At 48.6% G+C, this 57,671-nt stretch carries 49 protein-coding genes, 1 tRNA gene and 2 rRNA genes (2 of these 52 only partly in view); 32 read left to right on the top strand and 20 right to left on the bottom strand.

The annotated features are described in order from the left end of the window. A protein-coding gene (locus PJI16_05045; protein MDT3776923.1) for a hypothetical protein crosses the window boundary here: on the top strand, positions 1–342 show its 3' portion. The gene continues 30 nt to the left of window position 1, outside the view; only the last 342 of its 372 coding nucleotides appear in the window; the start codon falls outside the window, past its left edge; it ends in the stop codon at positions 340–342. Between the two features lie 195 nt (positions 343–537). On the opposite strand, the gene PJI16_05040 is transcribed toward PJI16_05045, so the two are convergent. Then, complete coding sequence (locus PJI16_05040; protein ID MDT3776922.1) at positions 538–915, bottom strand: HPF/RaiA family ribosome-associated protein; 378 nt, start codon at positions 913–915, stop codon at positions 538–540. A 292-nt stretch (positions 916–1,207) separates the two neighbouring features. Here PJI16_05040 and msrB point away from each other — a divergent pair, with 292 nt between their 5' ends. Continuing rightward, complete coding sequence (gene msrB / locus PJI16_05035; protein ID MDT3776921.1) at positions 1,208–1,693, top strand: peptide-methionine (R)-S-oxide reductase MsrB; 486 nt, start codon at positions 1,208–1,210, stop codon at positions 1,691–1,693. Here msrB and PJI16_05030 read toward each other — a convergent pair. The 4 genes from PJI16_05030 to PJI16_05015 form a co-directional block, all read right to left on the bottom strand. Further along, positions 1,659–4,268: a sigma 54-interacting transcriptional regulator gene (locus PJI16_05030; protein MDT3776920.1), complete on the bottom strand. Its 2,610-nt coding sequence runs from the start codon at positions 4,266–4,268 to the stop codon at positions 1,659–1,661. The genes msrB and PJI16_05030 overlap by 35 nt on opposite strands. A 63-nt stretch (positions 4,269–4,331) precedes the next feature. After that, on the bottom strand, positions 4,332–6,320 hold the full coding sequence (locus tag PJI16_05025) for a tetratricopeptide repeat protein (GenBank protein MDT3776919.1): 1,989 nt from the start codon (positions 6,318–6,320) through the stop codon (positions 4,332–4,334). 117 nt (positions 6,321–6,437) lie between these two features. Beyond that, positions 6,438–7,097, bottom strand: a complete 660-nt coding sequence (locus PJI16_05020; GenBank protein ID MDT3776918.1) for a class I SAM-dependent methyltransferase — start codon at positions 7,095–7,097, stop codon at positions 6,438–6,440. 408 nt (positions 7,098–7,505) lie between these two features. After that, positions 7,506–7,589, bottom strand: a tRNA-Leu gene (locus PJI16_05015). A 109-nt stretch (positions 7,590–7,698) separates the two neighbouring features. Between PJI16_05015 and PJI16_05010 the strand changes: the two genes are divergently transcribed. The 7 genes from PJI16_05010 to PJI16_04980 all read left to right on the top strand — a co-directional run bounded on the left by PJI16_05010 (position 7,699) and on the right by PJI16_04980 (position 13,690). After that, positions 7,699–8,394 (top strand): HAD-IB family hydrolase, encoded by a 696-nt coding sequence (locus PJI16_05010; GenBank protein MDT3776917.1) that lies wholly within the window; start codon positions 7,699–7,701, stop codon positions 8,392–8,394. Positions 8,395–8,641: 247 nt separating this feature from the next. Beyond that, positions 8,642–9,295, top strand: a complete 654-nt coding sequence (gene queE, locus PJI16_05005; protein ID MDT3776916.1) for a 7-carboxy-7-deazaguanine synthase QueE — start codon at positions 8,642–8,644, stop codon at positions 9,293–9,295. A gap of 56 nt (positions 9,296–9,351) precedes the next feature. Then, positions 9,352–10,857: a leucyl aminopeptidase gene (locus tag PJI16_05000; GenBank protein ID MDT3776915.1), complete on the top strand. Its 1,506-nt coding sequence runs from the start codon at positions 9,352–9,354 to the stop codon at positions 10,855–10,857. A gap of 15 nt (positions 10,858–10,872) precedes the next feature. Beyond that, complete coding sequence (gene nagZ / locus PJI16_04995; protein MDT3776914.1) at positions 10,873–11,961, top strand: beta-N-acetylhexosaminidase; 1,089 nt, start codon at positions 10,873–10,875, stop codon at positions 11,959–11,961. A gap of 264 nt (positions 11,962–12,225) precedes the next feature. Continuing rightward, positions 12,226–12,627, top strand: coding sequence for a hypothetical protein (locus tag PJI16_04990; protein ID MDT3776913.1), 402 nt, complete (start codon positions 12,226–12,228; stop codon positions 12,625–12,627). A 15-nt stretch (positions 12,628–12,642) separates the two neighbouring features. Then, the gene (locus tag PJI16_04985) at positions 12,643–13,122 is read left to right on the top strand and encodes a phosphate-starvation-inducible PsiE family protein (GenBank protein MDT3776912.1); all 480 of its coding nucleotides are present in this window, start codon (positions 12,643–12,645) and stop codon (positions 13,120–13,122) included. A 148-nt stretch (positions 13,123–13,270) separates the two neighbouring features. Further along, positions 13,271–13,690, top strand: a complete 420-nt coding sequence (locus tag PJI16_04980) for a hypothetical protein (protein MDT3776911.1) — start codon at positions 13,271–13,273, stop codon at positions 13,688–13,690. Positions 13,691–13,770: 80 nt separating this feature from the next. Here PJI16_04980 and PJI16_04975 read toward each other — a convergent pair whose 3' ends face one another. The 3 genes from PJI16_04975 to PJI16_04965 all read right to left on the bottom strand — a co-directional run bounded on the left by PJI16_04975 (position 13,771) and on the right by PJI16_04965 (position 15,401). Continuing rightward, on the bottom strand, positions 13,771–14,523 hold the full coding sequence (locus tag PJI16_04975) for a gamma-glutamyl-gamma-aminobutyrate hydrolase family protein (GenBank protein MDT3776910.1): 753 nt from the start codon (positions 14,521–14,523) through the stop codon (positions 13,771–13,773). Between the two features lie 42 nt (positions 14,524–14,565). Continuing rightward, positions 14,566–14,958 (bottom strand): hypothetical protein, encoded by a 393-nt coding sequence (locus PJI16_04970; GenBank protein MDT3776909.1) that lies wholly within the window; start codon positions 14,956–14,958, stop codon positions 14,566–14,568. Positions 14,959–15,080: 122 nt separating this feature from the next. After that, positions 15,081–15,401 carry a hypothetical protein gene (locus tag PJI16_04965; protein MDT3776908.1) on the bottom strand — a complete coding sequence of 107 codons (321 nt, stop codon included), beginning with the start codon at positions 15,399–15,401 and terminating at the stop codon, positions 15,081–15,083. A gap of 325 nt (positions 15,402–15,726) precedes the next feature. Between PJI16_04965 and tatA the strand changes: the two genes are divergently transcribed. From tatA to PJI16_04925, 8 genes are all read left to right on the top strand, one after another. Further along, positions 15,727–16,515 carry a twin-arginine translocase TatA/TatE family subunit gene (tatA, locus tag PJI16_04960; protein MDT3776907.1) on the top strand — a complete coding sequence of 263 codons (789 nt, stop codon included), beginning with the start codon at positions 15,727–15,729 and terminating at the stop codon, positions 16,513–16,515. A 7-nt stretch (positions 16,516–16,522) separates the two neighbouring features. Next, on the top strand, positions 16,523–17,296 hold the full coding sequence (locus PJI16_04955; GenBank protein ID MDT3776906.1) for a HEAT repeat domain-containing protein: 774 nt from the start codon (positions 16,523–16,525) through the stop codon (positions 17,294–17,296). 157 nt (positions 17,297–17,453) lie between these two features. Next, positions 17,454–17,699: a hypothetical protein gene (locus PJI16_04950; GenBank protein MDT3776905.1), complete on the top strand. Its 246-nt coding sequence runs from the start codon at positions 17,454–17,456 to the stop codon at positions 17,697–17,699. Positions 17,700–17,870: 171 nt separating this feature from the next. Further along, on the top strand, positions 17,871–18,239 hold the full coding sequence (locus PJI16_04945) for a response regulator (GenBank protein MDT3776904.1): 369 nt from the start codon (positions 17,871–17,873) through the stop codon (positions 18,237–18,239). 276 nt (positions 18,240–18,515) lie between these two features. Then, positions 18,516–18,770 carry a hypothetical protein gene (locus PJI16_04940; GenBank protein MDT3776903.1) on the top strand — a complete coding sequence of 85 codons (255 nt, stop codon included), beginning with the start codon at positions 18,516–18,518 and terminating at the stop codon, positions 18,768–18,770. 1,506 nt (positions 18,771–20,276) lie between these two features. Next, entirely contained in the window at positions 20,277–21,371 is a 1,095-nt protein-coding gene (locus PJI16_04935; protein ID MDT3776902.1) for a methyltransferase domain-containing protein, read from the top strand. 161 nt (positions 21,372–21,532) lie between these two features. Continuing rightward, positions 21,533–22,045 (top strand): DUF3015 family protein, encoded by a 513-nt coding sequence (locus PJI16_04930; GenBank protein MDT3776901.1) that lies wholly within the window; start codon positions 21,533–21,535, stop codon positions 22,043–22,045. Positions 22,046–22,202: 157 nt separating this feature from the next. Further along, positions 22,203–24,017 (top strand): DUF4105 domain-containing protein, encoded by a 1,815-nt coding sequence (locus PJI16_04925; GenBank protein ID MDT3776900.1) that lies wholly within the window; start codon positions 22,203–22,205, stop codon positions 24,015–24,017. Positions 24,018–24,080: 63 nt separating this feature from the next. Here PJI16_04925 and PJI16_04920 read toward each other — a convergent pair whose 3' ends face one another. Both PJI16_04920 and PJI16_04915 read right to left on the bottom strand, forming a co-directional pair. Beyond that, positions 24,081–24,722: an outer membrane beta-barrel protein gene (locus PJI16_04920; GenBank protein MDT3776899.1), complete on the bottom strand. Its 642-nt coding sequence runs from the start codon at positions 24,720–24,722 to the stop codon at positions 24,081–24,083. A gap of 755 nt (positions 24,723–25,477) precedes the next feature. After that, entirely contained in the window at positions 25,478–25,795 is a 318-nt protein-coding gene (locus PJI16_04915; GenBank protein MDT3776898.1) for a TRL-like family protein, read from the bottom strand. Between the two features lie 393 nt (positions 25,796–26,188). Between PJI16_04915 and PJI16_04910 the strand changes: the two genes are divergently transcribed. The 3 genes from PJI16_04910 (at position 26,189) to PJI16_04900 (ending at position 29,732) form a co-directional block, all read left to right on the top strand. After that, positions 26,189–27,040: an MBL fold metallo-hydrolase gene (locus PJI16_04910; protein MDT3776897.1), complete on the top strand. Its 852-nt coding sequence runs from the start codon at positions 26,189–26,191 to the stop codon at positions 27,038–27,040. Positions 27,041–27,090: 50 nt separating this feature from the next. Further along, positions 27,091–28,221, top strand: a complete 1,131-nt coding sequence (locus tag PJI16_04905; protein ID MDT3776896.1) for a site-2 protease family protein — start codon at positions 27,091–27,093, stop codon at positions 28,219–28,221. Positions 28,222–28,328: 107 nt separating this feature from the next. Then, positions 28,329–29,732: a M20/M25/M40 family metallo-hydrolase gene (locus tag PJI16_04900; protein MDT3776895.1), complete on the top strand. Its 1,404-nt coding sequence runs from the start codon at positions 28,329–28,331 to the stop codon at positions 29,730–29,732. Here PJI16_04900 and PJI16_04895 read toward each other — a convergent pair. From PJI16_04895 to PJI16_04875, 5 genes are all read right to left on the bottom strand, one after another. Continuing rightward, the gene (locus PJI16_04895) at positions 29,729–30,115 is read right to left on the bottom strand and encodes a cytochrome c (protein MDT3776894.1); all 387 of its coding nucleotides are present in this window, start codon (positions 30,113–30,115) and stop codon (positions 29,729–29,731) included. The two genes, PJI16_04900 and PJI16_04895, sit on opposite strands and share 4 nt — an antisense overlap. 107 nt (positions 30,116–30,222) lie before the next feature. Continuing rightward, the gene (gene der / locus PJI16_04890) at positions 30,223–31,638 is read right to left on the bottom strand and encodes a ribosome biogenesis GTPase Der (protein ID MDT3776893.1); all 1,416 of its coding nucleotides are present in this window, start codon (positions 31,636–31,638) and stop codon (positions 30,223–30,225) included. Positions 31,639–32,054: 416 nt separating this feature from the next. Further along, a complete protein-coding gene (locus PJI16_04885; protein ID MDT3776892.1) occupies positions 32,055–32,468 on the bottom strand; it encodes a hypothetical protein in 414 nt (137 codons plus the stop codon). Positions 32,469–32,581: 113 nt separating this feature from the next. Further along, entirely contained in the window at positions 32,582–33,964 is a 1,383-nt protein-coding gene (locus tag PJI16_04880) for a radical SAM protein (GenBank protein MDT3776891.1), read from the bottom strand. Further along, complete coding sequence (locus PJI16_04875) at positions 33,957–36,056, bottom strand: universal stress protein (GenBank protein MDT3776890.1); 2,100 nt, start codon at positions 36,054–36,056, stop codon at positions 33,957–33,959. Before PJI16_04875 ends, PJI16_04880 begins: the two co-directional genes overlap by 8 nt. A 768-nt stretch (positions 36,057–36,824) precedes the next feature. Here PJI16_04875 and metK point away from each other — a divergent pair. The 12 genes from metK to PJI16_04815 all read left to right on the top strand — a co-directional run bounded on the left by metK (position 36,825) and on the right by PJI16_04815 (position 50,467). Next, on the top strand, positions 36,825–37,976 hold the full coding sequence (gene metK / locus PJI16_04870; protein ID MDT3776889.1) for a methionine adenosyltransferase: 1,152 nt from the start codon (positions 36,825–36,827) through the stop codon (positions 37,974–37,976). Between the two features lie 100 nt (positions 37,977–38,076). Continuing rightward, positions 38,077–39,459 (top strand): adenosylhomocysteinase, encoded by a 1,383-nt coding sequence (gene ahcY, locus PJI16_04865; protein ID MDT3776888.1) that lies wholly within the window; start codon positions 38,077–38,079, stop codon positions 39,457–39,459. Positions 39,460–39,899: 440 nt separating this feature from the next. Continuing rightward, positions 39,900–40,760 carry an acyl-CoA desaturase gene (locus PJI16_04860; GenBank protein ID MDT3776887.1) on the top strand — a complete coding sequence of 287 codons (861 nt, stop codon included), beginning with the start codon at positions 39,900–39,902 and terminating at the stop codon, positions 40,758–40,760. Positions 40,761–40,922: 162 nt separating this feature from the next. After that, a complete protein-coding gene (locus PJI16_04855) occupies positions 40,923–42,116 on the top strand; it encodes an acetylornithine transaminase (GenBank protein MDT3776886.1) in 1,194 nt (397 codons plus the stop codon). 3 nt (positions 42,117–42,119) lie between these two features. After that, positions 42,120–43,124, top strand: coding sequence for an ornithine carbamoyltransferase (argF, locus tag PJI16_04850; protein ID MDT3776885.1), 1,005 nt, complete (start codon positions 42,120–42,122; stop codon positions 43,122–43,124). Between the two features lie 62 nt (positions 43,125–43,186). Beyond that, positions 43,187–44,620, top strand: coding sequence for an argininosuccinate lyase (gene argH, locus PJI16_04845; GenBank protein ID MDT3776884.1), 1,434 nt, complete (start codon positions 43,187–43,189; stop codon positions 44,618–44,620). Further along, positions 44,617–44,868 carry a hypothetical protein gene (locus PJI16_04840; protein MDT3776883.1) on the top strand — a complete coding sequence of 84 codons (252 nt, stop codon included), beginning with the start codon at positions 44,617–44,619 and terminating at the stop codon, positions 44,866–44,868. Before argH ends, PJI16_04840 begins: the two co-directional genes overlap by 4 nt. Before the next feature lie 87 nt (positions 44,869–44,955). After that, positions 44,956–46,833: a radical SAM protein gene (locus PJI16_04835; GenBank protein ID MDT3776882.1), complete on the top strand. Its 1,878-nt coding sequence runs from the start codon at positions 44,956–44,958 to the stop codon at positions 46,831–46,833. Next, a complete protein-coding gene (gene lysA, locus PJI16_04830) occupies positions 46,826–48,088 on the top strand; it encodes a diaminopimelate decarboxylase (protein ID MDT3776881.1) in 1,263 nt (420 codons plus the stop codon). Before PJI16_04835 ends, lysA begins: the two co-directional genes overlap by 8 nt. A gap of 97 nt (positions 48,089–48,185) precedes the next feature. Continuing rightward, positions 48,186–49,058, top strand: a complete 873-nt coding sequence (gene dapA, locus PJI16_04825) for a 4-hydroxy-tetrahydrodipicolinate synthase (GenBank protein MDT3776880.1) — start codon at positions 48,186–48,188, stop codon at positions 49,056–49,058. Between the two features lie 13 nt (positions 49,059–49,071). Continuing rightward, on the top strand, positions 49,072–49,875 hold the full coding sequence (dapB, locus tag PJI16_04820) for a 4-hydroxy-tetrahydrodipicolinate reductase (protein ID MDT3776879.1): 804 nt from the start codon (positions 49,072–49,074) through the stop codon (positions 49,873–49,875). Positions 49,876–50,230: 355 nt separating this feature from the next. After that, positions 50,231–50,467: a hypothetical protein gene (locus PJI16_04815; GenBank protein MDT3776878.1), complete on the top strand. Its 237-nt coding sequence runs from the start codon at positions 50,231–50,233 to the stop codon at positions 50,465–50,467. 407 nt (positions 50,468–50,874) lie between these two features. On the opposite strand, the gene PJI16_04810 is transcribed toward PJI16_04815, so the two are convergent. The 5 genes from PJI16_04810 to PJI16_04790 form a co-directional block, all read right to left on the bottom strand. Beyond that, the gene (locus tag PJI16_04810; GenBank protein ID MDT3776877.1) at positions 50,875–52,383 is read right to left on the bottom strand and encodes an aldehyde dehydrogenase family protein; all 1,509 of its coding nucleotides are present in this window, start codon (positions 52,381–52,383) and stop codon (positions 50,875–50,877) included. Positions 52,384–52,719: 336 nt separating this feature from the next. Next, the gene (gene hemL / locus PJI16_04805) at positions 52,720–54,006 is read right to left on the bottom strand and encodes a glutamate-1-semialdehyde 2,1-aminomutase (GenBank protein ID MDT3776876.1); all 1,287 of its coding nucleotides are present in this window, start codon (positions 54,004–54,006) and stop codon (positions 52,720–52,722) included. 796 nt (positions 54,007–54,802) lie between these two features. Continuing rightward, positions 54,803–54,949, bottom strand: a complete 147-nt coding sequence (locus PJI16_04800) for a hypothetical protein (protein MDT3776875.1) — start codon at positions 54,947–54,949, stop codon at positions 54,803–54,805. A 193-nt stretch (positions 54,950–55,142) separates the two neighbouring features. Continuing rightward, positions 55,143–55,259: ribosomal RNA gene (gene rrf, locus PJI16_04795) — 5S ribosomal RNA — on the bottom strand. Between the two features lie 98 nt (positions 55,260–55,357). Beyond that, positions 55,358–57,671 (bottom strand): 23S ribosomal RNA (locus PJI16_04790) (it continues 696 nt past the right edge of the window).

Below are 57,671 nucleotides of genomic sequence, written 5' to 3'. Positions count from 1 at the left end.
GATGCTGGGGTGGCACACACCAACGTGAGCTTGCGGGTAAATCGGCGGTCAGGGTCCCTGCCGCGAGATTCCTCATCGACGTTTGTGGTGTGGGTGGGAGAGTTCTCAGGAAGTCTGTCCGCCGTGCGGCAGATGCTAGCCGATGTCCCTCCACCCCGGCTCCTCGTAGCTTCTCAAGAATGCGCTGCAAAACACCATACAAGTCTGGTCGAAGGACTCAAACAAGGTTCGCCGAATCATCAGAGCGTCCACTCTAGAGGAACGGACGGAAGGCGTCGGACCTCGGAGACGAACATTGCAGGGAACCAATTGAAAGAGCGAGGAACCATCCATTACCTATGATCCAATTATTCCGAACGACCGATGGCCAAATTCTGGCAAGAAACGGTAGACCAGGATTAGAGGGTAAAAGAGAACCAGGTTTTAGGGAAAATGGTACGAAATTGAGGATGAAAGAAAGGCCTTGGACAAAATGAGAAGAAGGTCATTGGGGGTGGGCAAATCCCCTCCCCCAATGACTCTCATGAGAACTTGACTTCAGACAGCAGTCAATAGCATCGCTTTTTCAGCCTTTTTGGCTGTGGCCTTGGCATTGCGGGCCAACCGTTTTTCTTCAACTTTATCCAGTTCATGCTCTATGGCCTGAAAGGCTGAGCGAATGGCTTCTTCAAAGGTTTTCGATTCTTTTCTGGCAGTCACCGTTCGACGCCGGGGAAGCGTCACGACAACCAGCGCCTCCGCGTTATCAGCCCCTTTTTTATGATGAGCATTTTTGGTGAGAGTGACACGGGCATGAATGATGCGAATGGTATCCGTCTGCAACGCCTCAGTCCGTCTCTCAATTTCGGCTTTCCACCGAGGGGTCATGCCAACGTTTCGGCTCTCAATTTTTACATCCAGCGATTGTTCATCCATAGACACTCCTTCTTTGGCTGTTCGTTAAATCTGTGAAACATCCAACACCTTCCGGCCTGTTTTTCGGATGACGAAATCCTGAGTCAACCCTCCTTTTCTTTTGGTTTTCTATAGTGTAAAAATTTTCCTTCTTTCAGTCAAAGGCCTCATGACCAACCCTGTAATTTTTTTTACCTGGGCAAGACTGATACAGTATATCAGGTGGGATGGAACAGGGGAGAATCTCCACCGTCTCAACTCAGAGGAGGGATATCAGATGTCTATAAACGTGAATGTAAACAGGAGAAATCTTATGAAAATCGGCATGGCATTGGGCTTCGGAGTTCTCGCTAAAACCCTCGGCGTGGCCTTGGCCGCTCCCAATCCCTCAACCGGGGAATCAGACATTACCAAAATAACGAAAACGGATGAAGAGTGGAAGGCGCTGTTAACCCCCATGCAATATCGTGTCTTGCGGCATGAAGACACAGAACCGCCCTTTACCAATGAATATCACCAAAGTAAAGCCAAAGGCATTTACCAATGTGCGGGATGCGAACTGCCACTCTTTTCTTCCGATACGAAATTCGACAGCGGAACCGGGTGGCCCAGTTTTTGGCAACCGATTTCGGAAAAAGTGGTCGAAACTCGGACCGACTGGAAAATTATTTATCCCCGGACCGAAGTTCACTGTGCCCGCTGCGGCGGCCACCAGGGACACATTTTTGATGATGGCCCACAACCGACTGGATTACGTTATTGCATTAATTCCGCGGCATTGAAATTTGTTCCGGCATAATAAAACGCTGGCGCACCAACTGCTCGACTGCCGGAAAATGACGCTCCGGAAGATTGCGAAACCGTTTCCGACAGTCGGCAATTGCGACTTCAACGGACGAATAGTGTTTGGAAGAAGGGAGTAAGTTTTTGGAATACTCGCGCAACCGTCTTCCCACCATTCGCGTCAAATTTTCATCCCCTGCCAACGCCTGCGCCGCCGCTTCTATATTCCCCTGATAGTCGACTAATGCTTGAAATCCAAGACCCTTCAAGCGTTGGGTGACGGTGCTGCGATCCCACCCTAAAGCCTTGGCTGTCGCCTGCATATCGAATCTATGGCGGCGCAGGCATTCCAACACCATGTCATCCTCCAATCGGTCCAATTCCACCAGACCATGCCCCTCACCCTTCACGTAGGGCATAACCGGGCTACTGAGATGCAAATCCGCTTCGGTAATGAGGGACCCGTTGGCCAACGCCACTGCTTGGGCCACGGTTTGTCGAAGTTCTCGAATATTGCCAGGCCATCGATAGGCCGTCATCGCTTCCAGAGCACCTTGCGTGAACGCCAGATCCATTCGATCCTGTTGCCGGGAAAAATTCTGCAGGAAGGATTGAGCCAACAACAGACAGTCTTCCTCTCCTCGTTCCCGGAGAGGAGGCAGAGTTAAGACAATACTCCGTAATCGATAGTATAAATCTTCCCGGTATCGGCCTGCCTCCACATCCTGTTGAAGATTGCAATTCGTGGCCGCGATAATGCGCACATCCACCTGGGTCAGTCGACTTTCTCCGACCCGGTGAAATGACCCGTCCTCCAAAAATCGCAGTAATTTTGCCTGCAAATCGGATGGGAGTTCGCCCACTTCATCCAAAAAAAGCGTTCCGCCATTCGCCGTTTCGATATATCCCTCACGGCCTACCGCTCCGGTAAAGGCTCCCTTCACATGACCGAAAAGTTCCCCTTCAAATAACTCCGACCGGATAGCTGCCATATTCACCGACACAAATGGCCCCTGATGCCGTGGACTCAACGCATGGGCCGCTCGTGCAAACACCTCCTTCCCCGTACCCGTTTCTCCCAATAGAAGAATGGGGCTCCGGGTCCCCGACGCTTTTTTTAAATCCTGAAATACGCGAAGAACCGAAGGAGCACGGGTCAGAATATGCAGCGACTCACATTCCTGAAATAATTCTAGATTCTCACGGGATTCCGGGATCCGATGCCCGGCATGCTGCATCGCCGGCACCTGCTGCCGGAGATCCTCCAATTCCACCTCCAAACGGTCAATCTGTCGCCGGGTTTCTTCTATTTCGGATTGAGCATTTTCCAATTGGCGAGACGCTCCCCCTTGCAGCGTTTCTAAACCTTCAATAACCGTCGCCGAATGGTGTGCATGATCTTTTGCCACATGCAAGTGAGTTTCGAGTTCCCGGACATGCTGCTGTCTATCGGCCAACTCTGCTTCCAATTGTTGTAGCTGCTGTTTCCCCTGGATAATCCGCTCTTGAATAATTGATCTGGACCTGGACACCCGCCAGGCCAGCGTTCCCCCCATAGCCATTCCTAAAGCCAAGCCTGTACTCAAGATCGGCCTCATCCAGCCACTGTGAAGTCCCCACAGGAGAGCAAGCCCCGCAAGGAAAATACCGGCTAGGCTCATCATCCCAAAGCGGGCTAGCGGAATTCCCCAAAATAGAACACTGGTGAAGAACAGGCTTACACTCACGGTCACAAGAAACGCGACCCATACAGGAGTCGTGAATACCCATCCATTGGTGAGTACGGCGTTGCTCAATAAGGCATGAAGAAATTCTCCCGGCACAGCCGACTCCCACGGAGTCGAAAGCGTTGGTTCCTTTGACACAAGAGAAAAGAGGATTACCGCTTTTCCGCGAAACAACTTCACCAATTGATCGCGATCTTTACTCTGGATGATGTTCCACACGTCGGAAAAGTCATGGGTGGGAAATGGAGGATTCTTCCAACGCCCAACGAACCGAAGCTGATTGTCGATAGCCCCAGGATTGATCGTCATTGCCTCCTTCGACACAAACGAGGCGATGACGAGGCCGATCGGAGGATGCGGCGATGAATCAGCAGAGAGAGTAGCGGACTTCACACCCCTAAACACCCCATCCGCATCAGGCATCAAGGTCAGCGTCCCCAACGCGGTTGCCGCATCCGCCAAGGCGGGGGGAACCGAGTCTGGATAGACCACAGACCCAACTCGTTTGGTCACTTCAGCCAGCCGAACCAGTCCAGCCAAACCACCACATTCCGAGGCTATCGGGGAGGACGCATCAATTGAGGGAACGATGACAGCAGCGCCAGCTTCATGAAGGGCCAGCAGGGTAGATTGCAACACGGAAAGATCCCATCGTCCTTCCCCACATAACGCGGGACTGGTGCTCTTCGTGACTGTCACCATGACCAGTGAAGGGTCGACAGGTCCAGGTGCCATGTGAGCCAGTTGCCAATCAGTCAACCATCGTTCTCCCTGGGGAAAAACAAAGGAGACGCTAAAAGCCAACACCGTGCTCACCAGTGAAAAGGCGAGGGCCAATGCCATGGTCTTGGAACGATCTGTCATTGACGCCTTAATCATGGAAATTTCAGGAAGTTCCCACTCCCATACATGCAACTCAGCTCGGAATTACAATCCCGGCTTGACGGTCTGGTCCGGACATCCATTTGCCGCCAATTGCCAGTCTGCTGAAAAACGCTCGGCCGATTCAGGAGCAACGGCTCGAACGACCTGACAGGAAAAGGGATCTCCTTCTTTCGCCGTTTGCAGAAAATAATTTCGGATCTGAGGATCTGCTGGAACCAAGCGAGCACGCTCTCCATTCACATACCAGGCATGGAGTGTATGCTGGGCAGACTGATCACCGGCCAAAGCCTGGTCGATCACCCATGCAACAACGGGTTCACTCGGCATCAGGTGGCCCCAGGTGTCTTCATCATTGGCCACCTGAGTGGACATGCGATGGGCAGGAGCCAGCCGGTGCAGATCTTCTCGAATAAGACCAAAACCGGTTAACACCTCCTGCCGGTCACCGGGCGAAAAGAGGTGTCGATGCAGGCCGCGACGGAAGTGTGAGAGCTGTTCTCTGGCGGTCTGCGTGAGCGAATCGGCCATCGTGGCCCGACTACTCCGGAACCACCATAACATCGCCAAGGGGATGTTGCGATCCATGCCACTGCCATTGGCATACATCGAAGCCAACAGGCTTTGGGCTTCGCCCGATCCGCCTTCCGCCGCCAGACGAAGCGGCTCGACCGCTTCACCGGTCCGGTTCTGAGCACGAAGCACGACCCCCAAATGAAACCATGCATCCACAAATTGAGGCTCAATCTCGACCGCTCGCTGAAAGGCGGCAACAGCCTGAGACAATTTCCCTGCTTCAGCCTGGGCTTTGCCAATGGCAAAATGGAGGTGTGCCCAGGCCGGTTGCAATCGAGCAGCGGATTCCAGGGCAACCACGGCCTTTTCCCATTGTCGGGTTGCAAGAAGCGCCGAGCCCAACTGAGACCACCCCGGAGCCCATTCAGGACGTTGGTCAGTCACGACATCAAATTCAACCGCCGCCTCGTCAATTAGTCCCATGGCAGCCATGGCAACTCCCAAATTGTAATGGAGCCACACACCATCGTTGGCAAAGGGATCCCGGCGTAATGCCTCACGCCAGAGCGAGGCGGCCTGCGCCCAATTTCCCTGACGACTCCACACAACACCAAGCAGCAATCTCGCGGAAGTTAGTCGGGAATCAAGAGAAATGGCCCTTTCCAGTGATGGAACACTGGCTGACTCGTCGCCTTTCGCAAACAACGCCACACCAATATTGTAATGCGCGGCTACAAGGTCAGGTTGAAGTATCAACGCCTCCCGGAAATGATCGATCGCCTCGTGAAAATTTCCCTCCTGCAAACGAAGTAACCCCAAATTGGCATGGACCTTGGGGGAATCGGGCTCCAACGCCAGAGCCTGACCCCAGGCCTGCTCGGCCAGAACATTTTCATGTGAGGCATAATAGGCCAATCCCAAGGCTTCAAAGGCCTGCGCCCAATGGGTCGCGCCGTGAATCGTTGCTTGAAAATGGGCTACCGCTTGCACAGGATCGCCTAATGCTAAATACCCCAATCCCAGCGCATAATGGGCTTCTGGAAAATCAGATTGAATGCGAAGCGCGGCCCGCCATTGCGCCAGAGCCTCTGCAAGCCGACCATCTCGCACCAGGGAGATGCCATAGTTATACGAAACCAGGGCTGACAGGTGGTACCGCAATGAGGTGGCCTGAACATCCAAACGTTCCGCTTGCGACCAGGCCGCAATGGCCCCGGTTAAATCCCCCGTTTTGGCCAGGGCCACCCCAAGATTATGATAGGCATCGGCAAAACCGGGACGCTGACGAGCGGTCTCCCGAAACTCGTCAATGGCCACATCCAGATCATCCGTGAGAAAAAAATCAATGCCTAACTGAAAATGCGCTTCCGCAGAATCCTGAATGGGAGATGAATCCGCTTGGGAGGCACCGGTCACCTCCGCATAGGAGAGAGAAAGGCCAGGAAACCCCTTCAAAAGGAGAAGTCCCACAATGGCGGCACAGACTATTAAACCGCCAGGTACCCGCCGATTTACCATCAAGACACTCTCAGGAAGCAGAGATTGGGACGGTTCCGAAAAACAGACGAAACCCTCATGAACACCAACTTCAATGTATTAAGAAATCAAGGAAAATGGAAGGGCGCACCGGGAGGATCAGGCCTTCACCGCCATCCCCTGAGAAAAATAGGCAAAAGCCTTCGGAACGCCGGGAAGATAAAAGTTTTCGAGTGCTGTGACCGTCCAGCCCTGCGATTGAATCATCTGAACCATTGGACGGTTTAAATGACAGCCATCGCCAAGATGTTTCCACACCGGCGTAAGACCATCCTGCCACAGGCGAACTGAACGATCCGGACTTTGCCCGTGCTCTAAAAATAAGAACCGCCCTCCAGGTCTCAGAACCCGAAGCAATTCCTGCAGGGCATTGGAAGGCAGAGGCACGCTACATAAAGTCATCGTGCTCACCACCGTATCGAAGGAGAAAGAGGGAAAAGGGAGCGCTTCCGCCGAGCCCAAAACAAGGTGAACGGGAATCACGGCCTCCTCCTGAAGCGAACGGGCCAAAGGGATCATGCCGGGATTGGGATCAATCGCCGTCAAAGAATGGATCTGGGAAGGATAGTAAGAAAAATTGGCACCGGTCCCAAACCCGATCTCCAAAACCAACCCTGACGCCTTTGCGACCAAAGAATGCCGCAAGGGGGTAAAACCCGCTTGCCCCATGCTCCATTGCACCAGCCTGGGAAACACTCGCCCTGAATACCACCCGCGTTTCATGGATGTCCTTTCAGGCAATTGAATATGTCTTCTCATTCGCCTTATCCTAAGCATCAGAATAACGTTTATCTCCCTAAGTAGTCTGCAAGCAAGCGCATGAGCCAGAATCCCATCGACAATATTTTTCAATATCCTCCGGTTCCTTTAAGAATGAAATACCGGAATGCCAATTTTCGCTGAAAAAGTTTTTATCCCGAGAATGGATGAGGCGACAGTGGTATACCTGAGCAAAATCAATAAGATAATCGGGAGGAAGGGATTGGAGCTGAAAATCTGACTTGAAGTCGCAGGAGCGGAAGCCTGGCTCCTTCTCCCACAAGGGGACCTGTTCCCTCGTGCCTCCGCTACGCTCCGGCCACCCCAAGGGGGGAATACCTCTAACCCCATTTGAGAGTAAGAAGAGTTTTTGAAGTACGAGAAGTCTATGCAGTCGGTAGGAAAAGTTGGTGCCGAAGGCGGGACTTGAACCCGCATGGGTTTCCCCACACGCCCCTCAAACGTGCGTGTCTGCCATTCCACCACTTCGGCACGAAGTAGGCAGATTATGAAACCTCCTGATGTCCTTGTCAACGAGGGGAGCGCGGAGTAGAATCCCGACCATTCATTGATCATCTGACCGTTCGGATTATAGCTCACCATGACCCGCTCAACCACTTCGCCCGCTCCCCTGACTCATTCCCAGCATTGGATCGGTGCCTTTTTCGATGTGGATAACACGTTGATTCCCGGCGCGTCGATTGAAATCGGGTTTTTCAGGTATCTCTGGCAGGACGGTGTCATGGGTTGGCCGGAGGTATGGCACAGCCTGGAATATGCCATTCGGCAAATGCCGCCCATTTCGTTCAACCCTCTGCGACGGAGGAAGCTGTATCTGATGGGGCATGATGTCTCCCTCATTGAACAGATGGCCAGCGAGTACGTGGAGTTATATGTTGTTCCACGGGTCTCAGCGAGGGCTTTGAATCGTTTATCCCGTCATCGGGATGCGGGACATGTCGTGGCCTTCGTCAGCGGATCCCCTGAGTTCTTGGTGAAACCACTGGCTGAGGCACTTGGAGTCTCCTTGGTATTTGGCGCAAGACCGGAATCCCAGGCAGGACTTTATACGGGAAAGGTGTTTGCCCCGTTGCCCTATGGTGAGGGAAAAGGCCGGTATGTGGAGCGCCTGGCCGCCCGCTTCAACCTGGACTTGACGCGTAGCTATGCCTATGGCGATAGCCCTGGAGATTTCCACGCACTCCAACTGGTTGGCCATCCCTTTGTGGTGAATCCCATTCGTGGCATGGCCCGCATTGCCCGCGAGCGGGGTTGGCCGATTACACAATGGGCTTAGGGGCTGCCATCAGCGATGACATTGCCCTCCTTGCTTGCGCTACTTTGACAGCTTCTCCCAATCTTTTGCATTTAACAGCCCCGCTATGTGTTTCACATGACCGAAAAATCCGACTCAACCCGATCTACCCGTGTGACAATCCTTCATCCCGGACAGCCATTTTCCGCACAATTCTCCTTTCCCCTCCCCCTCACCCCACACTTTGAGTACAATGTCCTCTGATGCGGGCGTGGAGTCGAGGGTTCTTATGAGCACTTTGCCTTCTTTAAAGATCACCGAAATTTTTCACAGCCTTCAAGGGGAATCCACCCGTGTGGGACAACCGTGCGTATTTGTCCGGTTAACGGGGTGCCCCCTTCGCTGCACCTGGTGTGACACGGAGTATGCCTTTTATGGTGGTACCACCATGCCGATTGAGGAAATTTTGGCGCAGGTGCAATCATATGGGTGTCCGCTCGTCGAGGTGACGGGTGGTGAACCATTGCATCAACCCGGCTCTCTGGTATTGTTAACACAATTATGCGACGCGGGATTTCAGGTGATGCTGGAAACCAGCGGGGCGTTTGATATTGCCAACGTGGATGAGCGGGTTTCGATTATTTTGGATGTCAAATGCCCAGGGAGTGGCATGACGGATCGGATGCGGTGGGATACCCTCACACATCTATCCGGAAAAGACGAAGTGAAGTTTGTGTTGAAAGACCGGGCCGATTATGAATGGGCGCGTGATATTGTGAACCAGTATTTATTGGGGGACCGCTGTCCCGTCCATATGAGTCCGGTCTTTGGAGTCCTCCATTTGCAACCCCTGGCTGAATGGATTCTGGAAGATCGACTGCCTGTTCGATTTCAACTCCAATTGCATAAAGTGATCTGGGATCCTGAAACCCGCGGCGTGTGACGCAACGGGAAAAGGGTCGTTTTACGGTAGGGGCGATTAATTTTTTGAGGAGGCGTATGAATATTCTTGTGAAGAGTGGTGAAGCCACCGCTGCAACAACGGACATGTTGGTATGTTTGGAATATGAACAAGACAAAACCTGGAGCAAAGTTGTTCAGTCGGTCGACCAGAAACTCGGTGGACAATTGAGCACCTTGCGCAAAAGTGAAGAATTTTCCGGTAAACCGAATAACACCGCCTTACTGCATATCGATGGGAAATTGCCCGCAAAACGCGTGCTTCTTGTCGGCCTGGGAACACGGGAGACGGTGACCTTGGAACGAATTCGTCAAGCGATGGGGACCGCTGCCAAACGCGCCCGCACCGCCAAGGCCAAAGGGATTATTTGCGTGATGCCGGACGTGCCAAAGAGCACCGGCCCTATTGATGACGTGGCTCAAGCCATGGTGGAAGGGTTCGTTCTTGGGGACTATCGGTTTAATGAGTACCGCACGGACCGTACGGACAATAACCACTCCTTGCAATCCTGCACCCTACTCACCCCCTCCAACGCTCACCTGAATGAGGCCAAAGATGGCGCCAAACGTGGCCAAATCCTTGGGGAGGCGACCTGTTTCGTCCGGGATTTGTGCAACCACCCCGCGAACGTGATGACCCCTTCCCGGGTCGTCACCGAAGCCAAAAAAATCGCCAGGGAAGCCAAAGTCCGGCTCAAAGTCTTGGACCGCAAACAGCAGGAAAAACTCGGCATGGGCGGATTATTGGGGGTCTCTCGAGGCAGCATCGAACCGCCTCAATTTATCATTCTGGAATATATGGGCGGTCCTCGCACCCAAAAACCCATTGTCTTTGTCGGCAAAACCGTGACATTTGATAGCGGTGGTATTTCCCTAAAACCATCAGAAAACATGGAACAGATGAAAGCCGACATGACCGGTGGTGCTGAAGTCTTGGCGACGATTCGAGCCGCCTCCCGACTCAAACTTCCGGTGAATGCGATCGGCCTCTTGCCTGTGACGGAAAACATGCCGGGGGGACGAGCTACTAAACCCGGCGATATCCTTACCATGCTCTCAGGAAAAACGGTGGAAGTCCAAAATACCGATGCAGAAGGACGTCTGATTCTTGCTGACGGCTTAAGCTATGCCTCACGGCTCAAACCCGCCTGCGTGATTGACATCGCCACACTGACCGGTGCGGCCTCTGTCGCGTTGGGACAATTCGCGATTGGCATGTTGGGTAATGACGACACCATGAAAGCCGAACTCAAAAAGGCTGGCAATCATGCCGGAGAACGAGTCTGGGAAATGCCCCTGTGGGATGAATATTTTGAGCAGCTTAAAAGTGACGTGGCGGACATGCGGAATATCGGTGGGCGCGGAGGCGGAATGATTACCGCGGCACTATTCTTATCAAAATTCGTCGGAGACCATCCCTGGGTCCATTTGGACATTGCCAGCACCGATTGGGGCACAACCGAACGTCCCTATGTTCCTAAAGGCCCGACTGGTATCGGGACCCGGTTGCTCATTCAGTATTTACTAAATCATGCCAATCGCTAGGTGGCCATACACGCGATGTCTATCGCTGAACTCGTAGGGCAACTATGTATGATCGGGTTCGAAGGGACGGAGGTCACTCCGGACCTTCGAGCCTGGATGCAGGAATTCCGACCGGGAGGGATCATTCTTTTTTCCCGAAACCTGGTTGACCCTGCTCAAATTGCACACCTCACGAACGACCTCCAAGCACTTGCCGGTGACATCCCGCTTCTCATCGGCATCGATCAAGAAGGTGGGCGCGTCTCCCGCCTTCCTTCAGGCTTTACCATCTTTCCTCCTGCATCAACCGTTGCCCACTCGGGATCCACGGAACTGGCCTACCAAGCCGCGGCCGTAACTGCTAAGGAGTTACGCGCCGTAGGGATTAATATGAATATGGCCCCGGTCCTGGACATTCATACAAATCCCTCCAATCCTATTATCGGAGATCGAGCGTTTGGGACCGAGCCGGAACAGGTGTGCCTCATGGGAGCGGCCACTCTTGCCGGCCTGCACGACCAACGCGTATTGGCCTGCGGAAAACATTTTCCTGGTCATGGCGATACCAGTACGGATTCACATGTGGAACTGCCGGTGGTCCATGCCTCCCGGGAGCGACTCGAAAGTGTGGAGCTCAAACCTTTTCAATACGCCATTGCTCACGGTCTTCAGGCCATGATGACGGCCCATGTCCACTATCCCGCCCTCGACCCCACAAATCCCGCAACCCTCTCTTCCATTATTTTGACAGACATGCTTCGGCAGCAGATGGGATTTCCCGGTGTCATTTTAAGCGACGACTTGGAAATGGGCGCCATTGTGAACCATGCGACAATCGGCGAGGCGGCTGTACGCTCGTTGCAAGCCGGAGTGGATATGTTATTGGTGTGCAAAACCCGCAGACTCGCAACCGATACCATTAACGCTGTTTGTGGTGCCGTTGAATCCAATGTGTTGGATCAAAGCCACCTTGAGGCTAGCCTGGCCCGCATAGCCTCCGTCAAACAGCAATTTGTCTCTCCCTATCATCCAATCAATGTTCCCTCCATTCTTGATACCGTCGGCCTTCCTGCTCATCGCCATGTGTTAGCACAGATCCAAGACCAAATTCGCACTTTGACCTGAATGGATAGAAAGCTTAAAGACGGATTACCGTCCATACTCCAATAGGCAGTCGAGGCTTCGTCTCCCACTGGACCACTTTATGGATACCAGCGATATCACTTACCTGACCAACTGACAAAAGAAGGCCATATCCCAATTCTGGACATTCCCTACAAAGATTTGTTTAGCTAATAACCTTGCTGTATAAACCGACACATCCAAACCTCTATTCCTATTGCTGATGACAGAATTTCATGATTCATTTCGAAAGCAAGGAGCATGGCCATGGCATTGAAAAAAGGGGACATAATCGACGAACGCAAACGGTTTCCGGATTCTTGCGGGCTGGTACTCAAGGTGATGGGCGGAGGGGAAGGTTTTGAAAAAATTCGGTGTTGCGGGCATGACCTGACCCAGGAAGATGTAGTTCCCTCGTTTAATCAAGAGCGGGGCCGCAGAGCAGGAGCCTTGGCAGTCGGCATGCCACTCAATGAGAAAATAGTTGCGACTGATTCCTGTGGACTTCGACTAATGGTGATGGCGGGAGGTGAGGGCTTTCAGGAAGTCATCTGCTGTGGTCATTCGTTTGGGGCGAGTGCAATTCAGAGTTTAGAGTTTGGTCAGATGCGGGGAGAGGACACGGGGCAGGAACACTCCCCCAACACCCCCCATCAGGGAACCGCCTAAGAGGACACATTCGACATGTTAGGGTGGACACCAGAATCGATCAAGCAATGGGTCAAATGGATGCAGTTCCTCGACCGGTGGGGCTATATCACGGCCTGCCTGAGTTTTCTCCTCGTGGGCATGCTGGTTTTCGGTTATAGTTGGGTGGCCTATGCTCAATCGGTACAGACCGGGTTTTTGCCGGCCACCATCACCTTACTGAATGACTTGCTGTTCGTCATCATTCTTTTGGAGTTGTTTCGCACGGTTTTAGGCTTCTTGCAAAACGACCGTATTCGCCTCGAACCCTTCCTCCATGTAGGGATTATCGCCTCCGTCCGAAGAATTCTCACCGCTGGAGCTGAATTTTCGCACCAGGATTCCGTCCCTGATGACATCTTTCGTCATTATCTTATGGATATGTCCCTGCATGTTGTCGTGATTTTAGTCCTCATGATCGCATTATATCTTCACCGAAAATCCGAACTCCCCGTAGTGCCTGTTTTCAACAAATAGCCCTTCCGAGTTCCAGTAATATTCTGTTTCTTATTCATCATTCCTACATCAAATTATTGTCAAAAATACCTGATGAACTTCTTTCATTCATATTGCATACCGCCGAGGGCTGTGGCAGTATAGCCTCCTTTTTGGACAACAATCGGTTGTGTTGGTCATCATGGAGTCTCTTCCTGAATTAGTTGGCACGGTCCATATTATCATGGGCCCTTATCGAGGAAATCCGATTGCACTATATATGTGCCAGGAGGAGTCCACCTGCCACATTTCTCCTCGCATCTATCCATGGAATCAAACTGTTGGATCTGGAGATACCCCCAATAAAGCCGCAGCAGACTTTGAAGCCAAGTGGAAAGAAAGGGACCTGGCCGACGACATGTATACCGGCCCTCATTGGGAAGGTGGCATCAAGCCAGAAAAACCCAAACCCGTTCCTCCTCCTAAACCCGCCACTCCTCCTGCAGCTAAGACCGCGGCCGCACAAGACACCAAAACTCCCTCACCTAAATCTCCAGCTCCGCCGGATCCACCTCAACCAGCCCCAGAAGCTGAAGACGCAGCTCCGTAAGACTCCGTCCTCTTCGCCATACCAGGTATTCTCTTTCGTAAAGACCATGTGCGAACTAAGCTAAAAAGGCCGAGGACAGGCTATGTCCGGCTGGCGGCAAACTGTCTTGCGGATTGTATCAATGCGATAAAAAGACGTTTTTGAATCGCGTCGTGCCGGTATAAAAACTCCGGATGCCATTGGACCCCAAGCCAGAATGGATGACGGGAAGATTCAATCGCTTCAATGACTCCATCTGGAGCAACCCCAGAGACTTGAAAGGACGGCGGAACAGATTTGATAGATTGATGGTGGGAACTATTCACAGCAATACTTAACCGCTTAGCGATACGCTGAAGGAGACTGTTGGGTTCAATGTCAATCAGATGGGCTGTTTTCGTTGCGGATTTGGTGGGACGATGTTCAATTTTGGTAGACATTTGAGAGGAAATATCCTGCAGCAGGGTTCCTCCCAAGGCCACATTCATGGATTGCATACCCCCGCAAATGCCTAGAGTCGGCAAACCCTGACGAAAGGCCAACTTGGATAGTCCTAGCTCAAGTTGCGCGCGGTCTTCACTCATTCGCTGAAAAGGATACCGCTGTTTCTCTCCATACAACTCAGGGGCTAAATCCGATCCGCTCCCGGTCACCAGGAGGCCGTCCAGCCGTTGTAAAAGATATTTCTGTTTTGCCAGGCCACGCACCAGGGGAAGCACTAAGGGCATTCCCCCGGCGTCCTGAATCGCCTGAAGGTACCTGGCCCGCAAAAAATAGGTGGGTTCTTTCCCACCCATATCCTTACGATTTCCAGGGTTAAAATCCGGTGTGATCCCAATGATAGGTTTGACCATGCCAGTCATTTCAACTTAGGCGGGTAGGTTTGATGAGTCCGTCTAAAGGGCTTGATCCTCGTATGCGGAAACCCCAATGAATCGAACGGGTTCATTCCCCTTCAGATGATCGGGCGTAATAACATACGTACCATAGAAGCTCGGTTCCCATACGGCTTTTGCCGTATCAAGGTCGCCACCCGTCAATCCATAGGTAAAGGTTCCCACAACCCCCCCCAAGATGGCATAGGCCAATTTAACGGGGAAATAGACCACGGTCAGCAAAGCACTCCCAATCCCAAGCCCCGCCTCATTAGTTGGGCTCGATAATTCGTGTTCGGCAGCCAGACTCACCCCAGTGGCACCCAGGCATAGGACCAGTGAAAAAGCCAATAACACACATACCCCGGTTACCTGGTTAAGCCCATCTCTCAATAAACCCTTGGATTGCCGCATAAGGAATACTCCTTCCTGTTTAATTTTTATGCAAACCTTCTGGTTGTTATTCTAATCATGAATGATTCGTCAGTCTTCTGTTTTTAAATAAAAAACAAAAAATTATAGCAAATTTAATACCTTCATAGTGAATGGGGGCCATCTTCTGTTTCAACCAGATCCAACTCAATGAAAATCTGCCTCTTGATTTCCTCGGCCTCCAGCTCAACAACCTTATCTGTCTCAGCAACAAGAGCATCTCCGGAAACCTGGATATTCTCCTGCTTGATTCCCTGATGAATAAAGGCATGGAGCTTGTGGAAACACAACAACTGTACCAACAAATCATGACTTTTTTCGCGATAGCTCTCCTGGTCCTCCACCGGAACGCTCCCTAGAACGACTTCCAACCAGGATGAATGCTGAAGTATTCCTTCAAGCTTGGCTATTTGGTTCTTTTTCATTACCACCTCAACTTGCACCCCGCCTTTCCAGCTGCGCTTTTTAACATTAAAAACACAGTGCACTGAATCTGAGTCACCCTCAACGGCTTCGGGGCCGTAAAAAAGGGTAATCCGAAAGAGGGGAATCTGAGGTGGTGAGAGTAATGACATTCTGGACCCACTCACTAATTAAAGGGCACAACACAGTATGAAGAATACGCAAAAACTTGGCTTGGGCATAGCCTTCTAAGCCTACCGTATTTAGGTTGACACTCGTCAATCTTGAAAGATAGAGTCTTTTTAGTTGAATATTTTCACAGTAAGCTGAAGGGAAAGGGGCTTCTCTATGTTCGGAACCATGGGGTTCTCTGAACTCATGATCATTCTGGTGATCATCCTGATTATTTTCGGGGCAGGTCGTCTCCCGCAAATCGGGGAAGGTGTCGGGAAAGCTCTAAAAGGCTTTAAGAAGGAAGTCGCCGATATCCCTCAACCTGTGGACCCCAATGAGCCACTTCCATCTGCACCGCCCGAACCAGCACAGGCTCAATCCCAACCGACTACCCCGGTAGGTACCCCGACAAATCAACCATTCCAGCCTGGTCCTGAACAAACGCCTGGAACCACGGCAGCGTTACTTTACCAGGGAGCAGGGCCTCAAGTGGTCCAGCCTTCAGCTAAATCTACTGTAGCCCCTAACTCTCCTCAAACCACGACAGCCCCCTCTGCACCGTTGCCGATGTCCATGGAGGATAGGCAAGCGCAACCCGCCCCTATGGCTTCGAGGCAATACCCTGCCCTCCCGGCTGGGGCACAGGCAAAGCCCGTGCTGAAGCGCCCTGCCGCTGTTGTCAATAAACAGGCCGTGGCCAGAGTCCAAGCCCAGCAAGCTGCAATGAAAGCCCAGACTTCCCAGCAGTCCGGATTAGCTCCACGAGATATGCAATCCTTAGGAGAAGGTCTTGGAAGTGCCGTACGCACCTTCCGGGATGCCGCAGCAGATATTAAAAATTCGATCGATCCTCAAATGCGCACCATTCAGGCCGAATTGGAGTCTGCCGAAAAAGAGATGCAAGACTCCATCGAAGTGGCTAAAGAGCCTCTGAACCCCAAAGAACGTTCAGGATCTGCCTAATCTTTTCTTGCTACCATTCCCTACCAGTCCTGCTATCCTTATCGGAGCCATTTGTTTCTATGGACTCATTGGATGTGTTATTGAATCCCCACCTGAACCACCCGAAACTGTCACCGAACGACTTATTCCACTTCTGACCGATACTCAGCCTGATATTCGACGGACCGCAGCTTTATCACTAGGGAAAATTGGTGATCCTCAGAGCGTACCAGCCCTTGTTCTCGCCTTATCGGACCCGGATGACCAGGTTCGACAATCAAGTGCATGGGCCTTGGGAACAATGGCCGAATCCTTATCGGATCAGTCTCTAGTTGCATTGGTTCAGCACCTTACAGATCCATCCGATTCAGTCAAAAAAGCTGTGGTATTGGCCTTGGGTCGAACAGCAGTGCATGAGGATTTATTGCAGGTATTAACCGAAGCCTACGCTATTTCCACAATTGACACCCAAAGAACCATTATCCAATCTCTCGCTCACTTTGAATTTCCATTTTCCTATTCCGTGTATCTCCAAGCTCTGGAAAGTCCAGATTCTCTCACACGTCAATCGGCAATTGCAGGGCTCGGTGAATTAGGTGATCCCAGAGGACTCCCATACTTACGCACCCATCTTCTCCAAGACCCAAGCGTGGGAGTGCGATCGGAAGCCGCATTTCGTTTAGGCAAATTGGGAACCAGTGCGGATGTGTCTGCACTGAAACAAGCCATGGAAACAGACCCGACCCCCAATGTGCATTTTTGGTCATCCTGGGCTCTTGTCCAAATTGGTCCGAATACCTAATCTCCACCAATTTTTCCTGGTCGACCTATTCATGATTCTCTCAGATTCCCAGTCAATACTGTCTCTAGATTAGAATCTTTCCATATTCAATGCGCCTGATTGAATACTCGAGATAAAGTTATTACAATTCGCCTTCTTTTTCTCAACGAGGCAATACATGAAGAAAATAAAAATAAATCTGCTCATAGGCTTAATGACAATACTTTCGAGCGTGAGTTGTGCCTCAGACCCGGTGAAGTGGTACAGGTCTGGCACCTCCCAGGAAACCTTTACCCGTGATAAATCGGATTGCGAGGAAGCTTTGCTCTCAACAGGAAGCACTCAAAGGGAAAAGGATATTTATTCCTTAGAAGGGTGCCTGGAGTCTAAAGGCTATACGGCTATCCCTCTTTCTTCTCAATAACGAAAAATCCAAAACTCGGTTTTAAAATAATCCTGGGGAGGATAAACTCTGGAGCTTTCGTAAAAAAACGGCTAGTCTCTTCGGGGGGTGGACAATGTGACGTTCTGATCATTTAGAATAATGAGGTGATAGCTCAAGATTGAAGAACGGGTTAAATAAGCGAACAAGAACATGAAAAAGGTCCTTCTGGTAGATGATGATCTCAATGCTCGGGAAGCCCTTCGCCTAGTCCTGGAATCCCAACAATTAGAATGTATTGAGGCCAGCAATGGATCGGAGGCCATCGCGTGGTTATCCACTCACCGAGCTGACTTAATCATTTCCGACAATCAAATGCCGGTTCTGGCAGGACTAGATTTCATTGACCAAATCAAGCTGCAAGAGAAAGAACCCATCCAAACCCCCGTCATCTTACTCAGTGGACATCTGAAAGAACAGGATAAACATCGTGCGCGCCAGGCAGGAGTCTTTGCTATTTTAGATAAACCCTGTAATTTTAGTCAGTTCCTGTCTATGGTTCAGCTAGCGTTAGACCAATAAGTCTGGTCTTTGCCATCCGGCTCTTCTCCTTAAAACGGTATTCTCCCCTTCCTCGATAAGAAAAAAGCTCCCCCTTAACTCCATAGCCTTCCTAATCAGTGCTAGACTTCCAATCCTTTAGCGGTATTTACCCATTAACCTTTTTCTCTATATCTCTTCACCAGGGGATGGATTTACTTCCCAACACAAATCCTTTCCCCGCCTTGGGAAGAGGTTGACCCAAGAGATTGAAAATTTTTCTCGTTGACCTTCGTCTTCAACAAAAGGAGTGATCTCATGCTGAAAATATTCGGAGGAATGATTATTGGGTCCCTCATGACCATGATACTCTTGGGCGGGGTATCTGCTGCTGACAAGGTTTTGGCAAATGCGCAAACCTTATATTTCGAACAGATCCAGCGACCAGACACCACCACCACACTTCTACTACTTGTTTTTTCAAGTATCTTCCTTGCGGTTCTGACTCTATGGCCCGCAAAGCCTGTTTTGGACACAAAGAAGATCACAAAACAATTGCGCCGGCACTGTTAGAAAATAAAAATCCTTCAATCCCCCGGAAGCAAAACAATTTAAGGTGAAACAATGGCCACGGGAGCCCTATTCCACTTGAGACCTTCAAGCGGACTCTCAGACAAAATTAATAAGCCTGCCATTTGTGCAATAGGAAAATGAATCTGCGTTAATTTTTTCATTAGTTTCTCAATAGGCATTGTCTTATCGGAAAAATAAGAAAGGAACAATTGAATCTCCCGTTCCCGTCTCCAATTCCTCATTCTAAAACCGAAGCATGAACGCGTGGTAGTAGGTTTTTGACCTAAGAACCGCCTGGGACGCGGCCATTAGAGTGGAAAGGGATGGCCTGCTTCCGTTTTCAGGACGATATATCCAAACCAATTTTCGGACATCACTGTTTCTGCGCCACCCCCCGCAAAACTTTTTTTAGGCGTTCTATTTATACGATTAATCCACCACCATTGGCCAAAAATGAGTCAATTTATCTCCCCAAAAAAGCCGAAATTAATGTGAACAGGCTTTCCCTAATGAACATATCCTCTTCCACCTCACCCTTTTCACCCCAGAATTCTCTATTAGCCCTCCAAAACCATTCTGACGGGCACAAGGCCAAACAATCACAAGTTACTCCCTCCATACAAAAAAAAATCGTGGAACTCCAGAATAGCGATCGTGATGTTAGAAATAACCAATAGGCAAACATAGCAGCATCAGGAAGACTAGCCAAAAGTGCGGCCAGATTTTCCTTTCAACGAGGGTCTGATGGGAAATTCTATGCGGTCGGAGGTGAAGTCAGTATTGCCACTTTTCTCATCCCAGGTAATCCACAATCCACCATACAAAAAGCCCAGTAAATTCGACCAGCAGCCCTAGCACCTGCAGATCTTCAGCCCAGGATCGGACGGTGGCCATGTCAGCCAATACGGGTCAGCCAATACCATTGAAGCGGCAGCCCGCAAAAAAATGCACCCAAAACCAAAGAAGACGGGATTCCGTCTGAAAAACCAACGGATGCTATATCCTCTCGTATTGATGTGTTCGCTTAGTACACACTTATTCACTCCTCGCTCAAATCTTCATATTTCTCTCACCTTGGAAGTCCCGTTTTTTATTGACGCCCCATTACAAAGCCTGCCCTACTAAAGTTCATCCACCATCTGATCGAAAATATCTGCAAACAAGTACATTAACCTAGTCATTAAATTTTAAAACTCGGCATACCTTTCCACTCACAAGAATCTCTTGCCCATTGCCTTCTCCACATTGAATAAACTCTTTCTCTCTCAAAAATGCGCATTTCACCAGCACATTCTGGAAATTGTGAGCCCGATATATGACATGCCCTCTCCAATGAAGTTGGCAACGGACTTGCTAAACCTTTTGTCACAAGACAAAGCATGGAAAGCTTATCATTAAACAAGCAGAGCCTTTCGTACGGATACATCAACATACCCAAGCACACAGAGAAAAAGTTCAACATTGGACCAGGTGCAATATCTCGAACTGATGGAGGCGAGGAAACCTATGAACATTGCGGAAAAAATGAAACATGACTGGAACGAACGAGCCCAACACCATGCCAGATTTTGGATTGCCACCGAGGCTTACCACACAGAGGAAATGTTTACTCAATCAGGAAAAAACACTGCCCAGGCCTTGCTGGCAACTCTCCCAGTCCCTCACCTGCCGTCGTGGAATGTTTTAGATATCGGATGCGGCATTGGCAGAGTCCTCAAAGCCCTCGCCTCCCATTTTCATCATTTAGTAGGTGTCGATGTCTCTTCCGCAATGATTGCCCAGAGCAAACAATGGTTAGCTGACTTTCCCCATATCCACACATATGAAACCTCTGGGGTGGATCTTTTGGAATTTCCTCACTCCTCATTTGATCTAGTCTATTCCTATGTCACATTTCAGCATATGCCTCGTCCTGTATTTGAACGGTACCTGAGAGAAATCCACCGCGTCTTGACTCCTAAGGGGTATCTGGTCTTTCAACTGCCCATAGGCCATTTTCAAGACGTTCCTCTCGAGGACACCATTGGGATACGGTCGTATTCCAATCAGGAAATTGAGGAAAGCCTTAGGCGGAACGGCCTAGGTTTTCATCCATCATCGGATCCCGAATTCACAGAATTATCTGACCCACACAGCCATCGATTCCGACTGGCACAAAAGATCGGTCCAATAAGCACCCCTGTCCCAATGGACTGGGAGGAGTTGAAACAACCGCACTTTGTCTCTGAATGGGATAACCATCTTTATGGCATTTATGCCGACCACTGCGCGGATGCAGGCAACTATCAAGAAGGAATTCAGACGTTGCAAATGCTGGTCAATAAGAATCCGGTAAATTTAGAAGGAAGGTTACGGTTGGCAGCATTATTAATCAAAACCGGACAGCTACCAAAAGCTTTTGCCACCATGAAAGAAATCATCACCCTCCACCCTGGCTACGAAGAAGGCCATCGAACGCTCAGACAACTCATCGAGAAATGCCCTGATCTAAAGCCAGCTAGAATTCCTTCCTTATCCACAACCAGTCACCATTCTCCGGCTGACGCATCACGAAATATTCCTGCTTTGACCAACAGGGAATATTCAACCACTGAAGTCTGAACACAAAATAAACTAGCCAGAGGGGCTCCCGTCAGGCGTCAATGGGGAATGAACATGTTTGTGTAAATTTTGACTTTCCAATAGCCTTCCATTTGTTATAATCATCTTCACAAGTCGTAAAACAATTCCTTTATCTCTCACCACCAAATTAGGAGGAAAGCATGGCAAAAAAACCATTGGCATTGGTGTCAACATTTTTTCTGGTCATGGGAATGTCAGGCATGGCGTTAGGGAATCCCCCAAACAATGGTCCAGGTTGCGGATTAGGGAAACTCGCGTGGGAACAGTCCAGCCAAAATGAAAGCATTGGTGGTCAGGTCCTGATGGCCACCACCAATGGTACCGGCTTTCAAACTTTTGCAATCAGTTCAGGCACTTCCGGTTGCACCAATGATGGGAAAATTTTTGCATCCGAAAAAGTCAATGTGTTTACAGCCCTGAATTTCGACAACCTATCCCAAGAAATGGCGCAAGGCCAAGGAGAACATTTGACATCACTAGCCACATTAATGGGGATACCTCAAGAACAGCACCCAGAGTTTTTTTCAATGACGCAAGAGAAATATTCGACTCTGGTGCAAGCCGGAGAAAGTTCACCGAAAGCCGTTGTGAAAGCAATAAATAACGCGATGCAGGGCCACATTATTTTAGCCCAAACCACAACCAACAAGTAAATTCCGAAAGGCTCCGGCTCTTAGAGGCGGAGCCTTATCGTCTCTCAATTTTCTCTCCCCGCATGTGGTAATACGCCTTCTTATTGGCCTTTGGCTATTTTCTTTCCATTTTTTTGTCTCCCCCATACAAGGGGCAACCCCACTGTATCTTCAAGAATTGAATGAGCAAGCCGTCAGGGACAAACTCCATGAGCAACGCTACTGGCACCTCTTACTTCATTACCAGCCAAGCCTCTTTGGTGGTCACACCAGCGAAGTGGATGATCCAGGGTTTTTCCTATCAGAAAATGGGAAAGAAGATCCCGAGGCTGAGTTACGGGCAACAATTTCCTTCTTTTTTTCTGATAAATTGGTCGGTCGGTCACAACAACCTGCCCAGTGCGCCTTTGTCGCCCGCTATCATTGGCTGAAAGAAAAATTAAAATTTGAAGAGGCTAAACTCCCTTCTCACGAATGTGAACGGTTTCATCATTGGTATGATGAATTTGATGCCGAATTTATTTCCATGATTTTCCCCTCAGCCTTTATGGGGAACCCAGCTTCCATGTTTGGGCACACTTTCCTCAGAGTTGATCCAAAAGGCCAAACCGAACAAACACGGATTCTCGCCTATACGATTAACTATGCGGCAGAGGTGCCGCCCAATCCTGGAATTGAATACGCTTACAAAGGAGTATTTGGAGGATACAAAGGGTTTTTTTCGACTATTCCCTATTATATGAAAGTCAAAGAATACGGAGACATTGAAAATCGAGACATCTGGGAATATCGCTTGAATTTTTCTCCCGATCAAATTCATCGGCTGTTGATGCATGTGTGGGAATTAGGGAATGCCTATTTCGACTATTACTTCTTTAAAGAAAATTGTGCGTACCATATCCTCTCTTTATTGGAAGTGGCCGATCCCAATCTGCATCTGACCGATCAGTTTCATTTTGCTACGATTCCAGGCAACACCATTCGCCTCCTTTTTCGTTACAAAGGATTGGTCAAAGAGAGCGTGTACCGACCTGCTCGCAGCACTCTGCTTAAAAGAAAGCGAAGCGATTTGGAGAAACAAGAAACCTCGTTACTTCCTAAACTCCTCAACGATCCTCATTTGACAGAGCGATTTGAATTTCGCCAACTACCAAGGAATCGCCAAATTTTTCTTCTGGATTTCGCATCAGACGTATTACGATATAAAGCCGCAACCGATCAAGACAAGTCTGAAGACTATAAGGCCAAAAATCGATCTATATTAGTGACGCGCAGTCAAATAAAAATACCTTCGCCCTCCTTTCATGTGGAGCCATTTTCCCTTTCCCCCGATCACGGACACAATTCACTAAGAGTCGGCGAGGGATTCGGGTGGAGAAACCATGAGATATTCGAAGAAATCAGCGTCCGAGCCGCCTATCACGATCTCCTAGATCCTGACGCAGGATATACCCAAGATGCCCAAATAGAATTACTTGATTTACGGTTGAGGCATTATCACAGCCGAAATCAATTTCGAGTAGAACGTTTTACTTTTGCAAATATCCTCTCCTTGGCCCCCATTGATTCCTTGTTCATTTCGCCCTCATGGAAATTTAATGTTGGAATGGACACCGTCAAGACCTCAAGTTGCGACCTCTGTTCTAACGGAAACATTAATGCAGGAATCGGTGGAGCCCAAGAAACTCAGATCTTTAAACGGGAGGTCTTTTTTCTCCTTGGGGAGATAGATGCCAACGTCAGTGGCGCGTACAAAGAAAATCATCGAGTGGGGGGAGGAATATCTGGCGGCGTGATGGCCACAATCACTCCGAGATGGAAATGGCTCATTTCAGCAGGATATTTGTATTATCCCCTTGGAGATCGATCGCATGACATCCCTGTTTCTGTGGGACAACGATGGACATTTGCCAAAAATTTCGCGGTGCGCGCCACGTTCACTCACCATGATCGTGACAATGAAGTTCTCACTGTTCTTCACGGATATTTCTAACTCCCAAAGGGCCCAGGCCTGCCTGGGCCTTACTTCGCAAAAGCTTTAACAGAAACATAAAACCTAAAACAAAAAACCAATGCCCCCCAAAAAATATTCACTCCTGAAATTTAAGGAAAGTTCCTTCCAATGGTAATTCGCAGAGAAATATTTGTATTCTCCAAATACAAACCATCGTTCGGTAATGAATAGTTGCATGCCTCCTAGAAACTGATATCCAGGAGCCGTTCCTGTTTCAAAATTTTTATCTTTTCTTCCTGGAATATCGGCATTTCTTAAAATTCCGTTTGAAAGCCCGCCTCCTATGCCCGCATACGGTCGGAACAGAGTCCCTGGATATCGCACGATAAGATTGACCATGGACTGATAAGTTATAAGGCTGCTGTTACCCTTTGTCGGTCTCAAACTACTGTCTATGGGAAAACGGATTGAATTATTATTTCCAAATGATTCCAATTCAAGACCAAGGAATCCACTGGCAAAATGAGGGAAGAACCCTACCTTAAATCCCAAACCAGGATCTCCATTCAGCTTCTCGCCTGAAACCTCTCTGCTTTTAAACGAAACTCCCTTATTTAAAGGTTGTGACCCCATACCATAGCCCGCCAAATAAATCTCAATGTCATCCAAAGCCTCCAAACGACAGGGAAGAAAAATTGCCACAACCCAGGAAAGGAGCAATACAAATTTTATGGAAAAATACAACTCTCTCTCCGAGTAAATTCTAAATCAACATGCTTAAGAAACCTTAGATCGCCTGAAATTATATTCCAGGTGCTCTTGCCTAATATGTCAAGAAAACACACTAGGAAATGAAATTCGCCTCTTTTGGTCCCATCCTTTTTCACCATTATATTCTTCAGCCAAATGAAAAACCGCCGGATTCTTTGTTGGATAATGATCTGATTGGCGTCAATGCGGAGGTAACGCTCAGCCTTGCCAAACCCTACGACATAGAGCTTGCCCGCCTAGGCAGTGAGGGATTACGTCCATCTGCTGTGTTGGGCCGATCCGAAGGTTTTTGCCTTGGCAAATGGTGCACATTTCCCAGAGTATCAGGGACCAAACTGGGCCTCGAGGGGAACTGACGCTCAAAAAAGTTGTGGGGCGGGAGGTTTTTAGTCCTATGGCTTTTACGAAAAGCCAGTAGGGGGAGAGAATTGGCTATTCAGCAGTTTCTACAAGAACAAAGCAGAGCGAAGAGGAACCTCGTCAATTAAATTATCCCACAGTATGGCCACGAAGATTTTAATGCAAAAACAGGCTTTCCCCTTTGGCTGGAAAGAGCCTATCTGAAAATAGAGGCATGTACTTTATAGTTTGAGAAACTGGCCTATGCAATAAAAATTACCATCACTATCTAGGTCTAGGTGTTTGGACTACTTTTCCCGGAAAAAAAAAAGGGATTGTCCTAAGTCACCCTTAGGACAATCCCACAAAAAAATTAATTTACTAACCGATTACGAACCATGCACGATAGTGCACCACTCACCCCAGATTCCAAGAATATTTTTTGCAGAATGATCAACGTAGGTAATCTGAGTTATTCCACCATTCGCCATGGCCTTTTCCTGACTAGCATCACCTGTCGCAACCATAGCAAGAATTGAAGTTGCACAGGCTGTTCCAGTTTTAGTCCCAGCAGCGCCATCAGTAACTTGGTTGCCGAATTTAGCTTCAGTATAGGCCCATCCTGCAACAGGTGAGGCTACCCCCATACATCCGGTCAAATTGAGTAAACAAAACCCTAAAAAACCAGCAATTAGCAGATTTTTCATTTCCTGCCTCCCATTAAAGTTATTGGATTGTAAGTGGCACTTTATCCCAGATAATTGTTTTCATTTAAGTAGCCTATTCCCCTATTAATGTCAAGAAAAAATTCCCACCCCAGAGTTCGATAAAGGATCGGTATTTGCAAAGTATCATGACTTGTGGAAGCGTTGACACGCTCTCCATTTTGGAGAAATGCCTTATGTGAAGCAATGAACCCCTACTCATTTTTCATCGAAAAATACGCCCCTCTCACAAGAACATCTCAAATGGGTCAACCGTCCTGATTCAAAAAAAGACAGATAGCCCTTTCCCCAGGCCCCTCTTTTTTGATTAGATGAAGCAGCAAGCCAAGAGAGGGAACTTCCATCACCATAGCCAATTTCAATTTGAGCATGTAAATGAGTTTAGAAGATGAATTTTGCGATATCATTAAAAAGGCTCGTTTTGGGCAAGGGCTGGGGATTGAGACCCTGGCGGAATTGGCGAAAATGGAGCAGGCCGACATGGAGGACCTTGAGAAAGGTAACCGAACTCCGACCAAAAGCGAAATTCATGGAATCAGCCAGGCCTTGCACCTACGCGTTGACCCCCTGATTAACCTGACTTTGGACGGATGGTTACCTCAACCGCAACCAGAGTGGACGACTGAACACGATCTTGTTCAGACCATCAAAGGCGATATTGGCGGGTATGAAGTCAAAGGGTATCTATTAACTGATCCGGTCACCAACCAGACCATTATGATTGATACTGGGTACAATGCCAAACAGATGCTTTCGAGCATCTCCCAACGTGAATTGACCTTGATCGGCGTCTGCCTCACCCATGGGCATACGGATCATGCGGGAGGGCTGAAAGAGATTTTGGCTCAATGGCCAGTGCCGGTCTATCTGGGTAATGGCGATTTCGACCTGCTCCCCTGGACGCCGCCTGACGCCTCAATAAAAATACCAGCCGACCATCAGATGATTGCCCTGGGGGATTTGACGGTTGAATGCTTGGCCACCCCGGGCCATACCCCTGGAGGATTTTGCTACCTGTTATCGCTCAAAGGCCAAACCCTGTGTTTTGTGGGAGATACGCTCTTTTCCGGGTCGGTAGGGCGCTCCAACCCTTTTTCCCTGTATCCACGGCATTTGCAATCCGTTCGCCATACCCTGTTACACTTACCAAAAGACACCGCCTTGTTTCCTGGCCATGGTCCCTCCACGACAGTGCTTGAGGAACAAGCGCACAATCCATTTGCCTAATATTGAATATCAGACCAATTCCTGGCTTGGCATTCAATAAGGACGTGTTAATGGATCACGAATCGCCTACACATTCAACGCCTTCGGAGAACAACCCAACACCCCCACCTTCTCTATTGAATCCTATTGCTCCCACCGATTCACTGCCTTCAACTAACCCAATTTCCCCTCCACCTCTGATCATGCCAATCTCCAAAGACGCCATGCTTCGAGAACGCACACTCGAAACATCCTCCCGCGGAATAGGTCATTGGCATTCAATTCAACCTGACCGGCTCGACTCTCGAGATGAGGTGGATGAATTCCCACCTCCAACTCCCAGCGCCTTTTCCCAATGGGGACTTCCTATTTTGCTCTTTGGGCTCACCATATTTACTACACTCTGGGCAGGAGCATTTCAGGTTAATATGAAACCAGTCAACGGGGCCTGGGATTTTTTAATGCGTTATCCCGGCTCTTTAGTCAATGGGATCCCCTTTGCCGCAACCCTATTAGGAATCCTCGTCACCCATGAATTCGGGCATTACCTTCTCTCCCGCATCCATCGTGTTCCCGCGTCCTTACCGCTGTTCATTCCCGGTCCCCCACATTTCATTGGTACCTTTGGGGCGGTCATTCGCATGCGATCCGCAATCATGAATCGTCGCGCGCTTTTTGATATTGGCGTTGCAGGTCCCATTGCCGGATTTATCGCCGCAGTTGTTGCCATTATTATCGGCCTCTCTTTCTCCCATATCGTCCCCAGATCCCAAACGTATGGGTTACAGTTGGGCGAACCTCTCCTGCTGCAATGGTTTGCCTGGCTCATGTTTGGCCCAATTCCACCCACGCACGATATTGTGCTCCATCCGATTGCTTTTGCCGCGTGGTTCGGGTTTTTCGTCACCGCGATTAATTTATTACCCTTGGGGCAATTGGACGGAGGCCATGTGGCATTTGCGGTATTAGGCCGTCGACAACGCTCCCTGGCATTGGGCACGATTCCCATCCTCATTTATTTGGGCCTCACGGGTTGGCCTGGGTGGATTCTCTGGGTCGGATTGGCCAGCCTTGTCGGGATTGCCCACCCGCCAGTTATGGACCCGCACACGGTTTTGGGTAAACACCGGCGATGGGTCGCCTGGGCGGCCTTGGCTATTTTCATTGTGACTTTTGCTCCGGTGCCGTTTTCAGTTGGATGACGACATGCTAGCCCCCTTGTCGTTGTTTTTGGAATGCCATCCGTATTCCCGACTCTCGTTTTCGTACTTGCACTCTCAGCCCACTCACGAAAAGGAACCGTCATCTCATGAGTGATTATCAATCCCAATTACACACCTACATTCAAGATCAGCGCCCCAACTTTGAAGACCTTTTAGGTCAGATGGTAGAAGTGCCATCAGTAAGTTCAGACCCTGAGCATGCCCACGATATGCACCGAATGGCCCAATTAGCCGTTCAATACCTGGAACAATTTGGAGCCAAGGCCTCTATCGTGAACACCAAGGGTTACCCAAGCGTAGCTGGCGAATGGGTGGCCGGTCGACAACACCCCAGTCTGACCATTTACAATCATCTCGATGTCCAACCGGCTCAAGAACCCGAATGGCGTCAGCCTCCCTTTGCCTTTAAAAAGGATGGTGATCGGTACTGTGGCCGTGGGGCAACGGATGATAAAGGCCCGGCGTTAACCGCCCTCTTTGCTGCAAAATTCGCAAGAGAAGTCGGCATTCCCCTAAACATTCGGATCCTCTGGGAATTGGAGGAAGAAATTGCCAGCCCGAATTTCCCCGAGGTCCTTCAAAACCGTAAAGCTGTCCCACCGTCTGATTCGGTACTGGTGTCCGACACGATTTGGGTGGCGAAGGATCGCCCGGCCCTCTCCTGTGGGCTTCGTGGTTTGTTGGTCGCCAAGTTGCTGCTTCGCACAGGGGAAACCGATATTCATTCCGGTCTCACGGGCGGCGGGGCGCGCAATCCCTTGGCTGAATTATGTGACGCCGCCTATTCCTGCTTGGACGCGAAAACCGGACGCGTGAAAATCCCAGGATTCTACGATGATGTCGTCCCGCCCACCCGAACCGAAATGAAAAATTTTCTGGCATCAGGATTTCAGGTTCGCCTTTTTAAAGAGGCCTATCAACTGCGATCGCTTCGAACCTCCGATCCTCAAGATTTACTCAAACGGATCTGGGCCTCTCCCACCTTTGAAGTGCATGGATTAACGGGTGGGCACATGGGACCAGGCGTCAAAACCATTGTGCCGGCCTGTGGCGAACTCAAAGTGAGTATGCGATTAGTTCCAAATCAACATCCCTCAAAAATTTTCCGACTCCTGAAAAAACATCTTCGTGCCCGCAATCCTGATATTGAAGTGATTAATGATGGAGAACTGGAACCCTATCATGGAATTTCCGATGGCCCCTATGCGGAGGCGCTGCAAGAGGCGGTAGCCCAGGGCTTTGGACGCCGACCGGTGTTTGTGCGGGAAGGTGGATCTATTGGGGCCATTGCGGTGTTACAACGCGCCTGGAAGGTCCCGATTCTGTTTATGGGTCTCAGCCTACCCGAACATGGGTACCATGCCCCCAATGAATATTTCGATTGGGGACAAGCTTCAGGGGGGATACAAGCCTTCGTGCACTACTTCGATCACTTGAGTCGGATGCGACCGGATAAATCCAAGACCCGCCTCAAACCGACAACAGGCTAAGGTCCTGGAGAAGGAGGAGAAGATAGGTCATGAAAATGCACGAGGGTTCGAACGTAGGCGAGGACATTGCGCCGTTGCTCTTCTGACAATTGATCACTCCAGCCATGCATGGCCGTTCGGGGAACTCCATTGGCAAGGATCTCAAGGAGTTCTTCATCGGTTTTGGTAGAGGTGGCTGCCGAAACTAGATTTCCGGGGCGAGGGGCCAACAGGGCCGCCCGTGGACCATCACCCCGTCCTTCCGCCCCATGACATTCCAGACAATGAATACGATAGAGGTCTCGCCCCTGCTTCCCTTCGGGTTGCGCTTCAACGTCCCTTGTCTCATAGGAAGCGGTAAAGCCTAAAAGGATCAGGACGCATATCCACAGCAACCGATTCATCCGTCAAATTGTACTGCATGAATCTCTGAACTTCAAAAATTTCTAGCCTGTCTGACTCACGATGCTTCACTTAGGGAACTCGCGTGATTTCCAGTGTTCCTTATTTTTTATTGACTGCGCAACAATATCCGGAGCGGAATGCCCTCAAAACCATATTCCGTCCTGATGGAGTTTTCTAGATAACGGAGGTAGGAGGCTGGAACTTTTGGTGCGGATTTAACAAATAACGCAAAGGTAGGCGGCTTGGTCGCGACCTGAGTGATAAATACGGATTTTTTTGGATTGCCTCGGACCAACGTCATGGGATTTTTTTCCAGAAGTTCCTGAACAAAGAGGTTCAGCTTACGGGTCTGAATACGCTTGGAAAAATCTGCCACTACCTGATCAATCTTTGGAAAGATTCGCGTGAGCGTTTCCGATTGAATGGCGGCACCAAAGACAACCGGCACATAGGTAAAAAATGGAAACCGCCGAGCTAATTCAAGATTGTAGGCGGGGTACGCCTCACGATCATCCGCGCGCAAGTCCCATTTATTCACGAGGATAATACAGCCTCGCCCTTGCTTACTGATTAAGCCGGCAATTTTCGTATCTTGTTCTGTGACTCCTTCTACCCCATCCAAAACCAGCACGGCAACATCAGATCGTCCCAACGCTCGAATGGCTCGCACGACACTATAGCCTTCAATTCCACGCTCGATCCGCCCCCTTCGCCGGAGACCTGCCGTATCTGTAAAGATATACCGTCGCCCATGAAGACTGACCATTGAATCAATTGGATCGCGGGTCGTTCCTGGGATATCACTAACAATGAGTCGTTGTTCACCGAGAATGGCATTGACCAGCGTCGACTTACCCACATTGGGTCGACCCACCACCGCAATCCTTGGGATCTCTCTTTGGACTTCATTCTCGGTGGCTTGAGGAAGATAGGGCAAAAGGGCTTCCAGTAATTCATCCACTCCTAATCCTCCTTCGGCCGAAATAGGGAAAATCTCCTTTGCCCCTAATTTGTAGAAATCGGCCAAGAGCGGTTCAGCCTGAGGAGTATCAATCTTGTTGACCGCCAGAAAAACGGGCTTGGTCACCGGTCGCAATAGCTTAACCAGGTCCGCATCCAGCGGAGACAACCCCACACGGCCATCCATGACCGCAATGATCAGATCAGCCTCCTCAATAGCCGCTTGGGTTTGAAATTTGATCTGTTCCACAATGACATCGTCGGTGGTCAGATCCAGCCCACCGGTGTCGACCAACGTGAATATCCGATTTTGATAATCGCACTCTGCCGTGTTTCTATCCCGAGTGACCCCTGATACATCATCTACAATTGCCGTGCGATGGCCGACAATCCGATTAAACAGCGTAGATTTCCCTACATTCGGCCGTCCCACCAGGGCTACCAATGGTCTATGTGGGGGTGGTTCCAAGGGAAATTCGACAGGCAGATCAGACGATAGGGACGATTCCAGAGATGGTCTGGTACGGGAGCGAGGGGTGCGAGAACGGGAAGATCGAGCCATTGGACAGCAAATAACCTAATAGGGTGGAGCAAATTGGTAGGAAAATTAATTTTCAGGCGTCCGGTCGTCTACCAGATCAACAAGACGATTTATCAAAGGAACCCGCCCAGTGATAGCCTGGATAAAGCTACCCAGTCAACTATCTGGAAATTAACCTTCATTAAGACCCTGATTTTTCCTCAGCCACACGGTAATTTATCGAGGAAGATCTTTTCTGCAGTTGGATCCATTTTGAGAAATGGATCCCTTCGAATTCTTTAGCTATTTGGTATCAACTATGACAGGTATTCGAAAGGGTTAGGCTTTTTTGTGGTCAACCCAGCCAATCCCACTGGTAGGTTCAATTATTCAGAAGATTGAAGCAGGGGAAAAGCCTCTAAAACTACGCCATGCAAAATTCAATGTAAAAAAATTAATTACACATGGAGATGTTTCATCGCTGCCGCACAAAGTATGATAAACACCCCCATCCACAATGCTACACGCTGAAATGGAACTGGCTCTATGGCCATCTCTTCTAATTCTTCGCTTGTCTCACCACCTGTGGGTTCATTTTTAAAGATAATGGTGTATAGAAAGATGGTCAGAATTCCTAGCACCAAGAACAATTTAATAAAGAAAACAGTAAGGTATTTGGCATGATGGGAGACACCTTCCCCAGACTGCATGACCATCCCCTCACTGACATAATGGAGATTGAATCCTCCAGTAAAAAGGATAACTACCAAGAGAATCCCGACCACCCGTTTATATTGCTGATAAAAGGTTTCAGATATTGGTCGGATAAATTGTTTTGGAACAGTGTTTTTGAGACAGGGCGTTACGGCCATAACAAGAAACGCCAAACCACCAATCCACACCACGGCAGACAGTAGGTGCAACCAATGCACCAGGATGGGAATAATCTGATTAAGATCGGTGAGAACTCCGAGGAGGGACTCCATTAGAACTTAAACACAGGTTTTTCATTTCCGAATCGACGCTTCCGAAGTTCTTCCATTAATTCAATGGTCACGATTGGAAGACCTTGTTCAACGGCATGACGCTCGACACCTTTTTTGACCATGGCTCGAAGAAAATATGGGATCCGACTGAGCCGTTCTTCTGCGTCGGCTTCCCATTCCACCGACGAGGCTTCCGGCATATTGAAGGCCACTTTAATTTTTTCTCCCCCTTTGGGAGTGTACAGACACCATTCATCCTCATCCATCGCATCCCCGTGGTCCACATAAGGACGAGCACGGCACCCGCCGCAAATTTCACTGTATTCGCAATCTCCACATTTACCCTTGAGGTGTGGATAGCGAAAGGAGTTGAATACTTCTGAATTTTCCCATAAATCGACAAAACTGGTGTCGCGAATGTTTCCTGCAGAAAGGGGCATATATGGGCATGGCGTGAGATCGCCATTTGGCGTCACTCGCGCATAGTTTGTGCCTGCCAGACATCCTCCTCCCATATATCCTGTCGCTTTGGTGATGGGAGAATTTGGGTCCTTTTCGTAGGCCAAGCGTTTGAAATGTGGCGCACAACGCGCCCGAACCAACATGTCCTGGTATTTATCTTGGCTCTCAACCATATAAGTCAAGACCTCTTCATATTGCGAAGGAGTGATGTCAGTGAGTTCTTCACCCCGTCCAGTACACACCATGAAAAAGACATTTAAGACTTTGGCACCTAAATCGTGTGACCAATCGATGACCGCTGGTAATTCCTTGTAGTTCATGGGCTGTGCGCTGAAATGTACTTGAAATTGAAGACCGTTTCGTTTGCAGGCTTCAATGCCAGCCATAGCGCCTTCCCATGCGCCAGGTAAACCTCTAAACGCATTGTGTGTTGCTGAATCTAAGGAATCAATACTAATTCCTACGCCCATCACACCAATGTCTACCATGGCTTTCGCCATCTTATCGTCAATCAGCATACCATTGGTGCCAAATACGACCATAAATCGCTTCTCGACTGCATGACGCGCGATTTCAAGAATATCAGGACGAACCAACGGCTCTCCTCCGGTAATAACAAGAAGACTACCGGCATTGACTTGGGCAATCTGATCAATAAGCTGAAAACATTCCTCTGTCGTCAATTCATCCTGCCCACCACCCATTTTCGTTGTGGCATCCAGATAACAATGGTCGCATTTGAGATTGCAACGCTTGGTTAAATTGAGAGCCACGAGGTAGGGCTTAAAATCATCCACGGTTCGACCATCCCCAGGCGCTCCGGAGTCTGGACGAAATGATTCAAACTTAGAAATTGCTCCGGCCCCTAACGAATTCAGCGTGTTAAGGAATGAATTGAGAACAGGCAGAGACTTACCCATTATGTCCGGCTCCGGATTGAGCTTCCGAGGGAGCCCCTGTGCCAGTCAACTTGGCCACGATGTCTTTGACATTGCCAGTTTTCATGGCTTCTTCCATAGTAGTTTTGGCTTGTTCAATTCCCTGGTTCGCCACATCTAGAGTGATGGTTGTAGTACCAATTTTTTCAGCATGTTTGATAATTAAGGCTTTGGTGCAATCACGCATAAATCCGGCAGGAGCTCTTTCCAATCGTTGTAGGGCATCAGGCTCCCACACATACGGGTCGGCTCCATTATTATTGCCAGTATTTTCAGTTTTGGATTCAGAGACCATAGGTGCCGTCTCCCCAGCCGTTTTATTGGCAAAAATTGGTGTATAGTCCTCGCTTGCCGCTTCTTGAATCATTGCTCCTGAATATTCCAACGTAATCGTGGTCATTCCAAGTTTTCTTGCAGTTTTTTCGATTTTCGCTTTTGCCCGTCGGCGTTGAAATCCAGCGGGAACGGCTCGAATGGCTTCACGAGCATCTTTCGTCCACTGCATAGGAATATCGTCATATGATACTTGGGTTTCCAAGCCACCTTCCGCCTTGGCAGCCGCATCAAAAATAGATTTATCTACTTGTTTGAATTGTGCTCCATCCAGACCACAGACAGGGCACATCACCGGTTGATCGCCTTTCCCAATATATCCACATCCACCACAAACATAATAGTCTCTGGACATTCGAGCTAGATACGACTTGTTCCCTGCGCTCATTGGCGCAGAAGCCTCCGACGGCTTTTCTTCCACCACCTGAGACATCATGCCGCTCAGGGTGGAACCCATCAAGTCCTGCGCCACCTCATCCCCTGCCTGCATGGCATTCCGATCGACTCCAGCAGCATCGAGAGTACCGCCTAATGTTTTCATGGCGTCCATGGCCCCTTTGGGTAGAATATCACCAACCGCATCATCAATGACAGAATTACTGATGATGGTATGCCCCTTTTCGATAGCATATCGATGAATCGCAGTCTTGGCCACTCCCCGTGCAAAGACAGGTATCTTTTCCATCCGCCGTAAGGCTTCTTCCGTCCATGCGATCGTGTATTCGGCCTGCGTGTCAATCGGAGGAACAAACTTCTTGTTAGATATTAATACATTGCAAGGAGCTGAACGCAAAAGATTCTCGGCATTGCTGCCAATATCCATATCATCGTCGCTATGCACCCCAATCCGTCCAACGATTAGCAGCCATGGCTGCTCTTTCCGAACGTATTGAATGATTTTCTCAAACGCTTTGCCGTCAAGAAGAGTTGTCTTAATATCCGCGCCCTCATCCTGGGCGACATCGCGAGAGACATCAAGATGAGACTGGTAAATTTTTGCTAACCCGCTGTCAATGACTTCCTCATGAAGCTTTTCCTGTTCCTTAAATCGAAACACCTTTCCAGCCTCTTCATTCAGGACACCGGAAATACTGTGAAACGCGGCGTAATGAAAATAGGGATCGAATGCCGAAATCGCTTCTACAGGCTTATTGAGCGCCTTTCCCAAGGCGAGTGCGGTTTTCAATCCGCCGAAGGAGTAATGGCTCCCATCTACAGCTACCACAATTTTCCCACCATTCATGGGTTTGGTATCTTTCACAACGAACATGTCCGAATTACGAATCCGACGGATCACACGTTCCGTGTTACTGCCGATCACAGAGTCCTTCACTGCCCCAACCCCCAAGGCCCCCATAATGGTCAAGTCATACCCATTTTTTGAAATATCTTCTGCAATCGCCTTCCAATTTCGTCCCTCGAGTGAGCGCCGCTCCAGAGGAATGTTCGCTTCCGCGCATTTCTGATCGACAAAATCCAAATATGAATCTGTAATTATTTGCAAACCTCTGGTAATAAGGGAATCATGTATTTGGCGTTGGCGATCTAACTCCTTTTCGTCGTGATATTCCTCAGGAAGACCTGCCTCCATTTGCTTAAACCGCTTATCATGCATCTTCGCCGCATACACATGACTACCCACAATTTTCGATCCGAAAATTTTCGCGAACTGCACCCCCAGTTCTACAGCCATATTCGAATGGTCTGAATTATCAACCGGGACATATATTGTTTTGTACATCAACAAGCCTCCTTAGAGATTTCCGCCTCAGAAAAAGCGGCATCACACCCACGTCTCAATCGCCGGGAAATGCTTATAAACAGATGTTTTTTCACACGAAATAAGAGCGGATCTTACCACTGAGAATTCTAGGTACGCAACCCAATGAACATTTCCACCTTGACATGAGTGAGATAATAAATATCATATATTTATCAGTGGAATTCAAAGTCTACTGTGGGGGTTTTCCCAGTTCTTACCAAATTCAGGTCAACCACGTAAAATTACTTGCCTTCCCTTAGCTTACTTCTAATCTAATGTTTCAATATGAAACCAGTTAATGCTTGTGCCCTACACTATCACTAATCGAACCTAATACAAATTCCCACCAAAAAGCACGCAAGACTCAAAAAGTTCGAAGAGCGATGGCTGACTCTGGAACCTTCACAATCCGATGGGTGCGTGTAGGACGATATGTGTTCCTGGAAAATCATATCAAAAAGAAATCTATTCATTGCCAGGGCCCGGTTCACCCTTGCACTCCTTTATTAGGGTTAGGGGAACTGCTCGTTGTGGAGAATTTCACGTTTCACCGATTCTCCCACCGAAAACGTCGAAAACAAGGAGTTAACCAGCATAAAACCAAAAATTCAGCTATAGCCAATATCAAAAATTGCGGAAGGCGGTTAAGTTACGCTACATTGAATGTTTTGCGCTTTGCTTTATTCACCACTGAGACCATGCCCGGCACGGACATGTGGGCTCAAGCAATTGGTTAGGGGGAACTCGATGAGACAAACCAATTTCCTTTTCACCTCGGAATCGGTCACGGAAGGGCATCCCGATAAGATTGCCGATCAGATTTCCGACGGCATTCTTGACGCAATCATTGCCAAAGATAAGAACTGTAGGGTGGCCTGTGAAACTATTCTGACAACAGGAATCGCCTTTGTAGCCGGGGAAATCTCCACCCGGGCATACGTAGAAATTCCTGAGATTATCCGTGAAACGATTCGGGAGGTTGGATATGCAGATGCCACATGGGGATTCGATTACAGCACCTGCTCGGTTTTGACCGCCATTCATAACCAATCAGGTGACATTGCCATGGGAGTGGACTCTGGAGGCGCTGGCGATCAAGGGTTGATGTTCGGATATGCCTCGAATGAGACCCCTGAACTCATGCCAATGCCAATTATCCTGGCCCACCGGCTTACCAGAAGACTCGCGGAGGTTCGGAAAAAGAACATACTTCCCTGGGTTCGCCCTGATGGAAAATCACAAGTAACCATCGAATATAAAAACGGCAAACCTATTCGCATTGACACCATCGTAGTTTCCACCCAACACAGCGATGCTGTCACTTCGAAGAAAATCGAAAAAGATGTGATGGAAAAAGTGATTATTCCCGTCATGCCTAAGAAATTATTCAATCCAAAATCCACCAAATTCCATATTAACCCCACCGGGCGATTTGTCGTCGGTGGCCCCATGGGTGATACTGGCCTTACAGGAAGAAAAATCATCGTAGACACATATGGCGGAGTTGGCAGTCACGGAGGAGGCGCTTTTTCAGGGAAAGACCCCAGTAAAGTAGATCGATCAGCCTCATATATGGCCCGTTATATTGCAAAAAATATCATTGCGGCCCAATTGGCAGAAAAATGTGAAGTACAATTGGCATATGCCATTGGGGTCGCCGAACCGGTTTCCGTTTTGGTCGATACAAAGGGCACCGAAAAAGCACCTATTGATCGCATTGAAAAGCTCATCATCAAGCATTTCCCATTGACCCCCAGGGGTATCATTGAGCACCTCAAGTTGCGGCGTCCTATATATAAAAGGACCGCTGCATACGGACATTTTGGCAGAAACGAACCAGGATTCACTTGGGAGAAGACAGACAAAGCCAGCTTGCTCCGAAAAGGCGCAGGCTTATAATTTCAAGTGCCTAGCCCGCCGAATGATGGGGAAGGGGACCAAACCTTCCCCCTTTTCAACAGACCTTCAATACTCAAACAGAGAAGGAGAGACAATTCCTATGAGCACTGCAACTATGACCAAAACCGCTCCGATTGACTACAAAGTTGCGGATATCCGTTTGGCTGATTGGGGGAGAAAAGAATTATGCATCGCCGAAACAGAAATGCCGGCATTGATGGCTCTTCGGGAGAAATACCGCCAGTCCCAGCCATTAAAAGGCGCAAAAATTCTTGGCTGCATTCACATGACCATTCAGACAGGAGTGTTAATTGAAACGCTCATCGAACTGGGTGCTGAAGTCCGCTGGTCATCCTGCAATATTTTTTCAACACAAGATCATGCTGCCGCTGCCATCGCCGCAAAAGGAATTCCTGTATTCGCCTGGAAGGGTGAAACAGAAGAAGAATATGATTGGTGCTTGGAGCAAACCATTTTAAAGGGCGGACAACCCTGGGATGCAAACATGGTCCTGGACGACGGTGGAGACTTGACTATGATGCTCCACAAAAAATATCCAGCTATGCTGGAGCGAATTCATGGAATCACTGAAGAGACAACCACTGGGGTCCATCGTTTATTGGAAATGTTAAAAAATGGAACACTAAAGGTTCCAGCCATTAATGTGAATGATTCAATCACCAAATCAAAGAATGACAATAAATATGGCTGTCGCCACAGTTTAAATGACGCAATCAAACGCGCCACAGACCACCTCCTGTCAGGGAAAAAAGCCCTGGTAATTGGGTACGGCGATGTCGGGAAAGGCTCCGCTCAATCACTCCGACAGGAAGGCATGATTGTCAAAATTTCAGAAATTGATCCAATCTGTGCCATGCAAGCCTGCATGGATGGCTATGAAGTGGTCTCTCCCTACAAAGGTGGCATCAATACAGGCAAGGTCGAAGACACCAACTCCGTCCTTCTTCAAAACACAGATTTGGTCGTCACAGCTACCGGCAACTTGAATGTCTGCGATTCAGCCATACTGCAATCATTGAAATCTGGGGCGGTTGTTTGCAATATCGGACACTTCGACAATGAAATTGACACTGCTTTTATGCGGAAGAACTGGGAATGGGAAGAAGTAAAACCTCAGGTGCATACGGTGTATCGTGACAAAGCCAGCAAGGATCACCTCATTTTACTGTCCGAAGGTCGCCTGGTGAATTTGGGAAATGGGACCGGACACCCTTCCAGAATAATGGATGGTTCATTTGCCAACCAAGTCCTCGCGCAAATATACCTCTACGAACGGAAATTCGCAGACCAAAAAGGTGGAACCATTACAGTGCAAGTTTTACCGAAACATCTCGACGAAGAAGTGGCTGCCCATATGGTTCGTGGCTTTGGAGGGGTTATCACTAAACTCACCCAAACTCAGGCTGCCTATATTCACGTCCCAGTTAATGGACCATTCAAAGAAGACAGCTACAAGTATTAAAATATAGCTCAGGCAGTTCTGATATTTCTTCAAGGGACTTCTTAACAAAGACCATTACAAATGCACTGGTCCGCAATTTTGTTTGCGAATTCAAAAATAAATACCAGACAGTAGTATTTAGGGGGCCTTGGCTTGTACAGGGTCCCCTAGCTTTTTTCATTACATCTGGTATTCTGGACACATAAAGAGTGTCATTATTGAATTCTGCCATGGGATTGCCTCTTCCCGACTAAATTGTTACATTATAAACTCAAGCCACTCTTTTACACGGGAAAATCAAGGCCCGTGTTAGTCGGTTTCAACAACCCACTTTCGTATATGTAAAAGAGATTTCAATCCTAGGTTTTATTTCACAAACAAATCTCTCGCCGTTGAATTTTCCCTCTTGTATGGGGAACATTCTCTTTGGTGACTGGAGATATAAGAGGACTTAGTCAGCTATGTCACGAACGTTAGATCCATCCTTAGCCGGAACTCCACAACGAGATTTCCCCACAATGATTCTGTTTGGATCAATTGTGTTGACCACAATCATCGGGCTCCCTTTGTATGCCTATTTTTACGATTTTTCCTGGGTAGACTGGACCATGTTTATCACGCTTTACCTATTTACAGGATTAGGCATTACAGTGGGCTATCATCGGTTAATTACCCATAGGAGCTTCAAGTGCCCAAACTGGATCAAAGCCATATTCTTAATCGCAGGCGGTATGGCGTTAGAAAACTCGGCGTTAAAATGGGCCAGCGACCATATTAGGCACCATGCCCGGTGCGACCAGAAGGAAGACCCCTATAACGCCACACTGGGCTTTTGGCACAGCCATTGTGGCTGGATTTTCTGGAAGGATCCCAATCGTGATCCCAAATATGCCACACGCCTTCTTCAGGACCCTCTGATTTTGTGGCAGGACAAATATTACCTTCCCATTCTTTTGTCTGGACTGGTGCTGCCATTCGTAGTGGGATTTCTGTACAATGGGTGGATTGGCGGTCTCGGATGTTTTCTGCTGGCTGGGCTTGCACGTACTTTCTTTGTTCTAAACTCAACGTTTTTCATCAATTCCATTTGCCATATCTGGGGCGATCAACCCCATGGCACATCTGATTCGAGCAGGGATAGTTGGTGGATATCATTACTCACATTTGGAGAGGGATATCACAACTATCATCATATGTATCAAAGTGACTACCGAAATGGGGTTCGCTGGTATAATTTTGATCCCTCAAAGTGGCTTATATGGACATTGAGCAGATTGGGCTTAGCCTATGATCTTCGGCGGCAGTCTCCTGACCAGCCGTAACGATATTTAGCATTTAAAGGCTCCTTTACCTGAATTGGGCTCTGGGAAGGAGTCTCTTCTCCTGCCTTTTTGTTATCCGACCAATCTCCCACCTAGCTCATTATTGCGAACCGAAGAAGTCGTGTGATAAATTCGCCTGCATTCACGCGGGTTTTTGCCAATATGATTACAAGTGAACTCCAAGATAATGCGGATAGATTTCTGATGAATACCTATGCCCGCCTACCCATTTCACTTGTTCGGGGAAATGGATGCCTCGTGTATGATGCAGAAGGCAGGGAATATCTCGATTGTCTCGCGGGGATTGCCGTCAATATTTTAGGTCATGCCCACCAGGATCTGGTAGAGACCATCACACGACAAGCCCGACAACTCATTCATACCTCCAACCTGTTTTACACCGAACCCCAAACCAAATTGGCCCAAAGGCTGGTAGAACTGTCCTTTGCCGACAAAGTCTTTTTTTGCAATAGCGGAACAGAAGCCAACGAGGCCGCCATTAAGTTAGCCAGACGGTATGCCCACAACACCTTCGGTCCGGAACGCTTTGAAATTCTGACCATGATCAACTCTTTTCATGGACGAACATTGGCGAGCCTCACGGCAACCGGACAGCCAAAATTACAAGAAGGCTTCGGACCGCTTGTTCCTGGATTTCGCTACGCCCCATTCAATGATCTAGAGGCGTTGAAAGCCAACATAACTCCACAAACGGCAGCTGTGATGTTAGAACCCATTCAGGCTGAAGGTGGGATTATAGTTCCTCATCCTTCCTATTTGAAAAAACTTCGAGAGTTCTGCACCGAGCAACAAATTCTCCTTATTTTTGATGAAGTCCAAACGGGGATGGGACGAACAGGGACGTTATTCGCTTACGAACAGTTCGAAATTCAACCTGACATTATGACGTTAGCTAAGGGGCTAGGGGGAGGCATTCCCATTGGGGCCTGTTTGGCCACCGACAACGTCGCAGCGGCATTTGAGCCAGGCACGCATGCCTCCACGTTTGGAGGCAACCCTTTAGCCTGCGCGGTAGCCTTAAAAGTCTTAGAACTCCTTATTGAATGCGGGAAACTTGAACAGGGCCAGGCTGCCGGTCACTATTTAGCCAAAGGACTCAGTTCCCTGAAAGAACAATTCTCCTGTATTCAGGAAGTCCGTGGAAAGGGCCTACTCCAGGGTCTAGAATTAACCATAGACGGAAAACCTCTGGTCTTGGAATGCTTGGAGCGACGGGTCCTCATAAACTGCACAATGGGAAAAGTTCTCAGATTTGTGCCTCCCTTAATCATCAGCCACGCACAGATTGACCGGCTCTTGTCCGTCCTCTCTGAAGTTCTTTCTAAACATCGATAAATCATGTCACCATCAAGTCAGTCCTCTCGTACTCAAAAATCTACTACTGTCGCACCACGCAAAAAGACGACAGCTCTCCCCAAAGACCTGCTAACGGTGGCCGACATTCCCCGGGATACGATTCACCATTTGATTGCACTTGCTCAAAAACTGAAGGCTGCCCGAAGACAGGGGCGCTCTACCTTTCCGTTGAAGGGCAAAACGCTTGGTCTTATTTTTGAAAAACCTTCTACGCGGACCAGGGTTTCGTTTGAAGCAGGCATGAATCAACTGGGTGGACAAGCCATTTTTCTTGCGTCCGAAAAAATCCAATTGAGTCGTGGGGAAAGCTTAGCCGATACGGCAAAAGTCTTAACACGATATTTGGATGGACTCGTTGTAAGAACATTCAACCAAGCCTCCCTAGAAGAATGGGCTCAACACACCTCGATTCCTGTTATCAACGGGTTAACGGACGATTGTCACCCCTGCCAGGCTTTGGCTGATCTTTTGACCATTGTTGAACACAGAGACCACGCGAAAGGCTTAAAGCTGGCATATATTGGAGACGGAAACAATATCACGCACTCCCTTGTTGAGATTGGAGCTAAGGTAGGTATGCACGTGGTCGTAGGATGCCCAAAAGGCTATGAACCTGATCCCCGCGTCATTGAGGCAGCCAAAATAGAAAGCCAACAAACCGGTGCCAGGATTGAAATCACCCACGATCCTAAAAACGCAGCAACGGACGCTGATGTGATTTACACAGATGTGTGGATCAGCATGGGCCAGGAACACGAACAACAACCACGCATGAGCGCTTTGACCCCCTATCAGGTCAACGGTCAGCTGATGAAAGAGGCAAAATCCAATGCGCTGGTCATGCATTGCCTGCCAGCCCATCGGGGGGAGGAAATAACCGAAGAGGTGCTGGACGGCCCACAATCAGTAGTTCTCGACCAAGCCGAAAACCGCCTACACATCCAAAAAGCTATTTTGCTTGAATGGTTAGGAAGGTCGCCTTCATGAAGAAACGCGCCGGCATAACCCTGCCCAGCAACCGATCCCGTTCTGCGGGGCCTCCTTCTCCAATGCCGCCACAAAAAACAGGAGATCAAAAACTCTGGGGAGGGCGATTTCAAGGCCAAACACATCAACTCGTGGAAACCTTCACGGCCTCGATTCACGTTGACCGCCGCCTGTATGAATACGATATTGAAGGCAGTATCGCCCATTGCAAAACGTTACAACGGGCTAAGGTCTTGCCACAGCGAGAATGCCAAACCATCATTCGAGGGCTCCAGGCCATTCGCGAGGACATTCGCGCCGGTCGGCATCAATGGAAGACCGAGGACGAAGATGTGCATATGAGCATTGAACGGCGGCTGACTGAACTCATTGGACCTGTTGGGGGAAAACTGCACACCGGCCGGAGTCGGAATGATCAGATCACCCTGGACCTTCGACTCTACCTTCGGGATACTCTCCAACACCTAAGCAATGATCTCCGGTTACTTCAACAGTCCCTCGTAACCCTCGCTGAGCGGTATATGGGAGTGATGATGCCGGGCTATACACATCTACAGCGGGCTCAGCCCGTTCTCTTTTCGCATCATGCCCTGGCCTATGTTGAGATGGTAGAGCGGGACAAGGGGCGCCTTCAGGACGCCTTGGTACGGATTAACGTCATGCCTCTAGGGTCCGGCGCATTAGCTGGAAACAATTACCCGATCGACCGTCACTATACGGCTTCCTTACTACATTTCCCTCGCGTGACCCAGAATAGCCTGGATGCCGTGTCGGACCGAGATTACGTCATTGAAGTGCTCAGCGCTTGCACCATCGTGATGATGCACCTCTCTCGGCTAAGTGAAGAACTCATTTTATGGTCCTCGCAAGAATTCCACTTCACGGATATTTCCGACGGATTTTGTACGGGCAGCAGTATGATGCCACAGAAAAAAAATCCGGATGTCCCGGAACTGATCCGTGGAAAAACTGGTCGGGTATATGGACATTTGTTCAGCCTCCTGACCACCTTAAAAGGCTTGCCACTCAGTTACAATCGAGACCTTCAGGAAGATAAAGAACCATTGTTTGACACATTAGATACCGTAACCACATCAGTTAAAATCTACGCAGAACTCCTGGCGCAACTCACGATACGACCTGATTCCATGAAAGAAGCCGTGTCTGAGGGTTTTCTGCTGGCAACGGAGTTGGCGGACTATTTGGTTAAAAAGGGAATGCCTTTCCGTGAATCTCACCACGTGGTGGGAAGCCTAGTACGGGAGTGTTTAGCTAAAGGGAAGGATTTAGGGCAACTCACGCAGCAGGATCTAGTGAACGCCTCATCGTCTTTTGATGCCAAGGCCTTTCAAGTTTTAACTCCCGAAGCGGCAATTAACAGTAAAAACATTATAGGTGGTACCGCTACGGCCCAAGTCACAAAACAGATCAATGGTTGGAAGAAATCATTACAGGCCGAAATGAAACGCTCCATGAAACAACCACGAACGGCATGAGTCATATTTTTAGGACTTCTACCCAGTATTTCCTCCCTTTTTGCATGCTGGTCCTGCTCTTTTCCCCAATAGGTTGCGGGGCGGTCGGCCCTCCCATTCCTCCTGAAAAGGTTGGCATTGAAGCGAAGATACTCGAACAACAGCGAGAGCAGGCCAGAATAGAGGGAGGCATTGACGAAGACCCCTCGAATGTACCGCTGGAGGAGGCAGTTGAATTACCCACCGTGTATCCTATCGATACCCGATAATATGCAGGGATTTGTTCAGGAAGAACCTCGCAGAGTAGAATAGAATCCCCCCACAGCTTATCCATCTGTTTGTGGAGGATAAAAATAATGGATACCCCTCTCACTCACAGTGAAATTCGGCCCAAACTTCTGTTGCTTGATCCCTATCCACGAAATAATCCCTATCGCATGAGCGCAAGCGAACGCCGGTCGATCTGGTTTCCGAAGCTCAGCCTACCAGCGATTGCAGCCTATACTCCGACAACATGGAATGTCGAAATCGTGGACGAAGCCGTTATGGATATCAATTTTGAGACTCCCTGTGATGTGGTTGGAATATCCATCATGACGTGTTATGCCCCGAGGGCTTATGAAATCGCCGATGAATTTCGTCGACGTCGGAAACCGGTCATTCTCGGAGGGGTCCATCCCACCTATTGCCCAGATGAAGCCCTTCGTCATTGTGATGCTATTATCTGCGGGGAAGCCGAAGACCTTTGGCCTCAAGTCATCACGGACATCGAAGCCGGGGCCTTGAAACGAATCTATCGGATGGAACAATTTCCAACCTTGAGTCACTACAAACCACCGCGTATTGAATTGCTCAGCCCTGATTCTTATATGACCAGGCTATGTACCTTCACGACGCGAGGATGTCATTTTGATTGCGAATTTTGCAGTGTTTCCCCATTTAATGGCAAAACCACTCGACGCCGACCCGTTCCCGAAGTCATCGAAGAGCTGAAGCGAGCCAAAGAGTGGCTGCGTTCAGACATTGTCGAACGGATGACTCACGGATCACTGTTCCATGCCTTAACGACTTCCCTGAAAATTTGGGTAGGACTGGAAGAAGGATCGATCGTTGCTTTTGTTGATGACCTGCACAACAGTCATCGAGCCTATTGCCGTGAGTTATGGCAATCCCTGAAATCTCTCAATATAAAATGGGGCTGCCAATCCACCCTCTTCCTTGGCGACGATCCTGAAATGGTCAAATTGGCCGCCGATAGTGGTTGCGTATCGGTGTTTGTCGGGATGGAATCGCTGTCTGATGATTCACTTGATGAAACCAACAAAGGATTCAATCAGGTCAGGAAATTTGAAAACCAAATTAAAATGTTTCATGACCACGGCATCATGGTGAACCCCGGGCTCGTTTTTGGATTTGATAATGATGACGAATCCGTATTCGAGACCGCAGTGGAATTTTTAACGCGAAACAAAGTCGAATTGGCCTACTTTAATGTTTTGACACCCCTTCCCGGTACGGCCCTGTTTGAACGCTTCAAACAGGAAGACCGGCTCATTGATCAAGACTGGTCCAAATATGACGGGAAACATGTGGTCTTCACACCCAAGCGCATGACAGCCGAACAATTACAAGAAGGGTTTTTCTGGGCCAACCACCAGTTTTATTCATGGTCCTCTATCTGGAATCGCCTGGGGCATACCCGCCAACGACTGATTCCCAGGCTTGAAATGAATTGGGAATTTCGAAAATTGATATACCGCACCACACCCAAAGGCTCGCTTTCCCCTTTGGCTAAGGTCTTAAAAAGCCTGCAAGTCAAACTGCCAACCTCCGAAACCCAGCAACTCATTCCTAACGCTCTCCACCCCCAACCCTCTCCTGACCCCAAACCCCAGGAGCTTTACCTGAAAATGAAAGCTCGTCGGCACGATGCCTTTGCCGCCTTGCTCATTGACCTGGAGGGAACCCTAGACCACCTGAACGCCAAGGAACTACTAAAACGGATTCAACAGGCTGGGCGGGCAGCAAAAATGGATATCGTGGTTAACTTTGAGAACCTAAAACAAGCGACCCCAAAAGCTATTTTCACATTATTGGATGGAGAAATTCTCCAGGCCATCCTCCCCCACACAAAGTTACGGTATCGAAATTTAACAAAAGCCTTTCAAGCAATTGTTTCAGAAATCGCTCTCGATCATTTTGACTTATTTGATGAGGATATCCAGCATGCATGATTTTCACTACCAAGGGGACGAATTATTTTGTGAAGAGGCCCCTATTCGACAAATTACTGAACAGGTCGGCACTCCATGTTACATTTATAGTCACCGAACTTTAATTCGTCATTTTCAGGCGTTCGATCAGGCTTTTAAGGCTATTCCACATATCGTAGCCTTTGCCATGAAATCGAATTCGAACTTAACCGTTCTGCGACTTCTTGCTAAGGAAGGGAGTGGCGCAGACATCGTGTCGGGAGGAGAACTCTTTCGCGCATTAACAGCCGGAATGGCACCAAACAAAATCGTCTTTGCCGGGGTCGGGAAATCTAAGGAGGAAATTCGATATGCATTGCAATCGGAAATTCTGATGTTCAATGTTGAATCTCCTGGTGAACTGCAACAGATCAATGAAGTGGCCGGCTCCATGGGGGTGCGCGCCAAAGTGGCCTTGCGAATCAATCCGGATATTGATCCCCAAACCCATCCGTATATTTCTACCGGGCTAAAGAAAAGTAAATTTGGGATTGGGGCAGACCGGGCTCTTGCCGAATTTGACGCAGCAGAAAGCCTTCCTCATATTGAGGTCGTCGGTGTGCACTCACACATTGGCTCACAATTAACACAGATCACCCCATTTGTAGATGCCTTAAAAAAGGCTATTGTTTTAATTCAGACGCTCCAAGCTAAAGGCCTTCAGATTCAATACCTCAACATAGGCGGGGGACTGGGCATTACCTACTCGGACGAAACTCCTCCTCATCCAAAAGAACTGGCTGCGGCCATTTCCCCGTTGCTTCAATCCGTTTCATGCAAAATCATTATGGAGCCGGGTCGATCCATCGTAGGGAACGCGGGCATATTGGTGACCAAGGTATTGTACAACAAAGAAAGCGCGGACAAGCATTTCGTCATTGTCGATGCCGCGATGAATGATCTCCTACGACCAAGCTTATATGATGCCCACCACGATATTCAGCCGGTCTTAAAGAAAGAGTCGTCCGTGGTCAACACCGTTGATGTCGTGGGACCCATTTGCGAATCAGGAGACTTTTTAGCAAAAGATCGAAAAATGCACCAATCTCAACCAGGAGATCTCCTTGCCGTCATGAGTGCAGGAGCGTATGGTTTCACGATGGCTTCAAATTACAATTCCCGTCCGCGCGTTCCCGAGATACTCGTAAAAGGAAAGGAGATCACGGTCATTCGAAAACGAGAAAGCTACGAGGACCTGATCCGGGGTGAGTCCATTTCAGATGCCTTCTCGAATTAATTTTTCGAACTCATTTTATGTTGATTCCCCAAAGCGCTCTTGGTTTTTCTAGTTAAAGAACACCAAATTCACTACACCAGATATTGAGGCAATCATTATGTTCAGTGGTTCCATAGTCGCCATTGTCACCCCATTTTCGAAGGGAAAATTTGATGAAAAGGCCATGGCCGACCTCATAGAAACTCAAATTGCTTCAGGAACTCATGGCATTGTGCCTTGTGGGACAACGGGTGAATCAGCCACGTTAACTCCTGAAGAGCATGAACGGGTCGTGTCGGTCACCGTCGAAGTAGTCAATAAGCGGGTTCCTGTCATTGCGGGAACAGGCTCAAACTCAACCGATGAAGCGATTACCTTTACCAAGCATGCAAAAGCCGTCGGTGCCGATGCGGCATTGCTCATCACTCCGTATTACAATAAACCTCCACAGGAAGGACTCTATCGTCATTTTTCCGCTATTGCCAAAGCCGTGGACTTTCCCCAAGTCCTCTATAATATTCCAGGGAGGACCAGCATCAATATGTTGCCGGCCACGGTGAGCCGTCTGTCAGAGATCCCAAATATTATAGGCATCAAAGAAGGCAGTGGATCGCTCCAACAAGTATCCGAAATCATACAACGATCCCGCCCTGACTTCCTTGTGCTTTCCGGCGATGATCCCTTGACACTCCCCATGATGGTCCTGGGCGGAAAAGGCGTGATCACCGTCACCGCGAACGTTGCCCCCACCGCTATGGCCAACATGGTCAATGCAGCACTAAAAGGTGACTACGAAACAGCTAGGGCTCTGCACTTCAAACTCTCTCCCTTATTTGGGTCATTATTTTTGGAGACGAATCCAATCCCAGTGAAAGCGGCCCTAGCCATGATGGGAATCATGTCAGAAGAGGTTCGACTGCCGCTTACCCCGCTTTCCCCTGAATTTCGACCAGCACTCCAGGAAGCCTTAAAACAAGCCGGAGTGCTCTGAGGAAATAGAACACATGACTCGAACAATCATTACCGGCGCGGCCGGCCGAATGGGCACGAGGTTAATCGCATTGACTCAAGACTCCCCTGGACTCCAACTTGCCGGCGCCGTCGAAGTAAAAGGACATCCAGCTATTGGGAAAGATGCAGGCGAAGTCTCTCAAATTGGACGAATCAATATCCCGATCACCGATGATTTACAGGCCTGCCTCTCTCAAGGAGATGTGGTCGTCGACTTCACGGCTCCTTCATCTTGCCTGGTCAATCTCCAACACATTGTCAATGCCGCCAAATCCATGGTCATTGGAACCACAGGTTTTTCTGAACAAGAATTGGCCAAACTCAAAATGCTTGCTGTCAAAATCCCCTGTGTGTTCTCCCCCAACATGAGTGTAGGCATTAATGTGCTCCTCGGCACGGTCGGGAAAATCGCCAGGTCCTTAGGAGAGCAATACAACATTGAAGTGATCGAAGCCCATCACAACAAAAAAAAGGACGCCCCCAGCGGAACCGCGCTGAAACTCGCTGAGGCTTTAGCGGAAGGAATGGAATGGGATTTACAAGAAGTAGGCGTCTATACACGGCATGGCATCACCGGCGAACGCCAAACCCGTGAAATTGGGATGCAAACCATCCGCGCAGGGGATATCGTTGGCGACCACACCATTTTATTGGGTGGACCAGGCGAACGCATTGAAATCACCCACAGGGCCCACACCCGCGATACCTTTGCCCAAGGCGCCCTCCGCGCAGCAGAATGGGTGGCCAATAAACCACCTGGTCTCTATTCCATGGCCGACGTCTTAGGCTTAAAGTAAACCAACTTTCTTAATTTTTCAGTGATGGTGGCAGGTAATCCGATAGCCATCACCGTGTCCTATTTATCCATCATTTTCTTTCAACAACAATAGCGTTTGTCCCCTCACCTTTCACAATGTCCCCAAGTCGATAAACCAGACGATGCTCATCCAAGCCTAAAGAGCTTGCCCTAAACTGACGATACCCGACTCTTTCATTGACAAAGTCAGAGAGCACATGGTCTTATCGAGGAAGGCTTGCGAACGATATGAATTCTCAACGCCACTCTCTTGAATGCTCTAAGAGCGTTGGATACCCAGGGAAGACGAGTGAGCCATTTCATCAGACTTATTGAATCATAAGGAGACTGTTTTCATGGATATGTTTGGAAAGATTCCCCTATTGGAAATTCCGATTCATGTGACCCCGGATCAGAAGAAATGGTTAGACAGAATGGTTGAGGAAGGTAAAATCGCAATTCCTCCAGGCGGGACTCTTGAAAAAGGCTCGGTAATTTCCATGTTCATGAGGATGCTCATCCACAATGCCATGGAGGAACAGATGCGCCAAGAGGCTATCGACGCCGCAGACGAAGATGACGATGATGAATAGAGCGAACTACTCTCCTCCGTATTGGTGACTCATTTCTTTCCAAGCACATCCAACCAATGCACGCTGTGAAACAGCGGAGAGCATAAACAAAGCCGATTGTCGTAATTTACCATTTTTTATTTTTCTTCATTTGTCACAGAAAAGTTCTCAATGGCTCTTGGCCATGAATGGACGTCCTGAGAAAGCAATCGATAGGTTCCAAGAGATGAGGAGGGCTCAAATCCCTTCTCAAATACTTATTAGCACTTTCCGCTCCTCCATTTGTCTTTTCCTGGGGCGATCCAGGAACAAACGAATCTTCCCGCTTTAATTCACCCCCTCATCAATCGCAATTCTGCAAATGGAATATTTCTCAAACGTTTTTGGATATACTCGCCTGAAATTTAAACGGATTAAATAGTCATTTCTTATGCAAGTTTGGCACAGACGGATTTCACTTCCGTATAGAGATTCAAGGCCTCGTGGCCCATTTCGCGTCCCCAGCCGGATTGTTTGTACCCACCAAAAGGAAGTGACGCATCAAAAACGTTATGACAGTTAATCCAAACCGTTCCGGCCCGCAATTGTGCGGCAATGCGATGCCCCTTACTCAAATCTTTAGTCCATACCGATGCCGCCAATCCATAGATATTATCATTGGCCTTGGCGATGACATCTTCCACATTTGTGAAGGGTTCAGCACAAACCACAGGGCCAAAAATTTCTTCCTGAATAACCTTCATGGTTGATTTGGTATTGACCAAGACAGTCGGTTCAACAAAGTACCCTTTGTCTCCAAACCGTTTTCCACCCGCAACCGCTTGAGCTCCTTCGGCAAATCCCGACTCCAAATATCCCAGGACACGGTGTTGCTGTTCATCAGAAACCAACGGTCCCATTTGAGTGGTGAGATCTAATCCCGAGCCTATCTTAATTTGTTTGGCTTGATCGGCAACCCCTGCCACGACCTTATCAAAAATGCCTTTTTCCACATACAACCGTGAGCCTGCGGCGCAACATTGCCCATGATTAAAGAAAATCGCACTCGCGACTCCAGGTATTCCAATTTCCAGGTCAGCGTCCGGCAAGACGACACTTGGTGATTTGCCACCGAGTTCCAACGTGACTTTTTTAAGATTTCCTGTCGCGGCATTCACAATAAGTTTGCCGACTTCGGTCGATCCGGTAAACGCAATTTTATCCACATCAGGATGTGCAGCTAAGGCCGCACCTGCGGTTTCACCATAGCCGGGAACAACGTTCACGACTCCTTCGGGAAACCCTGCCTCCAGAAACAATTCTCCCAACCGCAGCGCTGACAAAGGAGTTTGTTCAGCCGGTTTCATCACAATGGTGCATCCCACGGCCAAAGCCGGGCCGAGCTTCCATGCCGCCATCAATAGAGGAAAATTCCAGGGAATGATTTGCCCGACAACTCCAACCGGCTCACGAAGGGTGTAGGCCAGGAATTGAGACCCACGCATGTAGGGAACTGAAATGGGAATGGAATTGCCCTCAATTTTTGTTGACCATCCCGCCATATATCTAAATAAATCGACAGCCAACGGGACGTCAGCTGCTCGCGCAATGGTTAACGGCTTGCCGTTATCAAGAGACTCTAACTGGGCAAACTCTTCCAGATTCGATTCCAGAAGGTCCCCCAACCTCCAAAGGAGTTTGCCGCGATCAGAAGGCGTCATTTTTCGCCAAGGGCCTTGTTCGAATGCATTTCTCGCCGCTCGCACAGCTAAATCAATATCTGGCTTATCGCCTTCCGCCACCTCCGCTATGACTTCACCCGTTGCAGGATTAAACGTGGAAAATGTTTTGCCTGATCGAGCGTCCGCCCACTGGCCATTGATCAGCATTTTTCGTGGGTGGGACACAAAAGATTGTACATCAGGATGAAGTTGTTCGGTTGAAGTCGCCATACTCATCGGGTACCTCCCTTTCTCCAAAAGAAATTCACCTGGGGCAGATTTCAAGACTTAGGGCTATGAATTGGCTTAAAAACCTAAATGAGTAGCCAATCTAATATTGTCGCTGGCTCCCCATTATCTCTTATTATGACGACGCCGCAATTTCTAACGCAAATTTTGTTCGGTTCCATAAATACTTGACCACTACAATTGCCCCTGGATCTGCAATCAGGACAATAGATAAAAGCCCTGGCTCGGTTATCCTGTTCAAAGGCAAGTTGGGAAACTATGGGGTTATCTGGATTGGCCTATCCAAATGCCAATCCAGAACAGGGCTTTTCAAAAACAAAGGGGTTATCGGAGGGTTGGAAAGACCTTTTGTGCCGCAGCAATTGTCTGTTGAATGTGCTTTTTGGTATGAGCCGTTGAAAGTAACATGGCTTCAAATTGAGAGGGAGCCAAATAAATTCCATGATTAAGCATTCCATTGAAAAACTTAGCATATCTCACGGTATCTGATTTTTTGGCTCCCGCGTAGTCGTTGACAGGTCCTCCCGAAAAAAATCCACCCAACATTGATCCGACCCGTGTTTGATAGTAGGAAATTTTTGCTTGCTTTGCCGCTTCACCCAAGCCTTCAGCCAGTTCCTTGGATCTTTTTTCTAAATCTTTATAGACACCAGGGCTTTGAAGGAGTCGGATAGTCTCTAGTCCAGCAGCCACGGCCACTGGATTTCCGGAGAGAGTTCCGGCCTGATACACTGGTCCCGCCGGGGCAATCATTTGCATAATGTCCCTGGACCCTCCATACGCTCCAATGGGTAAGCCCCCACCGATGATTTTCCCCAAAATCGTGAGATCTGGAATGACTTTATAGAGGGCTTGCGCTCCACCGGCATTCACTCTAAATCCGGTAATGACTTCATCAAAAATCAAGAGAATCTCGTACTTTTTGGTGATCATTCTGAGCCAGGGCAGAAATTCATCCGATGGAGGAATCACCCCCATATTCCCTGCAATAGGCTCCACGATAATGGCGCCCAAATTGTTGGCATGTTTATGTATGAGTCTTTCGGTAGCTTTAATATCGTTATAGGGCGCAGTCAAGGTATGACGGGCAAACGATTCTGGTACACCAGGGCTATCTGGGATCCCTAGGGTAGCCACTCCCGATCCAGCTTTTACAAGCAAATGGTCGGCATGACCATGATAGCAGCCATCGAATTTCAAAATGGAGTCACGCTTAGTGTATGCCCTCGCTAAACGGATGGCGCTCATAACAGCTTCCGTTCCTGAATTAACGAGACGAACTTGTTCAATCGAAGGAACCATCTTGGCAATTTGCCTGGCTAAATCCACTTCTCCCTCGCAGGGCGCCCCATAGCTTGTCCCGCGTTTGGTAGCGCTGATGACAGCCTTTAACACCTGAGAATGAGCATGACCGAGAATCATAGGTCCCCAAGATAAAACATAATCCAAAAATTTATTGCCATCCACATCTTCTAGCAAAATCCCCTTAGCTTCCTTGATGAATAAAGGATCTCCTCCGACCGAGCGGAATGCTCTGACGGGACTATTGACACCACCGGGAATATAGGAATTAGCACGTTGAAATAATGCCCGAGACCTTGTTGTTTTCACAGACACACTCCTCCAATGTTTCAAAGTAATTTAATGTCCCAATTTGGCAATTGTTATCACAAAAGGAAATGCACCACCAAATTCTCAATAAGCAGTCCCAGCCCAGTCCTTCAGGAAATACGTCCGAATTATATGAAAAATCAAAATTTCCCTAAATTAATTAAAATACTTCAATATAAATTTCCTTTAATCTCACTCTAATTTTTACCGGATCTCCAAAGCCCAACTATATATTTTTTGGGAAACGGCGGATCCCGTAAGGCCCTAAACACTTCCAAATAATTTCATCTGATTAATACAGGAAATTTCCAACAATATAGGGAATACCACCAAAAGATCCCACTTAATTCCCATAAAAAAAATCCCTCAAATACTGATTCTCCAAATGCACCCAATTTTCTCTTTCTTAACCCCAACAGGATAGCACTTCAAAAGTTTCAACACTAAAGCTCTAATAATCTAGCAAACTCCAATTCAAAATAAATTAGGTATTTGTTCAGAATAAAATCCTCATAAATGATTTAACGAGAATATGCTCCCAATACATACGAGAAAACATAAATTCGTTCCAAAAAAAGTGTCAAAATAGACCCCCTAAAAGTCCAAACTATTCTCATTAATAAAAAGAGAATTTTTTACCTATTTATTTTTTAAACTTTTAACCGAAAAATTTATATTAGTGGTAACAATTCTTGAACATATTGGGATGCACTGATGTATTGTGAACAACGAAGGAAGAATGAAATAACAATTGTTGATTGTTTTGGAAGATTTGATGAAGAAGACACGAATCAATTTATTCAACGGCTGGAACAATTACAAAATCAAGGCATTCAACACCTAATATTAAATTTATCCCCTTTGTACTACTTGGACTCAAAAGTGGTAAATCTTCTTTTTTTTGGTCAGCAATTTCTTCAAGCGCACTCAATAACATTTTCATTAGTAAGTCCACTTAGTTCTGTAAGAAACGAACTTGTGGGAGGAAAAGTTCCAGGTACCATACCTATTTTTAGCACCATGTATGATGCGATACATCGCCCACAATGTGCTTATCAAGAGTGTTAAATTTAACGAACATTCCTTGAACAAGAAAAGCCCAGAGATATTTAATCTCTGGGCTTTTCCTAATTAAATCTCGGCAACGACCTACTTTCCCACAGCCTCACGGCTGCAGTATCATCGGCCCTGGAGGGCTTAACTTCCGTGTTCGAAATGGGAACGGGTGGGACCCCTCCGGTAAGGTCACCGAGAAAATTTTCGTGAATTTTATGTTTAACTTTAAAATTATTATCTTATTTTTAAAGATTAACTCATATATTCACCTAGACCATGTCTATCAAGAACAAATGTTGTTAAGTCGCACGGCCGATTAGTACTGGTTAGCTTCAGGCCTCACAGCCCTTCCACACCCAGCCTATCAAACTCGTAGTCTACAAGTGGCCTTTAGGGAGGTTACCCTCCGTGTGATCTAATCTTGAGGCTAGCTTCCCGCTTAGATGCTTTCAGCGGTTATCTAAACCGGACATAGCTACCCGGCACTGCCGCTGGCGCGACAACCGGCACACTAGCGGTCCGTCCATCTCAGTCCTCTCGTACTAGAGACAGGCCCTCTCAAATCACCTCCGCCCACAACAGATAGGGACCGAACTGTCTCACGACGTTCTGAACCCAACTCTCGTACCGCTTTAACGGGCGAACAGCCCGACCCTTGGGACCGGCTTCAGCCCCAGGATGCGATGAGTCGACATCGAGGTGCCAAACTTCCCCGTCGATGTGAACTCTTGGGGGAAATCAGCCTGTTATCCCCGGCGTACCTTTTATCCGTTGAGCGATGGCCCTTCCACGCAGAACCACCGGATCACTAAGCCCGACTTTCGTCCCTGTTTGAGCTGTCGCTCTTACAGTCAAGCTCCCTTTTGCCTTTACACTCAATGGCTGATTGCCGACCAGCCTGAGGGAACCTTTGGGCGCCTCCGTTACCTTTTGGGAGGCGACCGCCCCAGTCAAACTACCCACCAGACAATGTCCTCACCCTGGATGACAGGGCCAAGTTAGAATGTCAGAAAAGCAAGGGTGGTATTTCAAGGTTGGCTCCACGAAAGCTAGCGCTCCCGTTTCATAGCCTCCCACCTATCCTACACATACTCGCCCAACACCCAATGTCAAGTTGTAGTGAAGGTGCACAGGGTCTTTCCGTCTAGTTGCGGGCACCCGGCTTCTTCACCGGAACAACAAGTTCGCTGAGTCTCTCCCCGAGACAGCGCTCCAGTCGTTATGCCATTCATGCAGGTCGGAACTTACCCGACAAGGAATTTCGCTACCTTAGGACCGTTATAGTTACGGCCGCCGTTTACTGGGGCTTCCATTCGGAGCTTCGCCTTGCGGCTAACCCCTCCAGTTAACCTTCCAGCACCGGGCAGGCATCAGACCCTATACTTCCTCTTACGAGTTAGCAGAGTCCTGTGTTTTTGGTAAACAGTCGCTAGAGCCATTTTACTGCGACCTCGTTCGGCTTGATAAGTAAATCATCTCACCTAATCGAGGCACCCCTTTTCCCGAAGTTACGGGGCTAAATTGCATAGTTCCTTAGGGAGAGTTCTCTCACGCCCCTTAGTGTATTACACCTACCTACCTGTGTCGGTTTGCGGTACGGACACCATAATAACTCACTACGAGGATTTTCTCGGCAGTTCGGGATCAGTCCGTTTATGGCCTTACGGCCTCCCCATCACATCTCAGTGTTAATAGGCCCGCGGATTTACCTACAGGCCCCACCTACTTGCTTGGACCGGGTATTCCAGGAACCCGGCGGCACCTACCCCCCTGCGTCCCCCCTTAGTTGATAACGCGATTACGGCGGTACAGGAATATTAACCTGTTTTCCATCGACTACGCCTTTCGGCCTCGCCTTAGGACCCGACTAACCCTGATCTGACGAACATTGACCAGGAAACCTTAGGTTTTCGGGGACGATGATTCTCACATCGTTTATCGCTACTTATGCCGGCATAATCTCTTCTCTAGAATCCAGCTGTCCTTGTCGGTCAACCTTCAACTCCTAGAGAATGCTCCCCTACCACTTCTATCTTTCGATAAAAATCCGCAGCTTCGGTTGTAAGCTTGAGCCCCGTTATATTTTCGGCGCAGATTCACTCGACCAGTGAGCTATTACGCACTCTTTAAAGGATGGCTGCTTCTAAGCCAACCTCCTGGCTGTCTGAGCGCTTCCACAACCTTTCCCACTTAGCTTACATTAGGGACCTTAGCTGGCGGTCTGGGCTGTTTCCCTTTTGACCACGGACCTTAGCACCCATAGTCTGACTCCCGTATATCCAGTAGCGGCATTCGGAGTTTGGTTGGGTTCGGTAGTGTGGGAACACCCCTAGCCCATCCAGTTCTCTACCTCCGCCACGGTTAATACGAGGCTAGCCCTAGAGCTATTTCGGGGAGAACCAGCTATTACGAGGTTTGATTAGCCTTTCACTCCTACCCACAGCTCATCCGAGCACTTTGCAACGTACACCGGTTCGGGCCTTCTCCGCCTGTTACAGCGGATTCACCCTGGCCATGGGTAGATCACCTCGCTTCGGGTCTATTCTACGTAACTGGACGCCCTATTCAGACTCGCTTTCGCTACGGCTCCGCCTTTTCGACTTAACCTT

It is taken from the genome of Nitrospira sp. MA-1, assembly GCA_032139905.1.
GTDB lineage: Bacteria > Nitrospirota > Nitrospiria > Nitrospirales > UBA8639 > Nitrospira_E.
Note: the sequence above shows the minus strand (reverse complement) of the source record. Positions and strands in the feature narration are given on the sequence as shown.

Bases quoted from the DNA above. Each gene is read 5' to 3' on its own strand.
- PJI16_04935 (MDT3776902.1), top strand. From the start codon at position 20,277: ATGAACATTGCGGAAAAAATGAAACATGACTGGAACGAACGAGCCCAA.
- PJI16_05020 (MDT3776918.1), bottom strand. From the start codon at position 7,097: ATGAGAAGACATATTCAATTGCCTGAAAGGACATCCATGAAACGCGGG.
- dapA (MDT3776880.1), top strand. From the start codon at position 48,186: ATGTTCAGTGGTTCCATAGTCGCCATTGTCACCCCATTTTCGAAGGGA.
- PJI16_04835 (MDT3776882.1), top strand. From the start codon at position 44,956: ATGGATACCCCTCTCACTCACAGTGAAATTCGGCCCAAACTTCTGTTG.
- tatA (MDT3776907.1), top strand. From the start codon at position 15,727: ATGTTCGGAACCATGGGGTTCTCTGAACTCATGATCATTCTGGTGATC.
- msrB (MDT3776921.1), top strand. From the start codon at position 1,208: ATGAAAATCGGCATGGCATTGGGCTTCGGAGTTCTCGCTAAAACCCTC.
- PJI16_04840 (MDT3776883.1), top strand. From the start codon at position 44,617: ATGAGTCATATTTTTAGGACTTCTACCCAGTATTTCCTCCCTTTTTGC.
- PJI16_04945 (MDT3776904.1), top strand. From the start codon at position 17,871: ATGAAAAAGGTCCTTCTGGTAGATGATGATCTCAATGCTCGGGAAGCC.
- PJI16_04880 (MDT3776891.1), bottom strand. From the start codon at position 33,964: ATGGGTAAGTCTCTGCCTGTTCTCAATTCATTCCTTAACACGCTGAAT.
- PJI16_04985 (MDT3776912.1), top strand. From the start codon at position 12,643: ATGTTAGGGTGGACACCAGAATCGATCAAGCAATGGGTCAAATGGATG.
- dapB (MDT3776879.1), top strand. From the start codon at position 49,072: ATGACTCGAACAATCATTACCGGCGCGGCCGGCCGAATGGGCACGAGG.
- PJI16_04810 (MDT3776877.1), bottom strand. From the start codon at position 52,383: ATGAGTATGGCGACTTCAACCGAACAACTTCATCCTGATGTACAATCT.
- PJI16_04990 (MDT3776913.1), top strand. From the start codon at position 12,226: ATGGCATTGAAAAAAGGGGACATAATCGACGAACGCAAACGGTTTCCG.
- argF (MDT3776885.1), top strand. From the start codon at position 42,120: ATGTCACCATCAAGTCAGTCCTCTCGTACTCAAAAATCTACTACTGTC.
- PJI16_04910 (MDT3776897.1), top strand. From the start codon at position 26,189: ATGAGTTTAGAAGATGAATTTTGCGATATCATTAAAAAGGCTCGTTTT.
- PJI16_04885 (MDT3776892.1), bottom strand. From the start codon at position 32,468: ATGGCCGTAACGCCCTGTCTCAAAAACACTGTTCCAAAACAATTTATC.
- metK (MDT3776889.1), top strand. From the start codon at position 36,825: ATGAGACAAACCAATTTCCTTTTCACCTCGGAATCGGTCACGGAAGGG.
- PJI16_04860 (MDT3776887.1), top strand. From the start codon at position 39,900: ATGTCACGAACGTTAGATCCATCCTTAGCCGGAACTCCACAACGAGAT.
- PJI16_04900 (MDT3776895.1), top strand. From the start codon at position 28,329: ATGAGTGATTATCAATCCCAATTACACACCTACATTCAAGATCAGCGC.
- PJI16_04940 (MDT3776903.1), top strand. From the start codon at position 18,516: ATGCTGAAAATATTCGGAGGAATGATTATTGGGTCCCTCATGACCATG.
- PJI16_04855 (MDT3776886.1), top strand. From the start codon at position 40,923: ATGATTACAAGTGAACTCCAAGATAATGCGGATAGATTTCTGATGAAT.
- nagZ (MDT3776914.1), top strand. From the start codon at position 10,873: ATGTCTATCGCTGAACTCGTAGGGCAACTATGTATGATCGGGTTCGAA.
- PJI16_04970 (MDT3776909.1), bottom strand. From the start codon at position 14,958: ATGCGGCAATCCAAGGGTTTATTGAGAGATGGGCTTAACCAGGTAACC.
- PJI16_04930 (MDT3776901.1), top strand. From the start codon at position 21,533: ATGGCAAAAAAACCATTGGCATTGGTGTCAACATTTTTTCTGGTCATG.
- PJI16_04800 (MDT3776875.1), bottom strand. From the start codon at position 54,949: ATGAAAATGTTATTGAGTGCGCTTGAAGAAATTGCTGACCAAAAAAAA.
- PJI16_05030 (MDT3776920.1), bottom strand. From the start codon at position 4,268: ATGACAGATCGTTCCAAGACCATGGCATTGGCCCTCGCCTTTTCACTG.
- argH (MDT3776884.1), top strand. From the start codon at position 43,187: ATGCCGCCACAAAAAACAGGAGATCAAAAACTCTGGGGAGGGCGATTT.
- PJI16_04905 (MDT3776896.1), top strand. From the start codon at position 27,091: ATGGATCACGAATCGCCTACACATTCAACGCCTTCGGAGAACAACCCA.
- lysA (MDT3776881.1), top strand. From the start codon at position 46,826: ATGCATGATTTTCACTACCAAGGGGACGAATTATTTTGTGAAGAGGCC.
- PJI16_04915 (MDT3776898.1), bottom strand. From the start codon at position 25,795: ATGAAAAATCTGCTAATTGCTGGTTTTTTAGGGTTTTGTTTACTCAAT.
- ahcY (MDT3776888.1), top strand. From the start codon at position 38,077: ATGAGCACTGCAACTATGACCAAAACCGCTCCGATTGACTACAAAGTT.
- PJI16_05040 (MDT3776922.1), bottom strand. From the start codon at position 915: ATGGATGAACAATCGCTGGATGTAAAAATTGAGAGCCGAAACGTTGGC.
- PJI16_04895 (MDT3776894.1), bottom strand. From the start codon at position 30,115: ATGAATCGGTTGCTGTGGATATGCGTCCTGATCCTTTTAGGCTTTACC.
- PJI16_05010 (MDT3776917.1), top strand. From the start codon at position 7,699: ATGACCCGCTCAACCACTTCGCCCGCTCCCCTGACTCATTCCCAGCAT.
- PJI16_05000 (MDT3776915.1), top strand. From the start codon at position 9,352: ATGAATATTCTTGTGAAGAGTGGTGAAGCCACCGCTGCAACAACGGAC.
- PJI16_04975 (MDT3776910.1), bottom strand. From the start codon at position 14,523: ATGGTCAAACCTATCATTGGGATCACACCGGATTTTAACCCTGGAAAT.
- PJI16_04875 (MDT3776890.1), bottom strand. From the start codon at position 36,056: ATGTACAAAACAATATATGTCCCGGTTGATAATTCAGACCATTCGAAT.
- PJI16_05025 (MDT3776919.1), bottom strand. From the start codon at position 6,320: ATGGTAAATCGGCGGGTACCTGGCGGTTTAATAGTCTGTGCCGCCATT.
- PJI16_04950 (MDT3776905.1), top strand. From the start codon at position 17,454: ATGAAGAAAATAAAAATAAATCTGCTCATAGGCTTAATGACAATACTT.
- queE (MDT3776916.1), top strand. From the start codon at position 8,642: ATGAGCACTTTGCCTTCTTTAAAGATCACCGAAATTTTTCACAGCCTT.
- PJI16_04815 (MDT3776878.1), top strand. From the start codon at position 50,231: ATGGATATGTTTGGAAAGATTCCCCTATTGGAAATTCCGATTCATGTG.
- der (MDT3776893.1), bottom strand. From the start codon at position 31,638: ATGGCTCGATCTTCCCGTTCTCGCACCCCTCGCTCCCGTACCAGACCA.
- PJI16_04965 (MDT3776908.1), bottom strand. From the start codon at position 15,401: ATGAAAAAGAACCAAATAGCCAAGCTTGAAGGAATACTTCAGCATTCA.